This window comes from Aedoeadaptatus nemausensis (assembly GCF_903819165.1).
Lineage (GTDB): Bacteria > Bacillota > Clostridia > Tissierellales > Peptoniphilaceae > Aedoeadaptatus > Aedoeadaptatus nemausensis.
Map to the genome: position 1 here is coordinate 1 of NZ_CAIJCS010000009.1, position 57,671 is coordinate 57,671.

General features: G+C 48.7%; 52 protein-coding genes (1 of these 52 running past the window's edge). 5 read left to right on the top strand and 47 right to left on the bottom strand.

Annotated elements, in window-relative coordinates; all coding sequences use genetic code 11:
- Positions 1-326 precede the first annotated feature (326 nt).
- From PEPTYR26121_RS00645 to PEPTYR26121_RS00670, 6 genes are all read right to left on the bottom strand, one after another.
- Complete coding sequence (locus tag PEPTYR26121_RS00645; RefSeq protein WP_180498231.1) at positions 327-773, bottom strand: hypothetical protein; 447 nt, start codon at positions 771-773, stop codon at positions 327-329.
- Positions 774-1,095: 322 nt separating this feature from the next.
- Positions 1,096-2,067, bottom strand: a complete 972-nt coding sequence (locus tag PEPTYR26121_RS00650) for a D-cysteine desulfhydrase family protein (RefSeq protein WP_180498233.1) — start codon at positions 2,065-2,067, stop codon at positions 1,096-1,098.
- 9 nt (positions 2,068-2,076) lie between these two features.
- Positions 2,077-2,679, bottom strand: coding sequence for a histidine phosphatase family protein (locus PEPTYR26121_RS00655; RefSeq protein WP_180498235.1), 603 nt, complete (start codon positions 2,677-2,679; stop codon positions 2,077-2,079).
- Between the two features lies 1 nt (position 2,680).
- Positions 2,681-5,776, bottom strand: a complete 3,096-nt coding sequence (gene ileS, locus PEPTYR26121_RS00660; RefSeq protein ID WP_180498237.1) for an isoleucine--tRNA ligase — start codon at positions 5,774-5,776, stop codon at positions 2,681-2,683.
- A gap of 214 nt (positions 5,777-5,990) precedes the next feature.
- The gene (locus tag PEPTYR26121_RS00665) at positions 5,991-6,404 is read right to left on the bottom strand and encodes an RrF2 family transcriptional regulator (RefSeq protein ID WP_180498239.1); all 414 of its coding nucleotides are present in this window, start codon (positions 6,402-6,404) and stop codon (positions 5,991-5,993) included.
- A 46-nt stretch (positions 6,405-6,450) separates the two neighbouring features.
- Positions 6,451-7,755, bottom strand: a complete 1,305-nt coding sequence (locus PEPTYR26121_RS00670) for an NAD(P)H-dependent oxidoreductase (RefSeq protein ID WP_180498241.1) — start codon at positions 7,753-7,755, stop codon at positions 6,451-6,453.
- Positions 7,756-7,902: 147 nt separating this feature from the next.
- Here PEPTYR26121_RS00670 and PEPTYR26121_RS00675 point away from each other — a divergent pair, with 147 nt between their 5' ends.
- Positions 7,903-10,776 carry an insulinase family protein gene (locus tag PEPTYR26121_RS00675; protein ID WP_180498243.1) on the top strand — a complete coding sequence of 958 codons (2,874 nt, stop codon included), beginning with the start codon at positions 7,903-7,905 and terminating at the stop codon, positions 10,774-10,776.
- A gap of 166 nt (positions 10,777-10,942) precedes the next feature.
- Here PEPTYR26121_RS00675 and ftsH read toward each other — a convergent pair whose 3' ends face one another.
- The 23 genes from ftsH to PEPTYR26121_RS00790 form a co-directional block, all read right to left on the bottom strand.
- Positions 10,943-12,856: an ATP-dependent zinc metalloprotease FtsH gene (gene ftsH, locus PEPTYR26121_RS00680; protein WP_246285861.1), complete on the bottom strand. Its 1,914-nt coding sequence runs from the start codon at positions 12,854-12,856 to the stop codon at positions 10,943-10,945.
- 57 nt (positions 12,857-12,913) lie between these two features.
- Positions 12,914-13,477 (bottom strand): hypoxanthine phosphoribosyltransferase, encoded by a 564-nt coding sequence (hpt, locus tag PEPTYR26121_RS00685; protein WP_218956301.1) that lies wholly within the window; start codon positions 13,475-13,477, stop codon positions 12,914-12,916.
- Positions 13,438-14,724: a tRNA lysidine(34) synthetase TilS gene (gene tilS / locus PEPTYR26121_RS00690; RefSeq protein WP_180498245.1), complete on the bottom strand. Its 1,287-nt coding sequence runs from the start codon at positions 14,722-14,724 to the stop codon at positions 13,438-13,440. The genes hpt and tilS overlap by 40 nt, the downstream gene beginning before the upstream one ends.
- Before the next feature lie 40 nt (positions 14,725-14,764).
- On the bottom strand, positions 14,765-15,175 hold the full coding sequence (locus PEPTYR26121_RS00695; RefSeq protein WP_180498247.1) for a S1 RNA-binding domain-containing protein: 411 nt from the start codon (positions 15,173-15,175) through the stop codon (positions 14,765-14,767).
- A gap of 3 nt (positions 15,176-15,178) precedes the next feature.
- Complete coding sequence (locus PEPTYR26121_RS00700; RefSeq protein ID WP_180498249.1) at positions 15,179-15,508, bottom strand: FtsB family cell division protein; 330 nt, start codon at positions 15,506-15,508, stop codon at positions 15,179-15,181.
- 45 nt (positions 15,509-15,553) lie between these two features.
- Entirely contained in the window at positions 15,554-15,802 is a 249-nt protein-coding gene (locus PEPTYR26121_RS00705; protein ID WP_180498251.1) for an RNA-binding S4 domain-containing protein, read from the bottom strand.
- Positions 15,803-15,842: 40 nt separating this feature from the next.
- Positions 15,843-16,121 carry an HU family DNA-binding protein gene (locus PEPTYR26121_RS00710; protein ID WP_180498253.1) on the bottom strand — a complete coding sequence of 93 codons (279 nt, stop codon included), beginning with the start codon at positions 16,119-16,121 and terminating at the stop codon, positions 15,843-15,845.
- A gap of 16 nt (positions 16,122-16,137) precedes the next feature.
- The gene (locus tag PEPTYR26121_RS00715; RefSeq protein ID WP_180498255.1) at positions 16,138-17,406 is read right to left on the bottom strand and encodes a MazG nucleotide pyrophosphohydrolase domain-containing protein; all 1,269 of its coding nucleotides are present in this window, start codon (positions 17,404-17,406) and stop codon (positions 16,138-16,140) included.
- Between the two features lie 144 nt (positions 17,407-17,550).
- Positions 17,551-18,612, bottom strand: a complete 1,062-nt coding sequence (locus PEPTYR26121_RS00720) for a peptidylprolyl isomerase (protein ID WP_180498257.1) — start codon at positions 18,610-18,612, stop codon at positions 17,551-17,553.
- Between the two features lie 48 nt (positions 18,613-18,660).
- Entirely contained in the window at positions 18,661-22,149 is a 3,489-nt protein-coding gene (gene mfd / locus PEPTYR26121_RS00725) for a transcription-repair coupling factor (RefSeq protein ID WP_180498259.1), read from the bottom strand.
- Positions 22,150-22,189: 40 nt separating this feature from the next.
- Complete coding sequence (gene pth / locus PEPTYR26121_RS00730; protein ID WP_180498261.1) at positions 22,190-22,750, bottom strand: aminoacyl-tRNA hydrolase; 561 nt, start codon at positions 22,748-22,750, stop codon at positions 22,190-22,192.
- Position 22,751: 1 nt separating this feature from the next.
- Positions 22,752-23,708 (bottom strand): ribose-phosphate diphosphokinase, encoded by a 957-nt coding sequence (locus PEPTYR26121_RS00735; protein WP_180498263.1) that lies wholly within the window; start codon positions 23,706-23,708, stop codon positions 22,752-22,754.
- 1 nt (position 23,709) lies between these two features.
- Positions 23,710-25,083, bottom strand: coding sequence for a bifunctional UDP-N-acetylglucosamine diphosphorylase/glucosamine-1-phosphate N-acetyltransferase GlmU (gene glmU / locus PEPTYR26121_RS00740; RefSeq protein WP_180498265.1), 1,374 nt, complete (start codon positions 25,081-25,083; stop codon positions 23,710-23,712).
- Positions 25,084-25,205: 122 nt separating this feature from the next.
- Positions 25,206-26,285: a GTPase gene (locus tag PEPTYR26121_RS00745; RefSeq protein ID WP_180498267.1), complete on the bottom strand. Its 1,080-nt coding sequence runs from the start codon at positions 26,283-26,285 to the stop codon at positions 25,206-25,208.
- 1 nt (position 26,286) lies between these two features.
- Complete coding sequence (gene hydG / locus PEPTYR26121_RS00750) at positions 26,287-27,702, bottom strand: [FeFe] hydrogenase H-cluster radical SAM maturase HydG (protein WP_180498269.1); 1,416 nt, start codon at positions 27,700-27,702, stop codon at positions 26,287-26,289.
- The gene (hydE, locus tag PEPTYR26121_RS00755; protein ID WP_180498271.1) at positions 27,703-28,749 is read right to left on the bottom strand and encodes a [FeFe] hydrogenase H-cluster radical SAM maturase HydE; all 1,047 of its coding nucleotides are present in this window, start codon (positions 28,747-28,749) and stop codon (positions 27,703-27,705) included.
- A complete protein-coding gene (locus PEPTYR26121_RS00760) occupies positions 28,746-29,000 on the bottom strand; it encodes a TM1266 family iron-only hydrogenase system putative regulator (protein WP_180498273.1) in 255 nt (84 codons plus the stop codon). The genes hydE and PEPTYR26121_RS00760 overlap by 4 nt, the downstream gene beginning before the upstream one ends.
- A gap of 155 nt (positions 29,001-29,155) precedes the next feature.
- Positions 29,156-29,587, bottom strand: a complete 432-nt coding sequence (locus PEPTYR26121_RS00765; RefSeq protein ID WP_180498274.1) for a PPC domain-containing DNA-binding protein — start codon at positions 29,585-29,587, stop codon at positions 29,156-29,158.
- A 12-nt stretch (positions 29,588-29,599) separates the two neighbouring features.
- Positions 29,600-30,538, bottom strand: coding sequence for an ABC transporter permease (locus PEPTYR26121_RS00770; RefSeq protein ID WP_180498276.1), 939 nt, complete (start codon positions 30,536-30,538; stop codon positions 29,600-29,602).
- Entirely contained in the window at positions 30,531-31,631 is a 1,101-nt protein-coding gene (locus PEPTYR26121_RS00775) for an ABC transporter permease (RefSeq protein ID WP_180498353.1), read from the bottom strand. Before PEPTYR26121_RS00775 ends, PEPTYR26121_RS00770 begins: the two co-directional genes overlap by 8 nt.
- 4 nt (positions 31,632-31,635) lie before the next feature.
- Positions 31,636-33,165 carry an ABC transporter ATP-binding protein gene (locus PEPTYR26121_RS00780; protein WP_180498278.1) on the bottom strand — a complete coding sequence of 510 codons (1,530 nt, stop codon included), beginning with the start codon at positions 33,163-33,165 and terminating at the stop codon, positions 31,636-31,638.
- Between the two features lie 104 nt (positions 33,166-33,269).
- Complete coding sequence (locus PEPTYR26121_RS00785) at positions 33,270-34,367, bottom strand: BMP family lipoprotein (RefSeq protein ID WP_180498280.1); 1,098 nt, start codon at positions 34,365-34,367, stop codon at positions 33,270-33,272.
- A 111-nt stretch (positions 34,368-34,478) separates the two neighbouring features.
- Complete coding sequence (locus tag PEPTYR26121_RS00790) at positions 34,479-35,507, bottom strand: ZIP family metal transporter (protein WP_180498282.1); 1,029 nt, start codon at positions 35,505-35,507, stop codon at positions 34,479-34,481.
- A gap of 124 nt (positions 35,508-35,631) precedes the next feature.
- On the opposite strand from PEPTYR26121_RS00790, the gene PEPTYR26121_RS00795 reads away from it, so the two are divergent.
- Positions 35,632-36,090 carry a hypothetical protein gene (locus PEPTYR26121_RS00795; protein WP_180498284.1) on the top strand — a complete coding sequence of 153 codons (459 nt, stop codon included), beginning with the start codon at positions 35,632-35,634 and terminating at the stop codon, positions 36,088-36,090.
- 48 nt (positions 36,091-36,138) lie between these two features.
- Here PEPTYR26121_RS00795 and PEPTYR26121_RS00800 read toward each other — a convergent pair whose 3' ends face one another.
- The 9 genes from PEPTYR26121_RS00800 to PEPTYR26121_RS00840 all read right to left on the bottom strand — a co-directional run bounded on the left by PEPTYR26121_RS00800 (position 36,139) and on the right by PEPTYR26121_RS00840 (position 44,210).
- Positions 36,139-37,320 (bottom strand): NAD(P)/FAD-dependent oxidoreductase, encoded by a 1,182-nt coding sequence (locus PEPTYR26121_RS00800; RefSeq protein WP_180498286.1) that lies wholly within the window; start codon positions 37,318-37,320, stop codon positions 36,139-36,141.
- A gap of 30 nt (positions 37,321-37,350) precedes the next feature.
- The gene (locus PEPTYR26121_RS00805) at positions 37,351-38,394 is read right to left on the bottom strand and encodes an ABC transporter substrate-binding protein (RefSeq protein ID WP_180498288.1); all 1,044 of its coding nucleotides are present in this window, start codon (positions 38,392-38,394) and stop codon (positions 37,351-37,353) included.
- Position 38,395: 1 nt separating this feature from the next.
- On the bottom strand, positions 38,396-39,193 hold the full coding sequence (locus PEPTYR26121_RS00810; protein ID WP_180498290.1) for an ABC transporter permease: 798 nt from the start codon (positions 39,191-39,193) through the stop codon (positions 38,396-38,398).
- Positions 39,165-39,998 carry an ABC transporter permease gene (locus tag PEPTYR26121_RS00815; RefSeq protein WP_180498292.1) on the bottom strand — a complete coding sequence of 278 codons (834 nt, stop codon included), beginning with the start codon at positions 39,996-39,998 and terminating at the stop codon, positions 39,165-39,167. The genes PEPTYR26121_RS00810 and PEPTYR26121_RS00815 overlap by 29 nt, the downstream gene beginning before the upstream one ends.
- Positions 39,995-41,035 carry an ABC transporter ATP-binding protein gene (locus PEPTYR26121_RS00820; protein WP_180498294.1) on the bottom strand — a complete coding sequence of 347 codons (1,041 nt, stop codon included), beginning with the start codon at positions 41,033-41,035 and terminating at the stop codon, positions 39,995-39,997. Before PEPTYR26121_RS00820 ends, PEPTYR26121_RS00815 begins: the two co-directional genes overlap by 4 nt.
- Positions 41,036-41,045: 10 nt before the next feature.
- Complete coding sequence (locus tag PEPTYR26121_RS00825) at positions 41,046-41,585, bottom strand: helix-turn-helix domain-containing protein (RefSeq protein WP_180498296.1); 540 nt, start codon at positions 41,583-41,585, stop codon at positions 41,046-41,048.
- A 201-nt stretch (positions 41,586-41,786) separates the two neighbouring features.
- A complete protein-coding gene (locus tag PEPTYR26121_RS00830; RefSeq protein ID WP_180498298.1) occupies positions 41,787-42,716 on the bottom strand; it encodes a pseudouridine-5'-phosphate glycosidase in 930 nt (309 codons plus the stop codon).
- A complete protein-coding gene (locus PEPTYR26121_RS00835) occupies positions 42,703-43,626 on the bottom strand; it encodes a carbohydrate kinase family protein (protein WP_180498300.1) in 924 nt (307 codons plus the stop codon). Before PEPTYR26121_RS00835 ends, PEPTYR26121_RS00830 begins: the two co-directional genes overlap by 14 nt.
- Complete coding sequence (locus tag PEPTYR26121_RS00840) at positions 43,626-44,210, bottom strand: thymidine kinase (RefSeq protein ID WP_180498302.1); 585 nt, start codon at positions 44,208-44,210, stop codon at positions 43,626-43,628. Before PEPTYR26121_RS00840 ends, PEPTYR26121_RS00835 begins: the two co-directional genes overlap by 1 nt.
- A gap of 120 nt (positions 44,211-44,330) precedes the next feature.
- On the opposite strand from PEPTYR26121_RS00840, the gene PEPTYR26121_RS00845 reads away from it, so the two are divergent.
- Positions 44,331-45,047 carry an ABC transporter ATP-binding protein gene (locus tag PEPTYR26121_RS00845; protein WP_180498304.1) on the top strand — a complete coding sequence of 239 codons (717 nt, stop codon included), beginning with the start codon at positions 44,331-44,333 and terminating at the stop codon, positions 45,045-45,047.
- Positions 45,040-46,629, top strand: a complete 1,590-nt coding sequence (locus PEPTYR26121_RS00850) for a hypothetical protein (RefSeq protein WP_180498306.1) — start codon at positions 45,040-45,042, stop codon at positions 46,627-46,629. Before PEPTYR26121_RS00845 ends, PEPTYR26121_RS00850 begins: the two co-directional genes overlap by 8 nt.
- Positions 46,630-46,678: 49 nt before the next feature.
- On the opposite strand, the gene PEPTYR26121_RS00855 is transcribed toward PEPTYR26121_RS00850, so the two are convergent.
- From PEPTYR26121_RS00855 to PEPTYR26121_RS00880, 6 genes are all read right to left on the bottom strand, one after another.
- Positions 46,679-47,284, bottom strand: coding sequence for a peptidylprolyl isomerase (locus PEPTYR26121_RS00855; RefSeq protein ID WP_180498308.1), 606 nt, complete (start codon positions 47,282-47,284; stop codon positions 46,679-46,681).
- Between the two features lies 1 nt (position 47,285).
- Positions 47,286-48,038 carry a type I methionyl aminopeptidase gene (map, locus tag PEPTYR26121_RS00860; protein WP_180498310.1) on the bottom strand — a complete coding sequence of 251 codons (753 nt, stop codon included), beginning with the start codon at positions 48,036-48,038 and terminating at the stop codon, positions 47,286-47,288.
- Positions 48,035-48,928 carry a tetratricopeptide repeat protein gene (locus PEPTYR26121_RS00865; RefSeq protein ID WP_180498312.1) on the bottom strand — a complete coding sequence of 298 codons (894 nt, stop codon included), beginning with the start codon at positions 48,926-48,928 and terminating at the stop codon, positions 48,035-48,037. Before PEPTYR26121_RS00865 ends, map begins: the two co-directional genes overlap by 4 nt.
- A 29-nt stretch (positions 48,929-48,957) precedes the next feature.
- A complete protein-coding gene (locus PEPTYR26121_RS00870) occupies positions 48,958-51,009 on the bottom strand; it encodes a heavy metal translocating P-type ATPase (protein WP_180498314.1) in 2,052 nt (683 codons plus the stop codon).
- 103 nt (positions 51,010-51,112) lie between these two features.
- A complete protein-coding gene (locus PEPTYR26121_RS00875; protein WP_180498316.1) occupies positions 51,113-51,916 on the bottom strand; it encodes a nitroreductase family protein in 804 nt (267 codons plus the stop codon).
- A gap of 17 nt (positions 51,917-51,933) precedes the next feature.
- Positions 51,934-52,473: a phosphatase PAP2 family protein gene (locus PEPTYR26121_RS00880; RefSeq protein WP_180498318.1), complete on the bottom strand. Its 540-nt coding sequence runs from the start codon at positions 52,471-52,473 to the stop codon at positions 51,934-51,936.
- Between the two features lie 103 nt (positions 52,474-52,576).
- On the opposite strand from PEPTYR26121_RS00880, the gene PEPTYR26121_RS00885 reads away from it, so the two are divergent.
- Complete coding sequence (locus tag PEPTYR26121_RS00885; protein ID WP_180498320.1) at positions 52,577-54,433, top strand: ATP-dependent helicase; 1,857 nt, start codon at positions 52,577-52,579, stop codon at positions 54,431-54,433.
- A 141-nt stretch (positions 54,434-54,574) separates the two neighbouring features.
- On the opposite strand, the gene yihA is transcribed toward PEPTYR26121_RS00885, so the two are convergent.
- The 3 genes in view from yihA to clpX are tightly spaced (at most 43 nt apart) and all read right to left on the bottom strand, a layout consistent with a single transcriptional unit that may run on beyond the window.
- On the bottom strand, positions 54,575-55,177 hold the full coding sequence (yihA, locus tag PEPTYR26121_RS00890) for a ribosome biogenesis GTP-binding protein YihA/YsxC (protein ID WP_180498355.1): 603 nt from the start codon (positions 55,175-55,177) through the stop codon (positions 54,575-54,577).
- Positions 55,167-57,500, bottom strand: coding sequence for an endopeptidase La (lon, locus tag PEPTYR26121_RS00895; protein ID WP_180498322.1), 2,334 nt, complete (start codon positions 57,498-57,500; stop codon positions 55,167-55,169). Before lon ends, yihA begins: the two co-directional genes overlap by 11 nt.
- A 43-nt stretch (positions 57,501-57,543) precedes the next feature.
- Positions 57,544-57,671: the 3' portion of an ATP-dependent Clp protease ATP-binding subunit ClpX gene (gene clpX, locus PEPTYR26121_RS00900; protein WP_180498324.1), read on the bottom strand. 1,138 nt of this gene lie beyond the right edge of the window; 128 of the gene's 1,266 nt are visible here — the last part of the coding sequence; its start codon lies beyond the right edge, outside the window; the stop codon is at positions 57,544-57,546.

Genomic DNA, 57,671 nt, shown 5'->3' on the forward strand with positions numbered 1-57,671 from the left:
TCCCCGCGGACCCCATCCCCATCCTGGCCGGCTTTTTGAGCAGAAGAAAATGCCTTGCGGCATTTTCCCCATCTTATAGTATTCAACCGCAGGTCACGCTCTACTGTTGAGCAAAGATGATGCACTCTTTACGACTGCAAGATTTTTTCTCGAGACAGATTGATGCTTTTGGAATATGTAACACAAAAGGGAGCCCGGTTCTTACCGGACTCCCCAATGGTTTGCACGGAGGCAGCATTTTTCGCACGATTATTTTATTTCATTTAATTAATATAAAACCTTCGCCGTCTACCGCACTCCCTGCGGATCCTTTGAAGACTTTCCAATTACTTTTCCTGAGCCATATCCCGATAAACGAAAAACAGATCGAAAACGATCAAAAGAAAACCGAGGCAGGCAAGGGTCATGATCATATTCGGGCTTAAGTCAATTCGCTCCAAGCCGACGCCTCCGCCTTCATAACCTATACATCCATATAGGAAGACAACGGCCATGGTCGTCTTGACGAGGGAGTGAATTTTATACAGGTATAGAAAAGAAAAGGTGTCCCCTTGAAGAATATCTTTTAGAAGAAAGTTAATATAACGAAATGCGTACCCAACGATTAGCAATATAATAGCGAAAAATATTTGAAACACAATGTTTCGTGCATCAATATGGCCCACGAACACATCCTTAAACATAGAGGCGGTCACCAATGCGGATAAGACGAACCATATTATATAGGCGATCTTCGTAAAAGTGTAATATTTTCCAAGATTTTTCCGTTCCATCATTTCCCTCCTTTAACTCCGATGTAAAATCCAAGATCTCTAGTAAATTGTATTTCACATTCAGAGAAAGTTATGTACATATAGTTTGTGTTAAAAAAAACATTCCTAAGACCTATTATAATACTGTAACTTGGAAAAGTGAAGATCCAAACTGATATTTTTATATTATGAAATTGTCTAAAGAGTGTATGATTCATAGAGTCAAATTTTCTCCTGTTTAAAGCCAAGATATTCTTAGTCTGTTTAAAAGATCGTGATGGCTCTTTGGAAAACAAAAAGAGCCCGGTTTTCACCGGACTCCCAATGGTTGACATTGTATCTTTTATTTTCTTAGCAGCATCTCCATCTGCTCCCTCGTCCAACCGAAGGCGCCGCCGGAGTGAATAAAGAGGATATTTTCTTTTTCGCTCCAATGTTGTTCCAAAAGTTCGGAAAAAATACCGTACATAGCTTTTCCCGTATAGACGGGATCTAAGATAATACCAGTTTGGGAGACGAAGTCCCAAATAAATTCCATTTCTTCCGGGCGACTTTTGGCGTAGCCGAGGCCGACGTAATCGTCTAAGATCGTCACATTGTAATTTGCCACGTGATTGCCCGTAAGCTCGTTCATTTCATCGATAATGGGCGGCAATGTTTTTTCCAGTACGGTCTCTTTAGAATCCAATACGGAAATGCCGACGATGTCTTTTTTGCCTCCCGCCAGCTCATTGCCGTAGACGAGGCCCGCCAACATACCGGCGGATCCCGCCACGCAGACGACGGTGTCGAAAGAAATATTCATTTCTTCTTCCTGTTCGAGAATTTCGTTAAAGCAATCGACATAGCCCATACTTCCCAGGCCGTTACTCCCGCCGACGGGAATGATCATGGCATGGGCGCCTTTTGCTTCCAAATCTTTTTTCAGATCTTCCATGACCTGATCCGGATAACCGTCTTCCCTGCCGATAATATGCACGTGAGCACCGGCCAATTGATCTAAGAATAAATTGGCTTCATCTTTTGAATCTCTGTGCCCTTGTAACACTAAATGGCAGTTGATCCCCAGTCTTGCCGCCGCAAGGGCCGTTGCCCGGGCGTGATTACTCTGCACGGCGCCCCTGGTGATGACGTCGGTAATCCCTTCGTCCAATGCCTTTTGAAAAAGATATTCCAGCTTGCGAATTTTATTGCCCGTAAATCCTACGCCGGTCATATCGTCCCGTTTAATATACAGATGGGCCGGAAGATCGGCATCCATCAGTTGAATCTCTTCGATTCGCGTGGGCGTATTGGCTAAAGATAATTTTTTCATAAGAACACCTCAATAAGATAATCCGTCCTTTTGATCCGCTCTTTGAAGCACTTGCCACTTTCCCTTCTCAAAGCTCGCAATGGTAAGTCCCATGCTCTTTGCGATGGGTCTGTGCCAAAAGCGCGCCACGGGCACCCCTTCCAAAACATTTATAAGGGCACGAATGCTGACGCCGTGGGCGACGATCAGGACATGATCTTTCGGATCCTTCTCCAGCTTTCGGATGAATTTTCCCATGGCTTCATATAGATCGTGAAAGTTCTCAAGGCCCGGGAGAGAAAATTGATCCGGCGTTTCAAAGTAAACGACACTTAACGGATCTTTTTGAACCTCTTTAAAAAGCTTTCCCTCCCACGGACCGAGAGGTAACTCTCTCAGTGCTTCTTCTTCTATTATCTGAATCTTTCGATCATTAATCAAGCCCTCCGCCGTCTTCTTTGCCCGTGGGAGATCGGAAGTGTAACAGATGTCGATGGGAATAAAGGAAAGTTCCTCCGCCATGGAGGCGATGTCTTTCATCCCCTTTTCCGTAAGGGGAGAGTCCATTCGCCCCTGCACCCGATCTTCTCTGTTCCACTCCGTTTCCCCGTGGCGAAGAATATAAAGCTTCATCTTACAACTTTTTCAATTGGAAACGTACGGTTTCGCCGTTCAGATCTTGATCTTCCACGTCGAGGGTTTCGAAAGTCATGGATTCTGCCAATGTTTCGTCGCAGATTGTAGCTTTCGCCGCTTCGAGGACTTCCTTCACCTTGCTCTCGGCGTCGTAAGCGATGGCGATATGATCGGTTACTTCGTAATCGTTGGCTTTCCGTTGATTTTGTACTTTGGAAATAAATTCGCGAACATAACCTTCCGCCAGAAGCTCGTCTGTAAGTTCCGTATCGAGAATTACGAAGAGATTATCTTCCATACTCACATCGAAGCCTTCTTTAGCGTCGATATCGACGAGGACATCCTCGACCACAACTTCCGTTTCCTCGCCGTTTAAGACCATGGTGACGCTTTCGTTGGATTTCAATTCGGCGTAAAGTTCCTTGGCATCTCTTTCATTTAAGATCTTCTTGAAATCCTTAATCTTCGGACCGAATTTTTGACCCACTTCCTTAAAGTTCGGCTTCAAACTGTAGGTCATGTATTCGGTTAAATCGTCGCAGAAGTAGACTTCTTTTACGTTCAACTCTTCTTTTATAAGTTCCGTTAAATCGCCGATAATGGGCTTGAGGTCCGCATCGACGAGGACTTCTTGAAGAGGTTGACGCACTTTGATCTTGGCGTTTTCGCGACCGGCACGTCCAAGGGTTACGAGGGTACGTACGATGCCCATTTTTTCTTCCAGTTTTTCGTCGATCATGGCTTCATCTACTGTGGGGTAGTCTTCCAAGTGGATACTTTCTCCGCCGACGAGGGTTTCGTAAAATTCTTCTGCGATAAAGGGCGCCATGGGGGCGATCATCTTGCATAAGCCGAGCAAGACATCGTAAGTTGTCTTAAAGACGGCTTCGCGAGAGGGCGTGTCTTCTTCGCTCCAGAAGCGGCGACGGTTTCTTCGAATATACCAGTTGGAGAAATCTTCGGAGACGAAATCTTGAATGTCGCGAACGACTTTCGTAATTTCGTGTACTTCCATATTTTCGATAACGGATTTTAAGAGACTGTTGTATTTGGAAAGGATCCAGCGATCAATTTCTTCGTATTCCACCTCTCCGGCTTTTCTCGGATCTACACCGTTAATATTGGCGTAGAGTGTAAAGAAATTGTGGATATTACGTAGGGTGCGGAAGAATTTTCCGTTAACTTCCCGCAAACCGTCTTCGTCGAATTTCGTCGGCGTCCATGGGGGCGAAACGTACATGAGGTACCATCTCACCGCATCGGCGCCGTATTTTTTAAAGAGCTCTTCCGGCGATACGGTGTTGCCACGGGATTTACTCATCTTCTTGCCCTCTTTATCGAGGATAAGGTCGTTGACCAGGACGCTCTTATAAGGTGCCTTACCGGTCATATAGGTGGAGATAGCGAGTAAGGAGTAGAACCAGCCCCGGGTTTGGTCGATACCTTCGTTAATGAAGGCGGCCGGGAACAGCTTGTCGAAATCTTCTTTGTGTTCAAAAGGATAGTGCCATTGGGCGAAGGGCATGGATCCGGAATCGAACCAACAGTCGATAACGTCGGTAACGCGGGTCATGGTGCCGCCGCAATCGCATTTGATGTGAACATCGTCGACATAGGGGCGGTGAAGATCGATGGATTCGTCGATATCTTCTTCAGCTCGTTCGATAAGTTCTTTCACGCTTCCCACGGATGTAGTTTTGCCGCAATCGTCGCAGCGCCAAATCGGGAACGGGGTACCCCAGTATCTGGAACGGGAAATTGCCCAGTCGTTCAGGTTTTCGAGCCAGTTGCCGAAACGCTTTTCGCCGACAAAATCCGGATACCAATCGACGCCATTGTTGTTTTCGATGAGTTGATCCTTCATCTTGGTCACTTCAATGTACCAGGAGGGGTGAGCGTAGTAGATCAGGGGCGTCTTACAGCGCCAGCAGTGGGGATAGTTGTGGACGATGGTCTCTTTCGAGAAGACTTTGCCCTGACTCTTCAAATAGTCGATGATCTCTTCGTTGACATTGTGAACGAATTGGCCCTTCCACTGAGTTTCTGTGAAGTTCCCGTCGTCGTCTACGGGCTTGATGAAAGCTAAATTGTTGCGGCGACCGGTTTGGTAGTCGTCTTCCCCGAAGGCGGGAGCGGTATGGACGATACCCGTGCCGTCTTCGGTGGTGACATAATCTGCCGTGACGACGACGAAGGCGTCTCCTTCTTCCACTTTCACCTGATCCAAGATTTGTTCGTAGCGGCGACCGGCGAGTTTTTCGCCCTTCACCGTTTCGAGAACGTCATACTCCCCTTTGAGTACGGCGTCTTTTAAATTATCGGCGAGATAATAGACATTGCCGTCTTCGTATTTTACCTTGACGTAATCCACGTCCGGGTGCACGGCGAGGGCCACATTGGAGGGAACGGTCCAAGGGGTGGTGGTCCAGGCGAGGAAATAAGCGTCCTCGTCCGTCGCCTTAAATTTCATGGTAATGGTGGGCGTCTTGTCTTCCTGATAACCTTGAGCTACTTCGTGGGAAGCGAGACCGGTACCGCAACGGGGGCAGTAAGGTAAGATCTTATGGCCTTCATAAATCAGGCCGTCTTCAAACATTTTATTGAGGATGTACCAAACCGATTCGATATAAGAATTGTTTAGCGTGATATAGGGATCGTCCAAATCGATGAGATAACCCATGCGCGCGGTCATTTTGCGCCAGAGACCTTCGTATTCAAAGACGGATTCCCGGCATTTTTGATTGAATTTTTCGATGCCGTATTTTTCGATATCTTGTTTGTTATGAAGACCTAATTTCTTTTCAACTTCGATTTCCACCGGGAGACCGTGGGTATCCCAGCCGGCTTTACGATTGACTCGGTAACCTTGCATGGTTTTGTAGCGGCAGGTCATGTCTTTCAGTGTACGGGCCATAACGTGGTGAATGCCCGGCTTGCCGTTAGCTGTCGGCGGACCTTCGTAGAACACGAAGTCTTCTTTTCCCTCGCGAGTTTCGACACTCCGTTTTAAAAGATCGATGTCTTGCCAGTATTGGACGACGCGCTGTTCGCGCTCGTCGACCAGGTCTTGAGATAATGTTTTAAACTCTGTCATATTTTTCTCCTTTACTAAAAAAGCGCCCCATTCGTCGTTAGACGAAGGGACGCTATGAAACGCGGTACCACCCTACTTATAGGATTCTATCACTCGAAGCCTTAACGCGGCGAACGCCTTGCGGTATCTCGGAAGGTGATGCGACGCATCGTTTGTCGGTGCTTCTCAGCTGCTGCACCTCTCTGTAAAACAGGGACGATGTATCTTCGGCTTCCTAGTCGATAAAATCTGTAATTGTCATACCATCCAGTTGATCGATAATGCTCCGTTGCACGCCGTAAATGCTTCTGTGGAATTTACATCCTTCGATGCCATTGCCCGTAAAGCGGTTGCAATAGGGATCGTCTGCATGTAAACAGCGGGAGAGTTCAATGGGCCCGTCGATGGCCAAAATAATATCGTAGAGGGAAATGGACTCGGCAGGTTTATTAAGAATATAGCCTCCCTTTGCGCCTCGCTTAGATTGCGTCAAGCCACCTAGGTTCAGCTTTCGCAAAATACGTAGTGTGAAACGTTCAGGTACGTGCATGGCCTTGGCGATTTTTGGCGCGCCGACCACTTCGCCCTCATGAGCTGCTAAATGCGCAATAATGCGAAATGCGTAATCAATTTCTTGAGTTAATTTCACGCGTCGAATCCTCCTCCTTCTTAGAGATCCACCTTATAGATCCACATTATAGCACGTTACTATTAAGTGGTAAAGTATAAAAATTCTCGTGTTCCTTAATAAATATTTTAAATAGTTTACTCTCCTCGTCGAATAGAAGGTCTTCAAAGCGAATACGGTCGCCTTTTTTAATTTCTCTCTTCACTTTTACATTCCCGGTGATCAAACCGATGGGCACGTAGTTTTCTCTATATACTTCTCGCGCATCCATCAACGAACCGTAACAAGTATCGCTTCCGATGCCGGAAATCTCGTCTCCCAGCAGAAGATCTTTCTTCGCAACGGCTGCGGTGTGGGCCACATATCCCTTTTCAGGGGCGATGGTGGCTTCGCCGTAAAGGACGGCCTTCGCCAAGGTTATGGGGGTTTCGATATTCGTCAAATGATAGGGGCGATAGAAAATATACCGAGGCCCGTCGCCCATGGAAAGATAGGGCATTTCTTCCCGAATCAAGGGATCGTCCGTTTCCACGACCACAAAGACCCCGGGGGCGATGCCCATAACATAATCCAGGACGCCCTTCTTTTCGAAAAAGCCTCCTTCCTCTTTCAGACGAAACTTATCCGCCAACCCATCGATTGTGGACTCGATGCCGTAGCAACCGGGTGTGTCGGGTAGAAGGCCCGTAGCATTGGCCACGGCATTGAGCTCGATCATGGTATTGGTGGCGTCGACAAAAGATGTGAGCATGCGGGGGCTCAGTCCCTTGGATTCCGCCTTTTCCTTTAGTTTGTCGGGGGTAGCCTCTATATCCATAGGATTGTTTTTTCCCTTCCCGGCGGCGACCACATTGAACCCTAAAAAGCTTGCAAAATCGTAAAGTTCCATCATGGCGCCCGGTTCGTCTCCCGCCGTACCCGTGTAGCACAATCCCTTCTCTTTCGCTTTTTTTAGGAAGTAGGGCCCGAGGAGCACGTCGCATTCCACATTGAAGCTCACAATGTGCTTGCCGTGATTCAGCCCCTCTTCGTTGATTATGGCGCCGGCTTCCGTATTGCCGGTACAGTCGACGATGGCGTCTACTTCAGGAGAGGTCCAAGTCAGCGAATTGTCGATTACCAGGGCAATTCCGTGATCTCTTACGGCCTGCGCCACTTCTTCTTCCGTCTTGCTTATATAAAGAGCTTCTTCGGGAAAGCCTACTTTTTTTGCCGATTCGATTAAAGCTTCATGGGATCGCGAAGACCATACTCCGGCTTTCATCCCTTCCATTTTATTTAACTGTGCGACCAGACCGGTACCCATTAAGCCGCAGCCGACGACGGCGACGCCGATGGATCCGTTCTTTCGCAAATCAGAGATTAATTTCATTCAATTTGTCCTCCAATCATCCATAAAAATTATAGCACAATCGGTCGTCGCCCTGTGGCGCACAGGAGGATTCAACGGTAATCTTTGCGCTTCTTTTGATATTCGTTATTTCCTTTGGGTATAATGGAGAGAGAATAGGAGTGAACCATGAACAAACATTATAAATTAATCGACAAGAGAAACATTCCCGAGCTTCACGGGGAAGTTTCTTTTTTAAAACACATTAAAACCGGCGCGGAGCTTTTGCTCCTGGACAATAAAAACCACAATAAAACCTTTGCTATCGGCTTTAAGACACCGCCGGAGGATTCTACGGGCGTGGCCCATATTGTAGAGCACTGTACCCTTTCGGGCTCCCGCAAATACAAGACGAAAGAACCTTTTATGGACATGGTAGCGAGCAGTGTTCAAACTTTTTTAAACGCCATGACCTATCCCGACAAGACGCTCTACCCGATCAGTTCCCGAAACGACAAAGATTTTCGCCAGCTGATGGACGTCTATTTAGATGCGGTCTTTTATCCGGAAATGCGCGAGAATGAAAAGATCTTCTATCAGGAAGGTTGGCATCCGGAAATCGAAGAAGATCGCCTTATCGCAAATGGCGTCGTCTATAACGAAATGAAGGGCGTTTACTCGGATCCCGCCAATCGCGTCTCCGATATGGTGCGGGAAAAACTCCACCCCTCGGGAACTTATTCTCACGATTCCGGCGGTAATCCCGATTACATTCCCGATCTTACATTTGATGATTTCTTAGATTTCCATAGTCGATACTATCGTCCATCCAATAGTTATATTTTCCTCGCAGGAGACATGGATTTTGAGGAACGATTGGCTTATTTGGACGAGGCCTATCTTTCCGCCTTCGACGCCATAGATCCCGAATCCGAAATCGCGGGACACAGTATGTACGACAGCCCCAAGGAGTTTACCGGGACTTACGACTTATCGGAAGATGAAGATCCCGAGGGCAAATCTTATTTCGCCCTGTCCTTTTCCTCGAAAGTGGATCCTACGCCGGAAGAACTCCTCCTCAGAAGTTTCTTCCAGGAGCTCCTCGTGGAAAGCGAAAACGGCCTTATTAAAAAGAGACTTCGGAATGCAGGCATCGGCGAAGACGTGTACTCCGAGCTTTCCGCCTCCAACACCTGGGACTTTACGATCTTCTGCTACCACGCCAAGAAGGAACGTTACGAGGACTTCAGACGCATCGTTATGGAGGCCTTGGAAGATGTGGCGAAAAACGGAATCGACGAAGAGGTTCTCAAGGCCACACTCGAAAAATTTGAATTTACCGTCCGTCGCGGCGGCGGTGCCCACGCCGATTTGATTCAATACATCGGCGCCTTAAACACCTGGCTATACGGCCAAAACCCCCTGGACGGATTGGAACTATCCCCGAAACTGGAAGCCCTACGGGAAAAAATCGGCACCGACTTTTTCCAAGAGGCGGTTAAGGAATTTTTCCTAGACGTCCCCCATCGCGTCGCCATGCGCATCGATCCTGAAATCGGTAAAGAAAAGCGACTGGAGGAAAAGCGCAGAGAGAAACAAAAGGCAGCTTATGCCGCCCTCTCCGATTCGAAGCGGGAAGAGATTGCAGCACTCGCATGCGACTTGAAAGACTATCAGGAAGCCCCCGATTCGGAAGAAGCCAAGGCAACCATTCCCAAACTGGAACTTTCCGATCTCTCGAAGAAGATTACTTCCATTCCGAGAAATGTTACGGAGCTTTCGGGCATTACCCTTACTACCAATCCCCTAAATACCAACGGCATTATCTACACGAACTGGGCCTTCGATATGAAGCATTTAGATTTGGAAGAACTGGCCTACGCCTCTATTCTCTCCGATGTCCTGGGTAAGATTTCTACAGAACACTATACGGAATCGGAGCTTGAAACGGAAACTTTCCTCTCCGGCGGCGGCTTTACATTCGACACGCCCGTGGAGCAGATGGAGGAAGGCTATGTGCCCTACTTCTTCATTTCCACCGGCGCCCTTCCCCGTCAACAGGCCAGAGGCTATGCCGTCTTGGAGGAAATGCTCTCGAAGAGCAAACTTCACGATAAAGGACGACTCAAGACGATTCTCGAGACTATGAAGGCGGATATGGCCTCATCTTTCCTCCAGTCGGGCCACTCCATCGTGTCCAATCGCGTCCGCGTCCATTACAGCGAGGCCGCTTTTGTGGACGATGCTCTTAACGGCTTGGACTTTTACTTCTTCGTCTGCAACCTTATCGAAAAAGGCGATTATCAATCGGTCGCCGACAAATTGGAAAAGGTGGCGAAAAAAACCTTCACTACCTCCCGCTTAACGGCCAATCTTATTGCCGACGAAGAGGAGATCCTTATGGCGGAAGCTGCCCTAGCCGATCATCTCCACCATTTCGATCAAGCGGTCTACGACAACTCCGTGATTTCCTTCGAAAAAAGTGATCTCAACGAAGCCTTCACGCTGAATTCCATGGTCAACTATGTCTCCAAAGGCGGGAGTTTGAAGGAAGCGGGCTACGAATACAACGGCAAGCTCGTCGTCCTCGCCAATGTACTCAGCAATTTATTTCTCCACAAGGAAATTCGCGCCAAGGGCGGCGCTTACGGCGCAGGCATTCGCATCACCCGCTTCGGCGATGTAGCCACCTATTCTTACCGCGATCCCCAGGTGGAAAAAACAATAGATGTCTACGATCATATGGCGGATTTTTTGAAGGATCTGTCTTTAAGTGAACGGGATCTTACGGATATGATCATCGGAGTTATGAACGCCTTCGATCCCCACTTGGCTCCGTCCGCTTACGGCGTCTTGGACTTTAAGCGCTTCTTAAACGGCACCACAACCGAAGCCATCGAGAAGCGGAAGGCCGAAGCCATGACCACCACCGTGGACGACCTGCGCGGTTTCAGCGATCTGATCCGAAAAACTATGGCGCAAAACAATCTCGTGGCCATAGGTGACGCAGAGCGCTTAAAATCCGGCGAACTCTTCGACGTCTATCGCTCACTAAAACAATAAATGGAACGATCAAAAACCATTGGGAAATGATTCCCAATGGTTTTTTTGCGTACTCTCCTTGCCGTTACGGAAAGCTGATAGATTCATAAGCTCCTACTTTTTTTTCTCCCAATAAAAAAACCTCCGAGTTCCGGCTTTCATTCCGGACTTCGGAGGTTTATTTCTTTTAGTTATTTTCTTTTTTCTCCAACTCTTCCACTACTTCTTCGGAGAGATCTTCTTTTTCCAAATGTTCGCCGCTGCTGTAATCATCTTTCGTTACAGATTCGCCGTTGAAGATCGCCTCGAACTCTTTGCCGCTGATGGTCTCCTTATCCAATAAGGCATCGGAAACATTCAGGAGAATATCCAGATTCTCTTTTAAAAGATCGTGGGCCTTCTCGTAGGCTTCGTGGACGAATTTCTGCATGGCGCGGTCGATTTCGGCCGCCACTTCTTCGGAGTAATTTTTCGTGTGACCCATATCTCTACCGATAAAGACGGAATCGGAGTCACTTCCGTAAGTGAGGGTGCCGATTTCATCGCTCATGCCGTAGGTGGTGACCATTTCTCTGGCGATCTTCGTCGCACGTTCGATATCGTTGCTGGCCCCGGTGGAAATGTCGTCCAGAACGAGGGCTTCCGCCACCCGGCCGCCTAAGAGGCTCACCAATTGATTGAGCATTTCCGATTTGGTGGTGTAGTGCATAATGTCATCTTCCGGCAAATAGGCCGTAAAGCCGCCGGCACGCCCTCTGGGAATGATCGTGATCATATGCACGGGATCGTGATCCGGCAGGAGTCGGGAAACCACGGCATGGCCCGCTTCGTGAACCGCCGTAAGTTTTCGCTCTTTTTCCTTCATAACGGAGCTCTTCTTTTCGGGTCCGGCGATTACCTTAATGCTCGCCTCATTTACGATGTCCATGGTAATCTTTTTCAGATTTTCCCTGGCGGCCAAGAGAGCCGATTCGTTCATAAGATTCTCGAGATCTGCAGGAGTAAAGCCGGCCGTACGCTTGGCCACGACTTTCATATCCACATCCTCTGCCAAGGGCTTTTTCTTTCCGTGAAGATTTAGAATTTGTTCACGAGCCCGCACATCGGGAAGACCTACGAAAATTTGACGGTCGAAACGGCCCGGGCGAAGGAGTGCCGGGTCTAAAATATCGGCACGGTTGGTTGCCGCCATAACGATGACCCCTTCATTGGTGCCGAAGCCGTCCATTTCCACGAGCAATTGGTTGAGCGTCTGTTCCCGCTCGTCGTGACCGCCGCCTAAGCCTGCGCCACGTCTACGGCCCACGGCGTCGATTTCGTCGATAAAAATAATACAGGGAGCGTTATTCTTCGCCGTTTCGAACAAGTCGCGGACGCGGCTCGCCCCGACGCCTACATACATTTCCACGAAATCCGAACCGCTCATAATGTAAAAAGGCACTTTCGCCTCGCCGGCGACGGATTTCGAAAGATAAGTTTTACCCGTTCCCGGAGGCCCTACGAGGAGAACACCCTTGGGAATCCGAGCGCCCATGGCGACAAATTTAGAGGGATTTTTGAGAAAATCGACGATTTCGCCGAGTTCTTCTTTTTCCTCTTTTAAACCCGCCACATCGTCGAAAGTGATCTTCTTGCCGTCCTCTTCCTCCATCATCCGGGCCTTGCTCTTTCCGAAATTCATCATGCGGCCCCCGGCGCCTTGCTGGGTGCGCATAAAGCTGAAAAAGAGGTAGCCCATAAAGAGCATAACGACGAAAGTGGGCAAAAAGCTCGTAACCGTGGTGGTGTTTTCCGTTGCAGGTGTAGCGGACAGGGCGATGGTGCCCTCTTCCACCGGGTTTTCCAAATGACTTTTATAGAAAGAATCCCAAACCATGGGGGGAATATTGGTGCGGACAATGTTTTTGTCTTTCTTCGTCACCACCGCTTCCGTACCCTTAAGGTCGATGGACTCCACTTGATCTTTATCTATAATATTGACGAGCGCCGTGTAGCTGATTTCTTCTACGCCCCGTTGATTGGGCTTGAATAAGTAAATGCCGAAAATCAACATGACGAGAAGTACGAGGTAAAAGGCCACGCCGCTCCATTTTCTATTCAATATACTAACCCTCCTTTACATGGTAAACTTCAGTATACCATAAACGGAAGTTCTACACTATTTTTCGTAGATCTCAGGTTTTAAGACGCCTACAAAGGGAAGATTGCGATACTCTTCCGCATAGTCGATGCCGTATCCCACCACAAATTTATCCTCCACTTCATAGCCGATATAGTCTACATCGACGGCCCTTTCCCTGCGGGAAGGTTTCGTGAGGAGCGTGGCGATGCCCACTTTTTTCACGCCTCGGCTTTCCATTACCTTGGTCAAATAGCTGAGGGTAAGGCCCGTATCCACAATATCTTCCACGATGAGTACGGATTTCCCTTCAACGGAAGTGGAAAGGTCTTTTAGAATGCGTACCTCGCCGCTGGAAGTCGTGGAGGTGCCGTAGCTCGAGACGTCCATAAAGTCGATTTCCATGGGAAGATCGATGGCCTGAATTAAATCTGCCATAAAGGCGAAGGCGCCTTTAAGGATGCCGATGACGATAAGGTGTTCTCCTTTAAAATCCTCCGTTACCTGTTTGCCGATCCGTTCGACCGCCTCTTGAATATCTTCTTTCGAAAGTAATATCTCGCCTACATCTTGGGCGATGGAGTCCACATGAGTTTTTTCCATTCTTTTTCCTCCTGTCTCACACTTTTTCTAAGGCCTACGACCCAAATAATTTCGCCGTCTTCTTCGACGAGGGGCCAATGATCGCGCTTGGACCTTTCTATTTTTTCGTCGATAAAAATATCTTTTATTTTCTTGTTGCCAACTTTTAAACGAATCCTGTCGCCGGGACGACGGCTGCGAATGCGCACGGCTTCGGGATCCTTTATCCGGATCCCGTCTGCGCCTTTCCCGTCTAGAAGGAAGTGGTGGCCGTTAAATTCCGCCGCCCCGTTTTGAAGGATGACATGGTCGAGGAAGGGGGCTTCCTCCCGATCTTTCGCGATAATGATCTCGCCGTAAGATTTCGTAATTCTCAAGCCGGGAAGGTCTACGCCCTTCCCCGTCTCCGCCGACTTTAACATTTCCAGGGAGCGAATATGCTCATAGCTTATGTTTTTCAGATCTCCCCGCACCTCTTCAATTCCGAGGCGCAAGACCCGGCTCCATATGCTCGGGGACTCGCTAAAGAGATCGACCTTTAATGCAACTTCTCCCTCTCTCGCTTCTTTATTTCCCTCGTAGTAGTTGCGGGCTACATACTTTAAATAATCTTCGTCTTCCACAGCCATGGAGCGAAAGCTTTCCATCACCGCAGAAAAATTCGGATTAATAGATTCTGCCGAAGGCACGATGTCGAGGCGGACTTTATTTCTCGTATAAATGGCCTCGTCATTGGTATGATCCAAAATATAGGGAATCTCGCGCTCCTGAAGATAATCTAAAATCTCCTTCTTCGTCATATGAAGAAGTGGGCGAAATAAATCCCCCTCCACTACCCTCATTCCGCCGATACCCTCGAGGCCCGTGCCGCGTATTAGGCGAAGGAGCATGGTCTCCACCTGATCGTCCAGATGGTGGGCCAGGGCGATCATACCGCCCTTTCGCTTGTGCTCTCTGAAAAATTTATAGCGCAATAGGCGTCCCGCCTCTTCGATGCCCAGCTTATGCTTTTTCGCATAATCCGCCACTTGAACTTGCTTTTCGATTAAATCCACATTCCACTCGTTGCAGATGCGACGAACGAAGGCCAGATCTTCGTCCGCCTCTTTCCTTAAGCCGTGATGCAAATGAGCGGCTTCCAATAAAAAGGGAATCTCCTTACGATATTCCACGAGCCGATAGAGAAGATACATAGAGTCCGGTCCTCCGGATAGGGCGAGGAGAATTTTTGAGTCCTTATGAATTATGTCATCAAAGATCGCTTCCAAAGGAACCTCCCATCAAAAAAACGCCGCAGAGCGGCGCTTCTTATCGTCTTTTCGTCTTTCCTTGTCGCACATTACGGCGTTGTTTTGCCGATTCAATCTTTTCATTGCTGACTTTCATGAATTTATTTAACATGTCGTCAAAGTTAGATGCGTCGGATTTGTGCACTTCTCTGTTCAATTGAACCGCCTGGGGAAGATTTTTTCTCTGTTCACTTTTCGGCTGCGCCTGTTTAATACTGAGCGCGATCTTTCCATCGGATTCGATGTTTAAAACTTTTACCTTTACTTTTTGTCCTTTTGAAAGGACATCGGACACTTCCTTGACATATTCGTCGGAAATCTCCGAAATATGTACCAAGCCGCTGTTTTCTTCATCCATTTGAACGAAGGCACCGAATTTTACAATTCCGGTTACTACGCCGTCTAGAATACTTCCCACTTCAATTGCCATAGATTATTTTACATCCTCCTTATTCCGATCGCCTTCGCGATCTTTACTCTTGTCGATATAAAGTACCTCTCGAGGCTTGACCATGCCCAGATCTTCACGGGCCACTTCTTCCGCAAATTCCAAATCGTCGCTTCGACGAATATCCTCGCCGGTACGTTTAATTTCTTCTGCACGCTGTTCGATCTTTTCGCGATTGGCTTGAAGCTCTTTTCGCCTAATCGCCGTCATGCGATAACTTCGAAAGGTGATGAGAACACAAACAAGACCCACGAACAGGATCATGAATCGCGCCGTTTGTATAGGCAGTCTATGGACTTGTTTATGCTTTTTCATTCTATCACCTCAGTCTATATAGTATCGCATGTTTACGCCATATTTTCAATCCTCGGCGAGGATTTCATAGAGATCTTCGGCACCCTTTTTTTGAACATTGTCCTTAATGTCCACAACCCGAACCTTTTGGCTGTGGTTGCCGAATTGAACTTCGATAATATCGCCGATGGAAACTTCATCCCCGGCTTTGGCCGTCTTGTCGTTGATCTTTACCCGTCCGCCGTCACAGGCGTCTTTTGCCACGGTACGACGCTTAATGATGCGGGAATTTTTTAAAAATTTGTCGATTCTCATAATTCTTCCTTTAAAAAAAGAGCTCTTGCGAGCCCTTATCTTATTTATTGACAGATTCTTTAAGTGCTTTACCTGCGCGGAATACCGGAGCCTTGGAAGCGGGAATCTTAATAACTTCTTCGGGGTTTCTGGGGTTTCTACCTTCACGTGCTTTGCGGTCGCGAACTTCGAAAGTACCGAAGCCAACTAATTGTACTTTTTCGCCGCTGGATAAAGCTTCTTCGATGGTGTCTAAGAAACCGTTTAATGCGTTTTCAGCGTCTTTCTTGGACAGGTTGCTTTTTTCTGCAATGCTTGCAATAAGTTCAGATTTGTTCATTTTATCCTCCTAAATTTCAGTTTCCTTCTTCCTTACCTCGAACGTCTTCTTCAAAAGCTTTTAAAGCTGTAGACAAGGACGTCTCCAGATCGATACCTTCTTCTTCCGCTTCTTTTAATAAGCGAAGAAGTTCCGAAACATAGCGTTCATCGCCGCCGTTTTTATAACCGGCAAAAAACCGGTTCATCGGATCTTCGGCTTTGCGGAGCATCTTCTGTCCGCGCATAAGGGCGGGTAGGCCGTGTAAATGCTTGAGCTTCTCGGACAGGGTCTTGTTCCCCGTCTCTTCAGCCTTAAGGACCTCCCAATCCCGGTGGCCTTCGCCGAAAACGTGAGGATGGCGATGGACCATCTTCTCCACGAGGTTTTCGACCACCGTTTCAAAAGAAAAAGTACCTTCTTCTTCGGCAAGTTCCGAATGGAAAATAATTTGAAACAGTACGTCGCCGAGCTCTTCTTCCAAGCGATAACTGTCGCCTGTAGAAATAGCGTAAGCGGCTTCATACGCTTCTTCAATCAAATTGGCTTTCATGCTTTCATGGCTTTGCTCTCGGTCCCATGGACATCCGTCTTTCCCGCGCAACCGCCGAACGAGTCTCATGACATCGCCGACAGCGACGGCCCTTTGGCTCTTCGGCACGTATAGTGCCGTTTCGAAACCGTAGTCGTCGTAGCGGTCCAGCATATAGAGCGGACGACTCAGGATTTTCTCCTTATCCGGGTGACCGGCATGACTTAATACATAGACCTCGTGTTCGTCTCCGTAAAGATCGGAGAGCACGAGTTTTACATCGCTTGCGACCCGTCTGTTATAGACTTGGGTCATGAGCATGTCCACGTGTACGTCGATGTCGAGATCGGAAAAATTATCGCCGTCTATAAAACGCAGACCCTCTACCGGGTCTTTTCTGACGCCTCTTAAAACCGGTTCGATAAAACTTAAGCCGTCGACGATCTCGATGGTGGGATCGTGTTCCAATAAATAGACCACGGTTTTTTCCGCCACCAAGGGATGGCCGGGAACAAAGTAGCTGATCTTGCACGTCTTGGAACGTTCGATCAGGTCATCGGCTATAGCCCGATAGACGGAGTCGAAATCTTCCAAGGTATCGTATAAATGATCGTAGCTCGTATAAGGTATGGCGTGGGAATGAAAATAATCCACGGCATCGTGATATTTCGTCCGCAGAAAGTTTTCGGACTCATCTTTGATGGCGGCGATAGCTTTAGCCGTCAAACCGCTTGCGTCCGTAGGTCCGAGACCTATAATTCGCAGATTTCCCATAACGTCCCCCTTTTACCTTTGCTATTGTACTATCCAACGGCTTTTTTGTCTAGTCAAATTGCCGTTTTTCCCCTGTTTTCAGCCATTTTCCATCGTTATATTTTTTTGCAGCAAAAAAGAGCGCTCCTCGCGCTCTTTTTTAATTTATTTTGATTCGTTTTTGCCATTGTCGGCCTTCGCCTCATTGGCGGCCTTGGCATTATTTCCCTTGTTTTTCTCTGCCCCTTCACCTTTTTGAGCTTCGGCCTGTTCTACAGTTACGGGAATATCTTTTGCCGTATCCACATAGCGTTTCACTTTTGCCTTCTTGCGAAGTTTTTCATTGTGTTCTTGGAAACGCTCTTTGATCATGGCTTCTTTCACAGCATCTTTCGACGCATCGAAACTGTCGTTGATCTTGTCGAGCTTAATAATGTGGAAACCGAATTGGGTCTTCACAGGTTCGCTGATTTCGCCCGGCTTCATGGAGAATACTTTTTCGTCGAATTCCTTCACCATTTGTCCCGGACCGAAAGCGCCTAAGGAGCCTCCGTTTTCAGCCGATTGAGTATCCTTGCTCTTTTCTTTGGCGAGTTTTGCAAAGTCGGCTCCGCCGTCTAGTTCTTTTTTAACAGCTTCGGCTTCTTCCTTGGTTTCCACTAAAATGTGACTGGCTTCTGCCGTTTTAAATTCGTCTTTGTGCTTTTCGTAATAAGCCTTCATTTCTTCGTCAGTAGGCTCGAGATCTTTCAGCATTTTCTCTTGATACTTACGCATTAAGAGATTGGTGGACATATACTCTTTCAGTTCGTCCATTTCCATTTTGTTGGCTTCGAGAACTTTTTTAAGTCCTTCCTCTCCGCCGTACATCTTCTTCATATTTTCGAGCTCTTGGTTGACCTCTTCATCACTGACGGTGATCTTGTTTTTCTTAGCATCTTGTTTGATCACTTCGAGACCGATGAGGTTTTCCAAAGTATTTTCGCGCATAAGCTCGCCCATGGTTTTCTTGCTGCCGTCTTGTGCTTCCTGTTTCAGGAAATCTTCGCCGTATTGGGCGACGGCTTGTTGAGCCTGCACCTTGTATTCTCTCTCGTAGCGCGCCATGGGAATATCTTCTCCATTGACCGTAACTGCTACACCGGGTTTCTTACCGCAACCGGTTAACAGTACCGAAGCCGCCAAGGCCACGGTGCCGATTTTTTTAATTGTCTTAGAAAATGTCATAACTGTCCTTTCTTTTCTTTTTATTCTTTTACTCATTATAACAAGGATTTATGATTTGCGTGTGTGGGATTTGTGTATTTTCATCAGCTCTAAAAGTTTTTCGAGAGTTTCCAACGGCTTTTCTTTTGCCGTGAGAGTGATGGTCGATCGTTCGCCGAAGCCGAAGACTACTTTTTTACCGAAGACACTGGTGATTTCATTCATGAGAGCCAGAGGCAATTCATAGCCCTCGATAAATTCCAAAGTGTAGTCGTCTTTTTTCTGCTGTACCGTTTCCACTCGGAGAGTGGAGGCCATATGCCGAATTTTTGACAGATGAATTAATTGCAGAACGGGCTTCGGCGGGTCGGAGAATCTGTCGATCAACTCGTCGATCATATCCCGCTCATCTTCATCATCGGCGATGACGGCGATTTTACGGTACATCTCCATGCGCTGCGCTTCGTCTTGAATATAGTACTTGGGAATATAGGAATCGATGAGCACATCTAAAGATGTGTCCGTGGTCTCCACGTCCTCTTCGCCTTTTGCGCGGCTCACGGCTTGACGCAGAAGTTTTATATAGAGATCGTAGCCGATGGCATTCATATGGCCGTGCTGACTCTCCCCTAAAATATTTCCCGAACCTCGTATTTCCAAATCCCGCATGGCGATTTTATAACCGCTTCCGAATTCAGTAAACTCCCGTATGGCGGCGAGACGCTTTTCCGCCACCTCGGAAATGCTGGCATCTCGCTTATAGGTGAAGTAGGCGTAGGCCATGCGATTGCTCCGGCCGATGCGCCCTCGTAGCTGGTAGAGTTGGGAAAGGCCCAGGCGGTTCGCTTCCCACACAATCATGGTATTGGCATTTGATACGTCCATTCCCGTTTCGATAATGGTGGAGCAGAGGAGCACATCGATATCGTGTTCCACAAATTGAAGCATGGTGTTTTCAAGTTCTCGTTCGCCCATTTGTCCGTTGGCCATGGCGATGCGGGCCTCGGGTACGAGCTCCCGCAAATCGCCGAGCATCTTTTCCATAGATTGAACGCGATTATAGACGAAATAAACCTGTCCGCCGCGATCCAATTCCTTTAAAATCGCCTCCCTTACCATCATGGGATTGTATTCCACCACATAGGTCTGCACGGGGAAGCGCTCTTGAGGCGGCTCTTCGATCACCGACATATCCCGAATGCCGGCGAGAGACATTTGAAGCGTCCTCGGAATGGGCGTGGCCGTCAAGGTGAGAGTGTCCACATTTTCTTTTAAGAGCTTGAGTTTTTCTTTGTGGCGCACGCCGAAACGCTGCTCCTCATCGATAATTAAAAGCCCTAAATCTTTAAACTGAACATCTTTTGAAAGGAGGCGATGGGTTCCCACGACGATATCTACGCCGCCGTTACGAATGGCCTCGAGATCTTTCTTCTGTTCTTTTGCCGAGCGGAACCGACTTAAGAGGGCGGTCTTCAGGGCGAAATCGTTGAAACGCTCCCGCATCGTATTGTAATGTTGCTGGGCGAGAATAGTGGTGGGCACGAGAAAAGCCACCTGCTTTCCGTCGAGTACCGCCTTAAAGGCCGCGCGGAGGGCAACCTCCGTCTTTCCGTAACCCACGTCGGCGCAGAGCAGGCGATCCATGGGCTTAGCCTCTTCCATATCCTGTTTGATCTCCTCGATGGCGAGGAGCTGGCCGTCGGTTTCTTCAAATTGAAAAGAATCTTCGAATTCCTTTTGCCAAGGCTGGTCCATGCTGAAGGCATAGCCCTTCACATCTTCCCTTTTCGAATACAGGCGAATGAGATCCTCCGCCATTTCCTCCACGCTCCGCTTAGCTTTGGCCTTCGTATTGCGCCAGGTCTGGGTGTTCAGGCGGTTGATCTTCGGCGGCACATCGTCGCTTGCAATGTAGCGGTGAATGAGGGAAAGTTGATCCATGGGCAGAAAGAGCTTGTCCCCGCCTTTGTACATGAGGGAAATATAATCTCTCTGTACATTTTGTACCTCGAGATTGGTGGTACCTAAAAACTTCCCAATTCCGTGGGTTTCGTGAACCACATAATCCCCTACATGGAGGGTTCCCAAATCGATGACGTCCCGCTTTTTCTTCCGCTTTTTCTTACGTTTAAAATCGCCGAAAATTTCCGTGGAGTTTAAGAGCACGAAACGCTCATGTTCGAATTCGAAGCCGCCGTGGACATGCCCCTCGTCTACCTGAATGACGCCGGGACGTAATGCATCTGTGAGGGGCGTGGTGGTAAAGCCCATATCTTCCAGGGTTTTAATGAGCCGCTCCGTCTTTTCTTCGCCGCCTCCCAGTAAGACGACGGTGTAATCTTCTCGGATATAGCGTTGAATTTCCTCTTTGAAAATCCTGAGCCTTCCGCCGAAACTGGTGACCGTCTTAATATGAAAATTGGCGACTTCTTTTAAGTCCACACTTTCCTTGCTCCGCACAATATGGCTGGAAAGCACACTGTCGAAACGGAACATATCTTTTTTTACGGCCTCGTAATCGATTTGAATCTTTAAGTGAGAGCTTAAGATTTCGCCTGCGTCGGCGAGATCCGTAAGGGTGTCGATTAGGGAAAGTTCCTGCTTCTTCGCGATTTCATCCATGCGTCGTGGCTCGTCAATAAAGATCATAGGTTCTTCCGAAAAATAATCGATGACGCTGGCCCGATCCTTTTTGGGAATATAGGGCAAAAATAGATCCGTATGGCTTACCCGCTCCCCTTCCCTCAAGCTTTCAATAAGAGGCTTGAATTTTTCCATGGCCCGCTCTTTCGATACGAGGGAAAGCTTATCGGTCTTTTCCAGATCTTTTTCGATTCCTTTCGCCACGGTTTCACGCAAAGATTCATCCAAAATAATATCGTGGACGGGGAAAATATCTACGGAGTCCACGCTCTCGACGGAGCGTTGGGTCTTGCTGTCGAAGAGGCGAATGGAATCTACTTCAATGTCGAAAAATTCGATGCGGCAGGGCAGATTTCCCGGCGGGAAAATATCCACAATGCCCCCGCGGACGGAAAACTGGCCCATGCCCTCTACAAAGTCCACTCTTTGGTAGCCCGTCGTGGCGAGGCGTTCCATAAGCTCGTCGATTTCTACGTTCTCCCCTATTTCGAGAGAAAAGGAAGCCTCTTTTAAGCAGCGTGGCTTTAAGAAAATACCCCCGAGTGCCTCCGGGGTAGTGACGATAATCTTCCCCTCCCCTTTTAACATAGCCTGAAGGGTTTGAAGACGACGGGCTAAGAGCTCGTGACTTCCCGCATCCCGCTGGAAGAAGAAAAGCTCCCGTGCCGCTAAGTGGTAGACTCCCCTCTCAGCGAAGTAACTTAAATCTTCTACGAGCTTCGTCGCTCGGGCGAGATCCCATGTAACGAGTAGAACCGGGCGGTCGCATTCCTCTTTCATTGTTTCTGTAAAGGGCGCGATAACCTGCTCCGGCAAGCCGTAAACGCCGATGGGCGTTTCCCGATCCTGCAGGCAGTTTAACACCCGGCGAAAAGAGGGATTCGCTTTTAATAATTTATGGTAAATACTCGTCATATTGCCTCCTAAAAAGCAGCTCAATTCCTTGAGCTGCTTCCTATTTCCCGTTCCATGTATTCATGGCACTGTCGATGCCTTCTTTTAAAAAGCTCAAGGTCGCCCCCTTGGCCTTTTCCAAAGTTTCATCCATGACGGGAATCTCTTCTTTTGAAAAACCGGATAGGACGAAATCCGCCAGATTCATATGGGGATTTTTCTTTCCCACGGCGATTTTCAGTCTGGGAAACTGATCCGACTGAATCTGATAAATAATGGATTTCAATCCGTTATGTGTGCCGGCGCTGCCGGATTTGCGCATGCGAACTGTGCCGAATTCGATGTCGATATCGTCGACGAGGACGAGAACCTCCTCCGGCGCGATCTTAAAATAATGCATGCACTCCCGCACAGACTGGCCGCTTTCGTTCATATAGGTCATGGGCTTTAAGAGGCGCACCTTTTTTCCGAGGATGCGCCCCTCGCCGTAAAGCCCTTTAAATTTAATAGTGTTTACCGGAATCGACAGATGGTCGGCCACACGATCCAGGGCCATAAAGCCCACATTATGACGCGTGTTTTGGTATCGATCTCCGGGATTACCCAGTCCTACGATCAGCATTTTATACTTCTTCGAAAATCTTGCTGATGGACTTGTCGGTGTTTACGCGGCGAATGGCACTTGCGAGAATGGGCGCCACGGTGACCACGTCGATCTTGTCGATACTTTTTTCCGGCGGAAGAGCGATGGTGTCGGTGATGACGAATTTTTCCATAAGGGATCCGTCGATTCGCTCGATGGCCGGCCCGGAAAGTACGCCGTGAGTGGCGCAGCCGTAAATATTTCGTGCGCCGTATTTACGTAGAGCCTCGGCAGCTTTGCAAACCGTGCCCGCCGTATCGATAATATCGTCGACTAAAATGCAATCCTTGCCTTCGATGGAGCCGATGACGTTCATTACCACATTTTCATTGGCCTTCGGGCGTCTCTTTTCGATAATAGCAATGGGCGCGCCGTTTAATTCTTCCGCAAATTTACGAGTTCTGGATACGCCGCCTAAGTCCGGGCTTACGGCGACAATATTCGAGGTGTCGATATTCTCCTTGAAATATTTTGCCAAATAGGGAATCGCCGTCAAATGGTCTACGGGAATATCGAAATAGCCTTGAATTTGACCGGCGTGAAGATCCATGCAGATCACGCGATCGGCGCCGGCTTTTGTAATTAAATTCGCAACGAGCTTCGCCGTAATGGGCTCTCTCGCCTTTACTTTGCGATCTTGACGCGCGTAGCCGTAATAGGGCACCACGGCGTTAATACGACCTGCGGAGGCGCGCTTCAAGGCGTCGATTAAAATTAAGAGCTCCATCAAATGGTCGTTTACAGGTCCCGAGGTCGGTTGAATGACAAAGACATCCTTCCCGCGAACCGAATCCATAATGTCGATGGAAATTTCTCCGTCGCTAAATTGATTGACCGTACACCCGGCCCGAGGAATGTACAGATCCTCACAAATCTTTTTGACGAGATCCGGGTTGGAGTTTCCTGAAATAATAACGATCTCTCCGTGATTAGCCATATTAGCGATCCTTTCTTTTTGCCCATCCGGGAATGTTTCTTTGCTCACTACGTTCTACGGCGAGGGCGCCGTTTTCTACTTTCTTGCTGATGGTACTGCCGGCGGCGATGTAGCCTTCTTCCCCTACGGTGACGGGGGCCACTAAATTGGAATTGGAACCGATAAAAGCGCCGTCCCCTATGACGGTTTCAAATTTTTCCTTGCCGTTATAATTGCAGAAAATCACACCGCAACCGATGTTTACATTTTTCCCGACCCGTCCGTCGCCGATATAGGCGTGGTGGCCGGCCTTGGTTCCCTCTCCCATATGGGATTTCTTTACTTCCACGAAATTGCCGATGTGGACGTCTTTTTCCAGGACGCTGTCCGGTCTTAAGTGGGCGAAGGGCCCGATGGTGACATTGTCGCCGACGTGGGATTCTTCGATAACGGAATTGTCGATGACGACGCCGTTTTCAATGCGGCTGTCGCTGATTCTGGAAATTCCGCGAATATAACAATGGGCGCCGATAGACGTATTTCCCTCCAGATGAACCCCCGGATCCAGAACCGTATCCCTTCCGATGGTAACGTCGAAGTCCACCATGGTAGCTTCCGGATTTAAAAAGCTGACGCCGTTTTCCATGTGCATTTGATTGATGCGACGACGCATAATGTGTTCGCATTTCGCCAATTGCACGCGAGAGTTGATGCCGAGCATTTCTTCTTCATTTCCGATGGTAAAACCGCCGATACTTCTTCCCTTTTCTCTCAAGAGGGAGATTACATCGGTTAAGTAAAGTTCACTCTGACTGTTGTCCGTGCTCAGATTGCCGATGTTTTCCTTCAGGGCACTTCCCTTAAAGGCAAAAATGCCCGTGTTTACTTCCGTAATGGCCTTTTCCTTATCGCTTGCATCTTTTTCTTCCACAATTCCCCAGATCGTCGAGTCTTCCCCCCGAATAATGCGACCGTATCCGAAGGGATCGCTTACAATGGCGGTCAGGACGCAGCCGTCGAAGTCGTGGGACGTGGCGTAGTCGATAAATTTCCGAATGGTCTCTTCACGAAACAAGGGGGTGTCCCCGGTTAAAATAAAGACCATGTCCTCGTCGTCAAATTCGTCGATGGCACATTTTACGGCATAACCCGTTCCGTAGGGAATGCCTTCGCCGACTTTTTGCTCGATGCAGATAATGTCGTCGTCTTTAAAATGTTCCATCACTTCTTCTTTTTTATGGCCTACGATAACGACCGTCTTGTCGATTGCGTTGGCCTTGCAGTTGTCGACTACATAACTCAAAATAGCCTTCCCTGCAACTTGATGCAGCACTTTGGGCCTGGAGGATTTCATCCTCGTTCCCTCACCTGCCGCTAAAATAATTGATACATTCACGCTTACACCTCACTCGTAATCGTTCTCACACTATTATAACGGACCGAACACGTTACCTCAACAAAAGCGGAAAAAAAGGCAGTTGCCTTTGCTCTTACGAGCCGGGCCGAACTGCCTCCTGTTTAAAAATCTATTTTATCCAGTATTCCCTTAGCGGCGGCGATGACCATGCCGTAATTGGTAACGTGAACCCCCGCCTCTTTCGCCTTTTCGATGCGCGCCTGCACCACCGGCCGCTGAAACATGCAGCTGCCGCACATAACCACCACATCATAATCGGATACGTCGTCGGGGAAACTGATGCCTCTCGAAAAGTCCACGGTAATTCCCTCGCCCAGTCGCTTTCGGAGCATGTGAGGAATTTTTACCCGGCCGATATCTTCTTCTTTCGGCGCGTGGGTACAGGCTTCCGACATTAAAATCTTCGCATTTTCTCCGAGGCCCATTAAGTGGCGAGCTCCCTCGATCATAATCTCCTCGTCCCCTTTGGCTCTCGCAAAGAGTATGGAGAAAGAGGTGATCTTGGATTCATCCGGCTTTTTCTCGTAGACTTCCGGAAAAACCTGAGAGTCCGTAATGATCCAATCGGGCGCCTTCTTTAAATGGAGAAGGCCCTCTTCCATGGTCTCCAGCGTAGAGATGGTGGCGGTATAGCCCTTATCTAAAATTTCCCGCATGGTTTGAACCTGAGGGAGAATAAGCCGCCCTGCCGGCGCCGATTCGTCTTGGGGCATGACCAGGAGAAAATGTCCATCCCCCACGTCCAGGCCGTCTAAAAGGCCCGGGGCTTTCTTTTTCTCCTTCAGCAAGGTTTTAAGCTCGCTTAAAATAGATTCCTTCTCGGGGAAGGGATAGCGCAGGGATAGTGTGGGGATATTTTTCTTGTAAATGGCTTCGAGAAACTCGTCCTCCACCCCCTCGAGCAAAATAGCGCAGTCGATTTCGTCGATTACCTTCCGCGTCCGCTCCATGCGCTTTTTCCCGAGAGCCGTCTCGTCTAAAAAGCCCGCCGTGTCGATTAAAGTCACGGGGCCGATGCCGTCCAGCTCCATATTTTTATACACCGGGTCGGTGGTGGTCCCCGGAGCGTCGGAGACCATGGAGACTTCCTGGCCGGTTAAAAGATTCATAAGCGTACTCTTACCGCTATTGGTCTTCCCGAATATAGCGATGTGGAGTCGCATTCCCTTGGCCGCTTCCATTTTAAAACCTGAAATCCCGTTCGCCGTTTTGAATACGGCTTACATAATCTGCCGCTTTTTTCCGCAAGTCATCCCGCTCCACGAGTGCCAGGAATTCGTCCATCTTCGATTCGCCCAGGGCCTTTGTCTCGGGCGCGGCGTAATCCGACAAGTATTCCTGGAGCGTCATAATGGCATTGGGCTGACAGAATTTTGCGATCTGAAAACTCTTGACCTCTTCCATAAAAGATTCTCCCGTGCGGCCGGCGCGGTAGCAGGCGGTACAGAAACTGGGCAGATAGCCGAGTTCCATGAGCCAATAGATGATCTCGTCCAAACTGCGAGTGTCGCTCGTGTCGAATTGAGCAGAGTTGTCTTCTTCTCTACCCTCTTTATAACCTCCCACAGATGTTTTGGAGCCCCCGCTGATTTGAGAAACCCCCAGTTCCAAGGCGCGCTCCCGCATGTCCTGACTTTCTCTCGTGGAAATGATCATACCCGTGTAAGGAACGGAGATACGGATCAGGGCGATAATATCTTCGAAAAGTTCGTCGGGCACGCCGTTTTCAAACTCGTCGGGATTAATATCGTCTGCCGGACGAATGCGGGGAACGGAAATGGTGTGAGGTCCCACCCCTTTATAGGCTTCCAAGTGTTCCGCATGCATCAGTTGGCCGACGAAATCGTATTGGTAGTTATTTAAGCCGTATAAAACGCCGAGACCTACATCGTCGATGCCACCCTCCATGGCGCGGTCCATAGCTTCTGTGTGGTAGGCCCAGTTGGATTTCGGCCCCGTCGGGTGGAGCTCTTCGTAATTTTTCTTGTGATAGGTCTCTTGGAATAAAATATAGGTTCCGATCTCCGCCTCTTTTAATTTGCGATAGTTTTCCACCGTCGTGGCGGCGATGTTTACATTGACCCGACGAATGGCGCCGTTTTTATGTTTAATGGAATAAATGGTCTTAATACTTTCGAGGACGTATTCGATGGGATTGTTTACCGGATCTTCCCCGAGCTCCAGAGCCAAGCGCTTGTGCCCCAAATCCTGAAGGGCGACGACTTCTTCTCGAATCTCATCCTGGGTAAGTTTCACCCGATCGATATGTTTATTTTTATAGTGATAAGGGCAGTACACACAACCGTTGACGCAGTAATTCGAGAGATAAAGGGGCGCAAAGAGTACCACGCGATTGCCGTAATATTTCTTTTTAATGGCAATGGCAAGCTCTTTGTAAGCTTCCCTTATATCGTCCAGCTCCGTCAAGAGCAAAACGGCGGCTTCTCTATGTTGAAGACCTTCCATTTTACGACCTTTTTCGAGGATCTCCTCTTGAAGTTCCCGATTACCTGCATTTTCCCTGGCATAGGCCAAGGTATCCATAATTTCGTCGTGATTTATAAATTCTTCCGCTCTAGGCGATTTAACATTATACATTTATGACTCCTTATCCAAATAATCTCCTCGGCTCATAACGATCTCGTAGCCGAGCTCCGCAATCTGACGCTTCAGTTCTTCCAGATTTTCCGCCGCTTCCAATTGAAAGGCGGCCTTGTCGTCGTAAAGTGCGTATTGATCCCGCACCGACGGCGGCGACAAATTGGGCATAAAGACATTAGCTCCCGCTAAAATCCCGCGATTGCGCCCGTCTTTCGCCAAAGTCTGCATGGCCGTCGTGGATGGCAAATTGGCCTTCGGAAAGAGCAATCTTAAAATTGCGATACAAATAGCCGTGCGCTCCACGCTGCCGCTGGGAAAATCTTTAAAGGGCGTGGCGTGGTGGCTTACATAGGGCCCGATGCCCACCATGGCGGGCTGAAGTTCTTTTAGAAAGCGGAAATCTTCCACGAGATTTTCCACGGTCTGATAGGGACTCCCCACCATAAAGCCGCTTCCCACCTGAAAACCTAAATCTTTTAAGTCCTTAAGGCACTGAATTCTGCTCTCCCTCTTCATATTTGAGGGATGGAGTTTTTTATAGTGCTCCGGATCGTAGCTTTCATGGCGAAGCAGGAAACGATCGGCACCCGCCGCCTTCCACTGAGCGTAAACCTCTTTCGGTCGCTCGCCCACGGAAAGAGTGACGGCGGCTTCCGGATCGATCTTTTTAATAGCATGAAGCCACCGGGTAATTTCCTCGTCGGGAAAGCCCGGATCCTCTCCCCCTTGCAGTACAAAGGTTTTAAAACCCATGGCGGCTCCTGCCTTTACAGCTTGCTCCATGGCTTCTTTTGAGAGGCGATAACGCACTACCTCATCATTGCCTCCGCGAATGCCGCAGTAGTAGCAATTGTTTTTACAGTAATTTGAAAACTCAATAAGGCCTCGTACGTAAATTTTTTTGTGGAAATGCCGTTCCGTAATTTCCCGCGACTTTCGAAACAAAGGCTCCCGCACTTCTTCCTCGTGCTCGAGAATATAGCGAATGTCCTCGTCTCTTAAAGTTCCCCTGTCGTCATAGCGTTTTAAAATCTCCCCGATCATAAAACACCTGCCAATGTGGTCTTTACCGTGACATGGTCCAACATGCCCAGTTTTCCGGACAATGCATTGATCTGATCCTGTTCGCCGTCCACGGCGATGCTGATCAGAGAAAGTCCTCGTTTTGGATAAGGAATGCCCAGTCGACCGACGATTATATGGCGACTCTCATGTAAAAGCTTGTTGATGCTTTCTACAACAGATTCCTCGTTGGATTCGACTATGATGGCGATGATTCCTAATTTTTCGTTCATAATACCTCCTACCTCCGCTTAAAGGTAAAACCTCGAAGAAAAGGTGATGACTATCTACGCTCATTATTTTAACATAGAGTGGTTTTAATCGCGTCCTCTTCGAAAAATATAGAGTATTTTTCAATAAAAAAGAGCCGCCGAAGCGACTCTTCTGTTTAAACAATCATTTGATTGACGCCGATTTCATCGTGATACTTTCGATCGATTGCGCCGTCGATTATGCGGATGAAAATTTCCGCCGTAATGGAGATCACCGCGCGATCCAAGTGACCGCCGACGACGGATCCGTCCACGCCGCCTAAGTTAATATGGCTGTGAAGATAGGCCTCGCCGTCTTTTCGGGAAAGATTTCCCATAATCGATGTGATTTCGAAAGGTTCGGTGTAATGGGTCAGTTTATATTCTCTCGAATTTAAATCCATTATGCCGATGGTTACATCGTCTGTGGCGCCGATTCCTTCGACGATGCCCGCCTGAATCTTTTCCTTTTCCGCAAGGGCGAGGATAGATTCGACGATTTCATCGCCCGGGTCCAATCTCAGGGCGATTACGGGAGCGGAATCTTTCGAGTAGATTTTATAATCCATCATTGCCTCCTTTTATTTCGTGCGCTTGTAGGGAATACCGTTGGCGCTTGGGCCGCGAGCTTCGCCGACGAAGAGCACCATGGAAATCATGGTAATCACGTAAGGCAACATATTTAAAAGGTCGGGGGCCACTTTGATAGAGGTGGAACCCATAAAAATGACGAGTCCTTCCGCCGCGCCGAATAATAGGCACGCGAGGAGGGTGGTATGGGGCTTCCATCCGCCGAAGATGACCGCCGCAAGGGCGATAAAGCCTTGACCGGAGATAAGGGTCTCTCTAAAGTTCGCCACCACGGCGAGACTTAAGCTCGCTCCGCCGAGGCCCGCTAAAAAGCCCGATGTGAGAACGCCGATATATTTTAGTCGGTATACGTCGATGCCCAAAGTCTCCGCCGCATGGGGGTGTTCCCCGACGGAGCGCATGCGAAGGCCGAGCTTCGTCTTATAGAGGACGAAGTAGACGACGGCGACGAGGATGAAGGCGATATACACCGTAATATATTGGCTGAAAACAATATCGCCCACACTTCCGCTGGGGAAGACGCCCGTAAAGACGCGAGGCATTTTATTTTTAAAGGGGATGGGCTCGGTCATGGCGGCGCCGTCAAAGAACAGGCGCGCGAGGAAAATGGAAAGGCCCGGGCCCAGTAAGTTCAGGGCCGTACCGCTTACGACGTGATCGGCACCGAAGTGAATGGTGGCGATGCCGTGTAAGAGGGCGACGGCCATGCCGCCGAGACCGGCGCTTAAAAAGGCGATCCAAGGGTTTCCCACATAAAATCCGACGATGGCACCGACGACGGCGCCGATGGTCATCATGCCTTCGAGGCCGATATTGACGACACCTGTGTTTTCACTGACCACGCCGCCCATAGCGGTGTAAATTAAGGGAGCGGCGTAGAGCAAGGTAATGCCGAGAACTCCGGCAATATTAGCTAAAATACTATTCAAGTTCTTCCCCTCCTTTAACTTTGTTGGAAGCCAATTTTTTGCGAATCCATTCCAAGAACTGGGGCATGGCGATAAACAATACGATAATGCCGATAACGATATTAATAACTTCAGAAGGCGTATTTAACGCGGAGTTCAATTTTCCGCCGCCGTAACTTAAAGCTGCAAATAAAATTCCCGAGGGGATACAGGCGATGGGATTGTTTGCCGCAATCAGGGAAACGGCGATGCCGTTAAAGCCGTAGCCTTGTTGGGCAGCTAATATACCGATATTTTGCGTAACGCCCAAAACTTGCACGGCCCCTGCGAGGCCTGCCATACCGCCGGAGATGGCCATGGAAATGACCGTACTCTTTTTAATGTCGATGCCGCCGTATTCCGCCGCAAAGCGATTAAAGCCTACGGCTTTCAGTTGATAGCCCAGAGTGGTTTTTTTCAAGATGAACCACACGAGGACGGCGACGAGAACGGCGAGAATAATCCCCCAGTTAACCGGCGGATTTAAAATGCCCTTTAAAAAGGCGTTGTTCTTTAAAACCGCTCGACCCGCCTCCGATTGTTTCCAATGGCCTAAGATGCGAATACTTGCCGAAGGCTCGATGGTAAAAGAGTAGTTGCTGTCGGGCTTTCTTAAGAAAGCTTTTGTAAGCATATAATTGCTGAAGTAAAAGGCGATCCAGTTCAACATAATCGAAGAAATAACTTCGTTTACGCCTCGTCTCGCTTTAAAAATACCGACGAGACCGCCCCAGAGGGCGCCGGCAATAATGCCCACAATAAGGGCCACGATGGCGTGTAGTACCGGCGGCATTTTGACGACGACGCCGACGATAACCGCACCGAGAGAGCCCATAATAAACTGACCTTCCGCACCTATATTAAAGATGCCCGTTCGAAAGGCGAAGGCTACGGCGATCCCGGTTAAAATAATGGGCACCGCTTCCACAATGGTCCAGGACAGGTACTTCGGTTTCCCGAAGGCACCTAATATCATGACTTTATATGCTTCCAAGGGATTGACGCCGATGACGAGCAGGATGACGGCACCGACGAGAAGCCCGAAAAGGATGGACATAAAGGTATAAGACAACATACGTTTATTCACGGTGTTCACCTCCTGCCATATAGTAACCTAGTTCATTTTGATCGGCTTCGCCTTCCTTGAAGATCTTTGTAATGGCACCTTCATATATAATGCCGATGCGATCGGAAAGGCTGATAACTTCATCCAGCTCGAAGCTGATAAGGAGCACGGCTCTTCCCCGATCCCTTTGCTGGACGAGGAATTTGTGAATATTTTCGATGGCGCCCACATCCAGACCCCGAGTCGGTTGAGCGGCGATTAAAATATCCGGATCGTCGTCGATTTCTCTTGCGAGAATAACTTTCTGCTGATTCCCGCCGGAAAGATCCCCCGCGAGATAGTTGCTCCTTCTCGGGCGGATATCGAAAGATTCCATAAGTTTTTCGGCGTGGGCATGAATGGGATCGTCCTGCAAGATGCCCTTTTTCGAATAGGGTGCAGAAAAGTATTGATCGAGAATCATATTTTCCGCAACGGTAAATTCCTGCACGAGTCCGCGCTTGTTGCGGTCCTCGGGGATATTGTTCATTCCGGCTTCCCGAATTTCTTTAGGAGAGCATCCTGTAACGTCTTTTCCCTCGATAAGGATCTTGCCTTCTTCCACTTTTCGAAGACCCGTAAGAGCTTCTAAAAGTTCACTTTGCCCGTTGCCGTCTACGCCGGCGATTCCGAAGATTTCACCCTTGCGCACTTCCAGATTCAGGCCGCGAACCGCCTCGATATCCCTGGCGTCGTTGACCCGCAAGCCTTCCACTTTTAAGGCTACGTCACCGGGAACTTTCGGCTCTTTATCCACATTAAATTGAATGGAACGGCCCACCATCATTTCCGCAAGCTTGGCCTCGTCGACGGAACCTACGTCCACCGTGCCGATATGTTGTCCTCTGCGAATAATAGTACATTTTTCCGCCAAAGCTTTAATCTCTTTTAGTTTATGGGTGATAATAATAATGCTCTTGCCCTCTTTAGAGAGCGCTTTAATAATGGCGATTAGTTCCTCAATTTCCTGAGGCGTCAGGACAGCCGTAGGCTCGTCGAAAATTAAAATCTCCGCATCGCGGTAAAGGGCCTTTAAAATTTCCACACGCTGCTGCATGCCTACGGAAATATCTTCGATCTTTGCATCCGGATCGATTTTCAGTCCGTAATGATTGGAAAGCTCTATTACTCGTTTGCGAGCGCTTTTCTTATCCAGGACGACGCCATTGGTAGGCTCTTCACCTAAAATAATGTTTTCCACCACAGTGAAGGGTTGAAAGAGCATAAAGTGTTGGTGCACCATGCCCAGACCCTTTTCAATAGCGTCCTTCGGTCCTTTAAAATCTACCGGCTCTCCATTGATCTTAACCTCTCCTGAAGTAGGTTCATAGAGACCGTATAGAATATTCATAAGCGTCGATTTTCCGGCGCCGTTTTCACCAAGTAAGGCGTGGATTTCGCCTTTTTCCACGACGAGATCGATCGCGTCGTTTGCTGTAAAGTCACCGAATTTCTTCGTAATGCCACGCATCTCTACAGCCGGCGCAAAATTTTTTTCAACCATCGTTTTCCCCTTTCATACACTTGTTCAATTATACACTATCGACTCGAAAATATAAAAGGATATAAAAAAAAGGAGGGCCTGAGCCCTCCCCTTTTCGATCAAATTTATTTTGCTTCAAATGCGTTGTATTCTTCTTCCGTCGTAGGAACTTTGATTTCTCCCTTAATGATGCGTTCTTTTAAGGGTTCGATCTTTTCTAAGATTTCAGGTTTTACATTCTTGTCGCTGGTGGGAGCGATGTCGACTGTGTCGCCTTCTTTAAGACCGAAGTTTAAAGTTTGTCCGCCGGGGAATTCTTCGCCCTTGCTGAGGCCTTCGAGCACTTTGTAGACAGCGCTGTCGGCACGTTTCATAGCGGAAGTCAATACATTGTCGGGAGCGATGGGGTTTTGGTCACGGTCTACGCCGATTACCCATTTGTCCATATCTTTTGCAGCTTCGATTACACCGTCGCCTGCGCCGCCGGAAGCGTGGAATACGACGTCAGCACCTTGTTGGTACATATTGGTCGCAATGCTCTTACCTTTAGCAGCGTCGGAGAAGTTGCCGACATATTGGCTGATGAATTCGATCTTTTGGCCTTTTTCTTTAGCCGCTTGGTCTACACCTGCGTGGTAGCCTACTTCAAAAGCTTTAATTAAAGTAGATTCTTGACCGCCGACGAAACCGACTTTGTTGGTTTCGGAGGTAAGACCTGCAATGTAACCGACTAAGAAGGAAGGTTCTTCCGCCTTAAATTCAACACCTGTTAAGTTTTCGATGCCTTCACCATTGGCAGCGTCGACGATGAGGAATTGAACGTCGGGATTATTTTTAGCAGCTTCCGTAATAGCTTCTTCAAGGTTGAAACCTGCCGCTACGATAATGTCGTTGTCCGCATCGAGTAAGGTTTCGATGTTCTTGTCGTAGTCGCTGGCTTCTTTAGATTCTTGGTAAGAAACTTCGTAGCCGAAATCGGCATTGGCTTTTTTAAGACCTTCCCATACACCTTGGTTAAAGGATTGGTCGTTGATGCCGCCTTCGTCGGTTACGAAACCGATTTTAAGTTTCTCGCCGTCAGTTTTTTCTTCGCCTGCATTCGCTGCGGCGTTGTTGTTGGCTGCTTCGTTATTAGCAGTATTGCCGTTAGAAGCGCCACCACATGCGGTCAATACAAAGATGGACAGCATGGTCAGTGCTAGTAATAGCGATCTTTTTTTCATGGATTTCCCCCTTTATTTGATCTGACCATATTATAGTATGTACCATTTATATTTTCAATAGGATAAGGTTTGCAATTAAAAAAGCGTGTACACGTACACGCTTTTCATATGCTAGAGGTAAAATCCTTTCGTAACGGCGAAAAGATAGGTGGAAAGAATAAGGACGAGGATGGCCATTCCCGCACCTTGTCTGAAATCCAGGGATTTCACTACAAGTTTAGGGCGACGCATCAGTTTGTAAAGTAAATAGCCGCCGAAGGCGATAAGAGGGAATCCTAAGAAAGTAGCCCAATTATTCGGCGCCTTCAACATAGCTTTGGGAAGAGCCAATGAGAAGAGAACCATACCTCCATAGACGAAGGGGTATAGTTTTTTTCTATCGGTCAGAATAATCAAGAACCCGCCCACAGCGGAGACGACGCAGACGATGACGGAAAGCGTGCGAAGCACATTGAGCCTCGATTGAACGGATCCGTCGATAAGTTCCAAAGAATTAATATAAGTGCCCGATTGAGTCTTCGTCGTAATCTGAGGCTTCATGCTCTTGTCCTTAACATCCAATGCGTCGGTAAATTTATCCATCTTACCATTGGTAACAAATACGCCGATATCGGCGAGATTTTTACCCGAGCGCACGGACACGGAAGTCGGTCGCGTCACCACGGAGAAGACGTAATCTTCCGTCTTTTCATCTAAGGGAATGCGAAGCTCGGAAGCCGGATGAAGCTTATAATTTAGTTTTTCTAAAATTTTATTCAGCTGTAAAGATTCTTTGACCGCCGAATTGATTTTCTCGTATTCGCCCTTAAGTACTACCTTACTCTTGGAAGGCGTCGTACCTTCCGGTAAGTAAACGGGCTCCGCCACCTTACCCAGAACGCGTACACTGGAGGGATTCCCCTCGTAGCGGAATTTTACATCGTAGCGAAAGAGCGTAGGGTCGCTCCCTTCGAGGCGCCGCGTAATTTGCAGGTGCTCGATATTGGTAGGGTCGTCAAAAATCAAACCGTCGAAACCGGAGCGGCTCATGTCTTTCGAAAGAAAGAGAGATTTTTCCGATACCAAGGGTGTCAATGTCAGTAAAAAGCAAAGTAGTAAAAATACTACAAAAAGTATGCCATTTTTCATCTGTTTCTGCATGGTTTTCCCCCTAATCAATTATAGTTTTTTCCATCATATCATAAAGGTTACCCATTAGCACGGTAAAATTAGTAGCCGATTCTCAAGCTTCTTGCGATGTGCTATACTGAATTCGGAGGTAATTATGACCATCGACAAGAAGAAATTTATCAACATTTTAAAGTCTATCGATACTTTCAGTATCGTCCTGGCTTTATTTTTGGCGTTCACCCAGCCCTATGTTCCCGTTTATAATGATGCGGGAAAAATTATCGAGCGAAACGCCATGCTCCACGTTCTCATTATTCTCCTCGTGATCATCGGGATCATCCCCATCTTCAGAAATGAAATTAAACAGATCCAAAAGAATAAAAAACCCTATCACATTACGAAAAAAATCAATACCGTCCACATGGCACGGGTGAATTTTATCGTAGCCATTGTATTCGCCGTCTGTCCCCTCGTGTTCGTTCCCATGTCCGTTTACCGCTACGCGCCACAGGGCCTACGCGCACAACTTTTTTACTCCGCACTATATGTATTTATTTATCTCGGCGTCGGCACGAGATTACAAATGAAGATCGGTTTAAATTCCGGCAAATAAAAAAGCCCCTCGGAGCTTTCCAAACGAAAGTTTCCGAGGGCTCTTTTTTTATGCTTTTTCAGTTGTAAAGGGATATTTCGCCTTTAAGGCTTCTTCAATATCGGCATGCTCTTCCACGAGCTTTCTGTAGGTGGTCATGGCCTTGGTATCGCGATATAAGATCACGCCCGTAACCTTGCCGTCCTTTGCAAATAGCCGGTGGTGCACGTCGCCGTCATCGTAGAAATAGACGTCTCCTTCCATAACATTGCCGCAGCTGAAGACTTGAATTTCGCCGATATCCAGCTTCGTGAAAAGCTTCGGATCTTCGTAGGTGGCCTTGCCGCCGGTCATATTGGCAGCTGCCACTTTTCCCATGGCGCGGGACGCGGGCCAAATGCCCATGGTACGGCCATCGATTTCCGCCACATCACCTGCCGCCCATACATTTTCAATATTGGTCTTAAGTTCTCTGTCCACGACGACTCCGCGGTTGATCGCAAGGTCCGTACCTTTAAACAGTTCGATATTGCTGCGAACGCCGATGGATACGAGGACACAATCTAAATCTACTACGGTTCCGTCGTCAAATTCGATGCCCGTAACCTTTTCGTCGCCGACAAACCCCTTGGTCGCTGTACTCGTATAGACCATAAAGCCGTGATCTTTCATCTCTTCGTTGAGAGTCATGCCCAATTCTCTATTGAGCTGCTTGGAGAGAAGGTATTCCTCCATGTCCACGATAACGACTTCGTGGCCTCTTTTTTGCAGACTCTTCGCCGCCTCGAGACCTAAGAGACCGCCGCCGATCACGCCGACGCGCTTCGCGCCTTTCAGATAAGACAGGATGGACAAAAGATCGTCGTAACTTCTCAAAGTAAAGACGCCTTTTAAATCGCTGTTTTTAAAGGGCGGTAAATTGGCGTGGCTACCGTTGGCGAGGAGAATTTTTTTCGCCTCTACCTCTTCCCCGTTGGAAAGGCTTAAAATCTTCTTTTCGAAATCAATGGATTCTACGGACACGCCGAACTTACATTGAATTCCGAGCTTTTCATTCCAGCCTTCTTCTGCAAGGGCGGGAAGGGAAGGCTCCTCTTCTCCTAAAAGTTCGGAAAGCTTAATGCGATAATAGGGATTTCTCACATCGTCTCCTACGAGCAGAATGGAACCTTCTTTGTCCTGTTTGCGGATTTCCTTTGCAGCCGTTACTCCGGCGATGCCACTACCAACAATTACATAATCAAATGCCATGATACATCTCCTTTGTATACTGTTGTAAATTTATTCCGCCGTAACTTCCGTCCAGATGCGATCGTATACTTTTACCAAATCTCCCGCATCTCGATAAACCTCGAGTGGCGGCAGGCGATCCATATCCGGATAGGCGATAGTATCCTCTCGAAGCTCCTTCGGCAATAAGTCGATGGCTTCGAGAACCGGCGTCGCATAACCCACATTGAACTCCGCATTGATTGCGGCTATGTCCGGACGCGACATGAAATTGATAAATTTCATAGCTCCCGTGGGATTTTTAGCGTTCTTTGGAACAACAAATGAATCATACCATATATTGCTACCCTCTTTAGGTATAATGTATTCTAAATCTTTGTTTTCTTGACACATCATGGTGGCGTCTCCGGAATACATTACCGAAAGGGCGGCATCGCCCTGGCTCATAACATCTCGCCCTTCGTCCGCCAAGTAGGCGTAGACCAAGGGCTTTTGTTTAATCAAGGCCTTCCCGGCTTCTTCCAATTCTTTTTGAGAGCGACTGTTCATAGAGTATCCCAGCATTTTCAGGGCCACGGCAATGGAATCCCGTTGAGAATTGTACATAATAATCTCATTTTTATAGTGAGGATCCCATAAATCCTTCCAGGAATCGATAGGCGTGTCCACGTACTTTTTATTTGCCACGATTCCAAGGGTCCCCCAGTAGACGGGGAGGCTGTAGCGATTCCCGGGATCGTACTCCATATCCAAAATCCGCTCGTCCATCTTTTTACTATTGGGAATTAAATCGTAATCCAAGGGCCGGAGCATATCTTCCCGAATCAATCGCTCCACCATATACTCCGAGGGCACGACCACATCGTAGGGATCGTTGGATTTTTTTAATTTTACATAAAGATCTTCATTGGAAGCGAAGGTGTCGTAAATGACGTGGATTCCCGTCTCTTCCTCAAATTGGCGAATAGTATCCATATCCACATACTCGCCCCAATTGTAGACGTGAATGGTCTCGCGATCTCCATTGGCTATATCATCGCAACCTCCTAAAACTAAGAGGGCGAAAAAACAGACTATCCATTTTAACTTTTTCATATTACACCTCGAGATCGGCTATATCCACGTCCCGACGATTTAACACGACGAGAAGGGCCATGATCACGACGAATAAAATCGTAGAAATGGCGTTCATAGACGGATTGATTCCCGTCTTCGCCATGGAGTAAAGAGTGATCGACAAATTGGAAACTCCCTGCCCCGTGGTGAAAAAGGAAATAATAAAGTCGTCGATGGATAGGGTGAAAGCCAGGAGCGCCCCGGTGACGATCCCCGGTTTTATTTGGGGAATAATAACGTAATAAAGGACTTCGTGGGGCTTGGCGCCTAAATCGAAGGCCGCCTCCACAATATTATTGTCCAGCTGATCCAGCTTCGGCAAGACGGAAATGATCACATAGGGCAGGCAGAACACGATATGGGAAAGAATCATGGTCAGAAGCCCCTGTTCGATGGAAAGGAAGCCGTACAAACTCATAAGGGCCACTGCCGTCACGATGTCCGGATTTAATACGGGCAAATAGTTGATGTTTAAAATAATGTGCTGCGTGTTTTTGCGAAAGGCCCGAATGCCGATGGCGGAAATCGTGCCGATAATCGTGGAGACCACTGTAGAGACGATGGCCACGAGGAAAGTAATATAAAGGCTTTTTAAAATCACCGGATCGCTGAAAAGATCCACATACCAATGGGTGGTAAATCCTGCCCACACCCCTCTTAATTTCGTGTCGTTAAAGCTGAAAACGATAAGCACGAAAATGGGCAAGTAGAGAAAGAGGAGCATAAGACCTAAATAAAATTTTCGTAATTTATTTCCCACGGCGATCTCCTTTCTCATTTTTACTCTCGAGTAAGCGAACGACAAATAGCATAAGGAGCAAAATGACGATCAGAACCACGGCGATGGCGGATCCGAAGGGCCAGTTTCCCGTCAGTCGAAATTGCTGCTCGATAATATTTCCCACCAGATAATATTTGTTCCCTCCGAGTAAAGAGGAGATGACGAAGGTGGAAAGGGCGGGGATAAAACACATTAATATGCCACTGTAAACCCCGGGCAGGGAAAGGGGAAGAATAACTTTTAAAAAAGTTTCTCTCGAATTGGCGCCTAAATCCTTTGCCGCCTCGATAAGGGAATGGTCCATTTTTTGCAAAATGGTATAAATGGGAAGCACCATAAAGGGCAGAAAGTTGTAAATCATGCCCATTAAAATCGATCCCTGATTGTACATCATGTCGAAGGGTCCGAGGCCAATAAAGCCTAGAAGCCGGTTGATGACGCCATTTCGCCCGAGAAGGGTGATCCATGCGTAGGTTCTCAGCAAAAAATTCATCCACATGGGAATGACGAAGAGCAGAATCATCGTTGATGCCGTCTTAGGCTTTAATCTGGAAATACTGTAAGCCGCCGGATAGCCCAATAAGAGGCAGACGACGGTAGACACCACGGCGAGGTTGACCGATCGCCACATAATCCGCAAATACATGGGCTGAAAGAACCGCGCGTACTGCTCCATGGAAAATCGATAGCCTTCCATGCTCATTGCTTCCTCGCCGTTAAAGCTGATAAAGACTACGAGCAAAAGAGGCAAGACGATAAACAAAATCGCCCAGGGAATGTAAATCAAAGAAAATCGCTTCATTCACCCTCCCCCTTCATAACGTGGAAATTTTCGGGCTCGACATAAATGCCCACCATATCTCCCGGTTCCTTCGCCACAGTGGATTGCACCATCCACCGCTCGCCCGAAACGTCTAAAATCATTTCGTAATGTACACCTTTAAAGACCACGGACTCTACGGTGCCCGTCAGGCGACCCTCGGTATCCCGCTTTAATTCAACGTCCTCCGGTCGGATAACCACCTGCACCTGCTCTCCGGGGGCGAATCCTTTATCGACGCAATCAAATTCTCTTCCGTAAAAAGAAACGACTTTATCTTTTACAAACTTCGCCTGAATAATATTGCTCTCGCCGATAAAATTGGCCACGAAGGCGTTGACGGGCTCATTGTAAATAAAAGTCGGCGTGCCGATCTGCTGAATGGATCCGTCCTTTAACACCACCACCGTATCGCTCATGCTGAGGGCCTCTTCCTGATCGTGGGTGACGTAGATAAAGGTAATGCCCACCTGCTCCTGAATACGCTTTAATTCAAACTGCATCTGTTTGCGAAGCTTTAAATCCAAAGCGCCCAAGGGTTCGTCGAGAAGGAGAATCTTCGGATCATTTACGAGAGCTCTTGCAATGGCGATCCGTTGCTGCTGACCGCCGGAAAGGGATTGGATCTTTCTTGTGCCGATACCCGGAAGATTGACCAGTTCCAGCATTTCGTCCACTTTTTCACGAATCTCTTTCTTCGGCATTTTTTTCAATTTCAAACCGAAGGCGATATTGTCGAAGACATTGAGATGAGGGAAGAGAGCGTATTTTTGGAACACCGTGTTTACCGGCCGCTCGTAGTGCTTCACCGCCGTAAGGGGTTTGCCATTAAAGAACACTTCCCCGGCATCGGCTTCCTCAAAGCCTGCGATAATCCTTAAAAGCGTCGTCTTGCCGCAGCCGCTCGGCCCCAGTAAAGTTAAGAACTCCCCGTCGTGAATCGAAAGATCGATCCCCTTCAAAACCGGATTGTCGCCGAAGGATTTTTCAATCCCCTTAATTCTGATCATAGAATCCATTGGTCACCTCCTAAAAATTCGGCGGGTTGGACACCCAAATTAACTCCGCAGACTCGGAGCCCGTGTTTTCAAAAAACACTTCCCGATCTCCATTACCGTACACCGTGTCTTCCGCCTCTACATCGTAAATGAAGTCGCCGTAATGAACGGCGAGATTTCCCTTTAATACATAGGCAAACCACTGGCCTTCATAGAGAGAGAGCACTTCCGAGCGCCCCTTCGGCTTAATATGCCAAAGAGTAGGCTCCATGGTGTTTTTCTGCGCATTGGGAACGATGTATTCGATGGAATAGCCCTCGGATTCCGATGTAAAACTGGACGCATCTTCTTTCGTAAAGACGATTTTCGGCTCGTCCATATGGCGAAAAAATTCGTCGGGCTCTACGCCGAGAGCGTCCAATATATCTAAAAAAGTAGCCACGGAAGGGCTCGTTAAATCCCGTTCCACTTGGGAAATAAAACCCTTCGTCACCTCGCTACGCTGGGCAAGCTCTTCTTGCGTAAGCTGCTGAATCAGGCGCAACCGTTTTATCTTTTCTCCGATTTTCATATTATCACTAAACTCCAAGATTAATTTACTAAACAACACTTAAATTATAAAGGGATGAAAAGACTACGTCAATACGGGAGGAGCTTTTAATCTGAGGAAAAGTGAGTGAACGCTTCTAAAATACGGCGATTGGAATCCCCTGTTCCGATTTGAAGCTCATGGTTTTTGCGCATTAAAAAAACGCCCGCAGGCGTTTCTTTTTTATTGACGTTCGGCATAGGCCTTGGCGAGGGCCGCGCCGAGTTTCGTATTGTTGTAAACGAGGGCAATATTGGATTCCAAGCTGCTGCCGCCGGTTACTTCAAGTACTCTTTGCAGTAAGAAGGGGGTGGATTCCTTGCCGCTGATGCCTTCTTTTTCCGCATCGCGAAGGGCCTCTTCGATGGCTTTGTCGATGACGGCCTCGTCCATGGCGTCTTCTTCGGGGATGGGGTTGGCGACGACGATGCCTCCGTGAAGGCCGAGGTTCCATTTCGCTTTCATAAGATCGGCGATTTTTGCCGGATCGTCGTAACGGTAATCCAGTTTATGGCCGCTGTGTCTCGTAAAGAAGGCGGGCATTTCTTCCGTTTCATAGCCGACGACGGGTACGCCGAAGGTTTCTAAATATTCGAGAGTGAGCCCGATATCTAAAATGGATTTGCAGCCTGCACATACGACGGCGATGTCGCTGGTGGCAAGTTCTTGAAGGTCACGGGAAATGTCCATGGTGGTTTCAGCACCGCGGTGCACGCCGCCGATACCGCCCGTTACTAAGATGGGGATGCCCGCCAGGCGTGCCGTTACAATGGAAGTTGCCACGGTGGTGGCGCCGTTTAATCCGTTGGCGACGATATGCGCGTAATCTCTCGTGGAGCTCTTGACGATATCTTTAGAAGTCGCCATAAATTCGATTTCTTCCTCCGTCAAGCCCACTTTAATGCGACCGTTAATAATGGCAGTGGTGGCCGGCGTAACCCCCGCATCTCTTAAGATAGCTTCGCAGTGTTTTGCCATTTCCACATTTTTAGGATAGGGCATGCCGTGGGAAATGATGGTGGATTCCAGAGCGACCACTGGTTTTTTCGCGTCCAGTGCCTCTTGAACTTCTTCTGCAATGTCCATGTACTGTTCCAAATTAGATAATGTCATATTGTATCTCCTTTTTCTCTTTTTCCCATTGGCGTCTGTCGAAGACGCTCAAGTCACTATGATCACTTTTGAGAACCATACGGGAAGCCGCCATGGCGCCGACAATGGCTTCTTCAAGAGATTTCTCCTGAACCAGTTCTGCCGTCAACATACCTACAAATGCATCCCCCGCCCCCGTGGCGCCTTTAATCGCCATGGGAGAGGTAGTGAAGTGTAAAGCTTGATCGGCGGAATATAAATACGCTCCGTCGCTGCCGGCGGTAATGAGCACATACTCCGAGCCCTTTTCGAGAAGGACTCGCCCGCAGTCTGAAATACTCGCCCCGTCACCTAATTCGGACAATGCTCGGGCTTCCAGAACGTTACATTTTAGCACATTTATTTTAGAAAGAAAAGGCTTAAATTTCCCTACCTTCACGGCGCTCACGCCGTCGACGATAATCCTCGTATTCCAACTGAAGATGGTCTGAAGGGCTTCTTCCTTTAAATTTGCGTCTACTACGGTGTAGGATGCGCCCTCCGCCAGTTCGCGGCGGGATTCCATCTCTTCACGTCCGAGCTTGTCCACAGCCTTCATATCGTTTACCGCCACGGCCATCTCCCCCTCATCGTCCAGGACCACGAGATAACTTCCCGTGCCTACATCGCCGAAGGTAAAGGATGATTCGAAGCTAAGTTTCTCCGGCGCATTTCGAAGGATCAGCCTCTTTTTATCGTCGTCGCCGAAGGCCGTTATGATTTTCGTATGAATGCCCACGAGGGCGATATTGGCGGCGATATTTCGGCCCACACCGCCCGGCGTCATGCTCACATCGCCCGGATTGGAATCGTGGGGCAAAAGCGCGGTTTTCGATTTACCGCTGATGTCCATATTGCAGCCGCCGAAAACGGCGACATAGGGTGCGTTCATTATGCTCTTCCCTCCCCTCGATTTTTAAGCCGCTTGTAGCATGCGCGGCATAGAGGTTCGTATTTTTCAGTGGCGCCGATGACCACGCGATCGGATTCTTTCGTCGTGCGGTGACTCACCCAACCGTCGCTCCCGCAATGAGCGCAGACGGCGTGATGTTTCTCCACATAATCCGCCACCGCCATAATTTCTTTCACAACTTCAAAAGGATGGGCTTCGTAATCCATATCGAGCCCGGCACAGACGATGGTCTTGCCCTCGTCCAGTAAAGTATCGAATGCGGACAAGATGCTCCCGGCATCGTCGCCTAAAAACTGCACTTCGTCGATAGCGAGTACATCGGCTTTTTCCCGTGTCGCCGCCTCTACCACATCGTCGATGTCTTCCACCACAACGGCTTCCAGAGAAGTGTTGTCGTGGCTCGTAATAGCGGAATGGATAAAGCGCGTATCCAGCGTAGGTTTTAAAACCAAGGTATTATAACCGGCTATGCGAAAGCGCTTCACTTCCCGCTCCAAACTGGATGTCTTACCTGAAAACATGCTTCCCGTGTGTAAAATTAAACGTCCTCGATATTGATGCATCTCGTCCTCCTTGGAAAAAATTATACCATATGGGAGCTACTTCTCGCTAAGTCCATTACAGATCTCGTTTTATTCTGTATAATAAATAAAGAAAACCATCCACTTTACAAAGGAGTTACCATGTTACATATAGATCATCTTTCCAAGTTTTACGGCAAGAAACAGGTTCTTTTCGATATCAGTTTCTCATTGGAGCCCGGCGATATCTGCGCCTTTATCGGTTCCAACGGCGCCGGGAAGACGACGACTATAAAATCCGCCTTGGGGCTCATCCCCTTCGATTCCGGCACTATTACTATCGACGACCACAATATCGAAACCGATCCCATGGAGGCGAAACGCATCTACAGTTATGTCCCCGATAATCCGGAGCTCTACTCTTTTATGCGGGGCATCGACTATTTAAATTTCATCGCCGATATTTTTGAATTGGACTACGACAGGAGAAAGAGCGGCATCGACACCCTATCGAAAGATTTTGAAATACATGATCGCCTGGGCGAGCCCATCGAATCCTACAGTCACGGCATGCAGCAAAAGCTGGCCTTAATCGGCGCCCTCTTACACTATCCGAAGCTTATCGTCTTGGACGAACCCTTCGTCGGCCTGGATCCCTTGGCGACGAGAAAAATCCGCGAGCATTTTAAACGCATGGCGGAAAATAACGACACGACAATTTTATTCTCCACCCACGTTTTGGAAGTGGCGGAAAAATTATGCAATAAGGTCGCCATTATACGCGAAGGCCGCCTCGTTTACTTCGGCTCCACCGAAGACGTGCTCGCCAAGGGAAGCTTGGAAGATCTCTTTGTGGAAAGGATGCAGGACCATGCTTAAGACCCTGATCCGTTTGGAAATCAGCCGTATTTTTGCTCAGTTCAAGGGAGGCAAGCAAAAAGTCTTCGGCATCTTCACCTATCTTCTGAGCCTTTGGGGAATTTTCGGATTGGGCGCCCTTTTGCCGATTTTCGGTTCCACGGCTACCCTGGCTACTCTTCCGAAGGGAGAGGGGTTCAGCCTGCCGGAACTTGCTCGAGAGTACGAGCTTTTGGCCACATCGGACATCACCGTGACCATTTTATTTATCGCCGTGTTACTCATAGCCTTCTTTCAAATGAAGAATACTTTTTTCCACAAGTTTGACCAGTCCTGTTTGTGGTCGCAACCTATCGAAACGAAAACCATCGTCTTATCGAAGTTTATCGGCGCCTGGATCATGGGCGTCCCCATGATCATCGCCTTTTCCCTCGGCTCGTTGGGAGTCTGTTATATCGCCACGGGATCTTTCGGGAAGACTTTGATCCTACTTCTTCTCTTTCTCGCGGTGGAAATTCTCGCCGAATGTTCAGGCTATTTCCTACGCACCCTCTCCACCCGTGCAAGCCGCCGACTCCATACGCCGAAAATCGTAAAGACGGTGTTAAAAGTTCTTCTGTTCGCCGCCGTTATGGGGCTCTATTATTACGAAATCTCGAGAGATTTTAAGGATCTGGCGCAGTTTTTAGTATTCTATCGCTCACTTCCACCGGTCTTTCGCATGATCTCCTATATTATGGAGAAGCAAATTGTTCTGGCGCTCCTTCCCATCCTCTTGGCCGGTGCCTTTCTCCTTTTCTTTATTCGCTACATGGCGAAGCACTTCTTCGCCATAGCAGAAACCATGGAGACGCGAGGGAGCAAGAAAGTAGTGGCCCAAAAGGATTTAAAGCCGAAATCAAAAATTGTCGCTTTGGTCGCAAAAGAACTCAAGCTTTACTGGGATAATTCCGCCGTGGCCATGAACACCTTTTTCGGCGCCCTTATGCCCCTGATCCTCTCCCTGCTGCTCCTCGTGCCCATGATTCACGACGGCTTTACCGATTTCTTATACGGGCAGGAATACGTGCCGCCCTATGCCGCCCTCTTTCTCATTTTACTTTCCCTGGCGGGCATTATGAATGTGGCGGGCTACAGCTTCAGTCTGGAGGGAAAGTCCGCTTACCTGACCTACACCCTTCCCCTTACGGGGCGCATGGTCTTTTTCGGAAAACTTCTGGCCTCTTTGGTGCTTTTAATCCCCACCTACACCCTGACCTTTTTAGTATCCATGGCCATCCTTTCCCCCGATCCCCGCTACATGCCCCTCTATTTTATAGGGCCCGTAGCCTATATTATTTTCAATAATGCGGTAGGGCTCCTCTTCGATTGGAAATACGCCAATTATACCTGGACCACGCCTCAGGAATTCGCCAAAAATTCCAAGCAGGCCTTCTTTTCCTCCTTCGGCAGCCTCGCCGTAAGCGTGCTCATTATCTTCGTCGGCATGACGATTATGACGGCCTATCCCCTCCTCTACGCCGGGATCATTACGGGCCTTCTGATTATCGCGGATATTATCATCTTTCTTCTCACGAAGAATTTAAAGATCTATCACTATTAAATCTCTCCATGAAAAAACCACGCTGAGTTTTTGCTCAACGTGGTTTTTCTTATGCTTCAAATGTAAAAGTTTGGGCCCGCTCGATCAGAATATCTTCATCCGGTCGGTCCATGCTGTTCCGTTCGGCAGCGGCAATGGCGTCGACTACGTCCATTCCCTCTACTACTTGGCCGAAGACCGTATGCTTGCCGTCGAGCCAGAAGGCGCCGCCTTTTTCCCTATAACCGTCGATGACATCTTGGCTATAGCCCATGCGCTCCCCGGCAGCTTCCATCTGCTCGATAATATCCGCTCCCACCTCGGGGCCGTGAACGATGAAAAACTGACTTCCGTTCGTATTCGGTCCCGCATTGGCCATGGAAAGGGCACCGACGATATTGCGGTAATCTTTGTGGAATTCGTCCTCAAAGCGTTCGCCCCAAATGCTTTCGCCGCCGCGACCGGTACCCGTGGGATCGCCCCCTTGAATCATGAAATCGGGAATGACGCGGTGGAAAATAACGCCGTCGTAATAGCCGCGGTCGATTAATGTCGTAAAGTTTTCTACGGTTTTCGGCGCCGCTTCCGGAAAGAGTCGCAAGACGATCTCGCCCTTTGTGGTTATAAGCTTCGCCATTTTATCGCCCACTTGAGGGGCTTCCAATTGCTTCAACATACTATTCTCCTTGTTCCGTTAAGATAATGACGCCGTCTTCCGTTACGGCAAGAGTGTGTTCGTATTGGCAGGAAAGGGAGCCGTCTCGCGTACGGGCCGTCCAGCCGTTGTCGTCCATTTTTATGGGCCAGTCCCCGGAATTGATCATAGGCTCGATGGTAAATACCATCCCTTCTTCCAATCGGATGCCCCGCCCGGGCTTGCCATAGTGAAGGACCTGGGGATCCTCGTGCATATTGGTGCCGATGCCGTGGCCGACAAAATCACGCACTACGGAAAAACCGTTGGCTTCGGCGTGGCTTTGAATGGCGTGGCCGATATCGCCCAGTCGAACGCCGGGCTTCACGAGCTCGATGGAGCGGTAGAGGCACTCCTTCGTCACGTCCATAAGCTTTTGAGCTTCCTCGCTGATGTCGCCTACGGCATAGCTCCATGCGGAGTCTGCCAGATAACCGTCTACATTGACCACCATATCGATGGTTAAGAGATCGCCGTCTTTTAATTTGCGATCACTTGGAAAACCGTGGCAAATTTCATCGTTTACCGATGCGCAGATACTATAGGGAAAGCCCTGATAGCCTTTTTGTTCCGGATAGCCGCCTCTATCGGTAATAAATTTTTCTACGAATTTATCCAATTCTAAAGTAGTTACGCCGGGCTTGACCTCGTCCCGAAGGGCGCGGTGCACCTTTACGAGCAGATCCGCAGCGGTTTGCATTTTTTCTATTTCCTGTTTTGTCTTTATAATAATCAACTGTCTACCTCCCGGACAATCTCTTGTAAATCCTCATCTCGCGACGCCCACATTTTAGCGTCGCCGTTTATGGCGATGGCCTCTTTTAAATCGGCGATGGCCTCGTCTCGCTTGCCGAGACGTACAAAGCTGCAGGCCCGATTGTAAAAGAGATTCACACTCTCCAAATCCAAGGCAATGCCTTTCGTTAAGATGGCTATAGCTTCTTCTACCCTTTCGCCGCGCAAATAAACCGCCGACATATTTAAATACGTCGGCGCATAATATTCATCGTAAACTAAGGACTCTTTATAGGCTCGAAGGGCCTTTTCATCTCGCCCCGTCTTTTGGTAGATTACGCCTAAATTATAATAGCCGATACTGTAGGTGGGCGAGAGACGCACGGCTTTTTCCGCCAAGGGCAATGCCTTTTCATAATCCTGCCGCTCCTCGTATATCGAGGCGATGTCGGATAACACCACGCCGTTTTCCGGTACGAGCTCGGCACAGCGCATGAAGAGTTCCAGAGCATCGTCTTTATACCCGAAGCGGTCGTACAAAAGCGCCAGCTCGTAGCATGCGCTTTCGTAGGCCGGATCCTTCGCCACGGCATCTTCCAAATAGCCCATGGCTTCCCGATCTCTACCCCCTTCTTCCATTAACACCCCGAGGGCGTAATCGGCGCCGGGATAATCTCCCAGTGCGCGAATTTTTTGAAAGGTCTCCTCGGCCAAGACATATTCCCCTCGCTGCCAGTAAAGATCGCCCAGGGAAAAATAGGTTTCCACACGGCTCTCTTCGTCGGGCACGAATTTCAGGGCTTTATTTAAAAGTTCGATAGCCTTTTCGGCATCGCCTTGATTCAATAGATTGTCGCTTAAAATATGATAATTTTTCCATTTGCCGGACATATCCGCCTCCCGGAAACATTATATCACAATTATTTCTCTCCCTTGTAGCCTAAGAGAGTGGTGGCGATAAGCACGCAAATCAGGGAGACGCCTACGTCGGCGAAGACGGCGAGCCATAAGCTTCCGATGCCCGCCATACTTAAGACGACGACCAGAAGTTTAATGATGAGGGCCAGGGCGATATTAATGAAGCTGATGCGGCGAGTTTGTTTGGAAAGGCCGAAGAGGAAAGGCAGTTTACCGATATCGTCTCCTAAGATGACGATGTCCGCGCTTTCGATGGCCATGTCCGCGCCGCCTGTTCCCATGGCGATGCCCACATCGCTTTTAGCGAGAACCGGCGCGTCGTTAATGCCGTCACCTACATAAGCCACCTTGTGGTTTTCGGCGAGAGCACGATCCAGGGCCTGTACCTTTTCTTCAGGTAGAAGGCCGCCGTAAGTTTCATCGATGCCTAAATCTTTCCCCACGACCTCTACCAATTCCTTTTTATCTCCGGAGAACATATAGGTCTTGAGGTATTGCTTCATTCGTTTCAGCGCTTCTCTTACGCCGCCCTTTACCGAATCCGTAAAGGAAATGCGACCTAGGAGCACCCCTTCCTGTACCACATAAACCGATGTCATGGCCACGGGATCCAGGGGATCGTGAACCCCCAGGGATTCTAAGAGTGCGCCGTTACCTACGGCTACTTCTTTCCCGTCGATGGTGCAGCTGATGCCCTTTCCGGAAATTTCCCTGTAGTTTTTGATCTCCCCTTCAGGCTTCGCCTTGGCGAAGAGTGATTGTGCGATGGGGTGATTGGAATACTGCTCCGCCGTTGCGGCCAGCTTTAAAAGACTATCTTCGTCCGTTTCAAGAGCTTCCACCTTTGCCACGGCAAAGTTCCCGTCCGTAAGGGTACCGGTCTTGTCGAAAGCGATGGCGTCGGTTTCCGAAAGGATTTCCACGGCTTCGGCGCCTTTAATAAAGATTCCCTCCCGGGATGCCCGGCCGATACTCGCAAACATGGTGAGGGGTACGGAGAGCACGAGGGCACAGGGGCAACTGATGATTAAGAATGCGCAGGCTTTATAGACCCAGTGGTCCCACGTTCCCATATTTAAAAGAGGAGGCACCACGGCCACGATTAAAGCGAGGGCCACGACGATGGGCGTATACTTTGCCGCGAAGCGCGTGATCCAAGCTTCCGTCTTGCCCTTATTGAGGCGAGCGTCGGCGACGAGGCCTTCAATTTTAGCCATGGTGGATTCGCCAGCTATTTTAGTGACGATCACTTCGTAGGCGCCGTCCAAAGCCATGGCGCCTGCTAAAATCTCGTCCCCTTCTTTAACGGCGATAGGCGTTGATTCCCCGGTCATGTGTTGGTTGGAAATGTGGCCTTCTCCGTGAAAAATCTTTCCGTCGGCCGCCAAGGTGTCCCCGGCGCGAAGGATAATATGATCGCCTACGGCTAAATCTTCCGCTTCCACTTCAACTACCTCTCCGTCTTTTAAGAGATGGGCCATTTCAACATCCCGCTTTAAAAGCTCCTGAATGGATTCGATGGAGCGATCCACCGCCACATCCTGTAGAGCTTCCCCTAAGCGGTAAAGGAGCAGGACGCCCAGAGCTTCCGTATGCTCGCCGATGTAAAAGGCCGCCACGGAGGCGACGGTCATAAGCAGGTTCTCGTCGAAAACCTCTCCGCTTTTGATGCCGCGAAAAGCGTTTAAGAAAATCTCCTTACCGGCGACGAGCAAAATAATTCCCGTCGCCACAGTTTCCCATTTACCTTCGAGAAAAAAGGCACTGAGAGCCGTGAGAATGGCCAGGGCGGCAATAGTAATAAATTCTTTTTTTACGGAGCCCTCTTCCTCTTCTCCCTTTTCCTCCCCCTCTACGATTTCCACGCCGTTTTCGATGGAAGTGGCGATCTGTTGGAAATCTTTCAGCATATGAGGCGATTCACCTTCCACGACCAATTTTTTTGATATAAAATCGAGGCTCGCCTTTTCTACATAGGGCAGCTCCTGAATGCGCTGTTCTATTTTGGCGGCGCAATTGGCGCAGCCTAAATTTTTTAAATAATAGGACGTCAAAGTATTACCTCCTTTTCATATGTTTGTCCGTTCATATTTAGTGTAAGCTCTCACGCCTTGTTTGTCAACAAAAAAAGAACGCCCGAAGGCGCTCTCTGAAAACTTAAATGGATATGGTAGCCACGGGTTCTAAGTTATCCACATCGGCGCCTTCGATGAGGCTCCAGGTCTTATGGGTTCCCGTGCTTTCGAGCATGGCTTCGAAATAATACATTACGACGCCGATATCCACATAGCTCTTAACACCTTTGCTCTTGTCCATGTAAAGGGTGACGGTGCCGTCATCTTTTAAAAGGAAGCGCCAAGGCTGAGCGTTAATGTGGCTCGGTGCAAAGCGAATGGAAGAGAACAGATCGAAAAGACCGTAGTTTTCAAGTTCCGTTAAATCAGCGGGGCTATCCAAATGGTTTTTAAAGACCAATTCTCTTACGCTGAAACGGGGACTTACGCGTTCTTCGGAAAATACATCTTGCACTTCGGGCTTGCCGAAGCCGATAATGTAATCGACAAATTCTCCGTCTTCGCCGAAAACGGCACGTTTCAGATCTTTATTCACTTGAATGGTAGTAAGCCAGCAGGTACCGAAGTTCTTTTCGATTAAGGCGGTGTTCACCTTTTCGAGATAGTAGCCGGTGCGAATAAGTTCTTCTTTTTCGTGGCTCTTAGCGCGAAGGGCGATGTAGTAGGGCGCTTTGATCATTACGCCGCCGTATCCGGCCTTGCCGTCCAAGTTTTTAGCTACGGATTCTCCGTCTTCGTAGAAAGCGAAGCTTACGTCGTTGTCTTTAGATTCCGCTTCGATCTTATCTAAAGTATCCCGTAGCCATTCCATCTCCAATTTAGATAATTTTGTCGGAGCGAATTCTCGTACCGTACGTCTTTTTTGTAAGAAATTTGTCATGACCATAATATCTTCCTCCTCTGTTAGATCCAGTTTGCTACGGCGCCATAAACATATATATGTACAACGTAAGCGACACCAATGCCTATGATTATGCCCGCCAAAACATCGGTGGGATAGTGCACAGCTAGATATGTTCTTGAAATCGCCACGAGGATTGCCATAATAAAACAAAGGGCGGCGATTTTTGGAAAATAAAGAGAAAAGGTGGTAGCGACGGTAAAGGCAGCCGTCGTGTGCCCCGATGGAAAGGAATAATCCGTTAAGTCGATGCCGTAAGTGTTGAGATTCTTCATGACCCAATAAGGTCTGCTGCGGCTGATGACGCGCTTTAAGAGCTGAGCCACGAGGGTGCTGAGCACCAGGGCCAGGACCATTTCGTAAGCGGCATCGCCGATCCAACGTTTTCCAAATATCAACATGACAACAGATAAGGCTACAAGAAACCGCGGCCCCGCAATATTGGTATAATAAAAGAAAAATACATCGCAATAGGGATTCTTCAGTTTCCTGTTGATACCATCCATCAAATAATCATCAAAAGCTTTAAATGGATTTTTCATCTTCACCATCCTGTACATACCTACTCCCATCATTATATACTATGTATTTCCTATTGAAAAGGATATTTCAAAGAAGAAATCTTATACTCACCCGGAGGTGACTATGCAACTTACGGATGAACAACTTCGCGCCATGGCCCACGACGAGGGACCGGCACTGGTTTTGGCCGTGCCGGGAAGCGGTAAAACCACCATGCTCCTTTCCCGCACGAAGCGTCTCATCGACAAGGGCGTGGACAAAAACAGAATACTCACTATAACCTTTTCCAAGTCTTCGGCGAGAGATCTTTCCGTGCGCTACGAAAATCTCTTCGGCCGCGAGGATCGGCCTGCCTTTTCCACGATCCACAGCTTCTGCTATTCGGTGATCAAAAATTACGAAAGGAGAAGCGGCAAGGCCTTTACACTCATCGAAACCGATCGCCATATTAACAAGTGGCGCATTTTAAGCGATCTATGGAAAGAATATTTGACGCGCAGCCCCAACGACGATCAGATCGAAACCCTGATCGGCGAAATCAGCTATGTCAAAAACAAAATGATCGACCCCGCCCGCTACGCCCAGGAAGCGACCACTCCTTTGTTTTTGAAATTTTATAAGGGTTACGAAGATATCAAGAGAGAAAAACAATGGATCGATTTCGACGATATGATCACCCTCTGTTTGGAGATATTTAAAAACGATCCTCCGCTTTTAAGGAGCATTCAAAAAACATACGATTATGTCCAGGTGGACGAGGGGCAGGACACTTCCAAGGGTCAGCTCCAAATCATCGACGGCATCATTCGCCCCCACGGCAATCTCTTTATCGTCGCCGACGACGATCAGTCGATTTACGGCTTTCGCGGGGCGGATTTTAAAGAGCTTATGGCCCTTCCCCGTCATTACCCCGATCTTAAGACCTATTACCTCTCAAGAAATTTCCGATCGGCGGAAAATATCGTCGCCATGAGCAGCCGCTTTATCGCAAAAAATAAAGATCGCTACGAAAAGACGCCGATGGCCGTCCACCCGAAGGGTCCGGAGATCCGCGCATTGACAATGAATAATTTAGATAAGGAATACCGCTTTATTCTATCGGAAATTCGGGAGAAGGACCTCGGCGACGTGGCGATTTTATACCGCAATCACGTCTCCGCCATCGGCCTCGTGGAATGTTTGGAGCGGGAGGGCGTGTCCTTTTCCGCGAGACGAGGCGGTCTGAAGTTTTTCAATCACTGGGTGATGAAGGATTTAATGACGATTTACACCTTCGCACAGGACCCCTCGGATCTGGAAGCTTTTTCTACCTTTTACTACAAGATTCGCGGCTATATCTCCAAGAAAATGATCGCCGATCTTTCGAAAAAAGGCGTTCGCCTCTCCGTCTTCGATTCTCTCTTGGAAATGGATCTCCCCGATTATATGAGAAGGGATTTGAAGGCGCTCACGCGAGATTTCCATTATTTAAAAAGTTTGCCTCCAAGAGAGGGCTTCCGCTTTATTCAAAAAGATTTGGAATACGAAGAGTATATCGAAAATCATGCCGCCACCTTCGGCTCCTCGAAGACCACCTCTATGCGGATCCTCTACTACGCGAAATATATCGCGGGAAAGAGCAAGACCTACGCGGAATTTATCGGCCGCCTTAAAACCGTGGATCGTCTGCTTCGAGGCGGCGCACCGGGAGAAAAGGGGCTCGTGCTCTCCACACTTCACGGCGCAAAAGGTCTGGAGTTCGACACGGTTTTCCTCATCGACTTAAACGAAGACGCCATACCGGCGGAACCCTCCGGCGACCTCACTCCGGAAGAGGCACGGGAAGCCCTCGAGGAAGAGCGGAGACTTTTTTATGTCGGCATGACCCGCGCCAAGGAAAGATTGTATTTCCTCCGCACGAAATCCGTGGATCGTGAACCCCTCTCCCCTTCCGTCTTCTTTACCTGGGCCCAGGAAGATATTGTGGCCAATAGAAAATAAAATCCGATTCCGACGCTGCAATTTCTCCGCGAACTGAGAGCTTACAATTTATATCCGTATAAAAAATATCTTCCCGCAAAAAAGACCCTCGACAATGAGAAACGGTGCTCATCGTCGAGGGCCTGCTTATTTTGGAAAGATTTAATCCTTTTGACTGTGAAATTTCGTCATTTGGTAAAGCTCGTCCCAAAGGACGTCTATATTTTCCTTCGTAACGGCACTATAGGGGAAAATAAGTTCCTTATACTCCACGTCCAGAGCCTTCCGAATAACGGAAAGGGCCTTTTGCCTCTGATTTTTGGAAAGCTTGTCCGCCTTTGTAGCTACCACCATGCCGGCGTAGCCCGATTCCACGATCCAGCGGTACATTTCCTTGTCCTGTGCTGAAGGTTCGTGGCGAATATCCACGAGGAGGATCAGCTCCGCCAGATTGTCCCGATAGGCGAGATAATCGTTAATGGTCTTCGCCCAGGCGTCCTGATCTTTTTTCGACGCCACGGCGTAGCCGTACCCGGGAAGGTCCACGAGTCGCATCATATCGTTAATGCGATAGAAATTGATGGTGCGCGTCTTGCCCGGCTTCCCGCTCGTGCGGGCAAGGTTTTTTCTGCCGAGCATGGCGTTAATAAAGCTGCTCTTCCCTACATTGGAGCGCCCGCAGAAGGCAAACTCCGGCACATCCGCTACAGGGTATTGCTCCTGCTTTACCGCCACCTTCTCCAGTTCGCAGCTTTTAATCTTCATCGTCATCTACGATCGCCTCTTTCAATACTTCGTCCATGGTTTCCACGCCGACGATGGTCAGCTTTTTAATCGAGGGCGAATCCATTTCCTTTATGTCGCGCATATTAGCCTTCGGAACCAAAACCTTCGTAACCCCCGCCCGTTGTGCGGCGAGAAGTTTTTCCTTCAGACCGCCGATGGGAAGCACACGACCTCTCAGAGTCACCTCGCCGGTCATGGCGATGTGGCGGTCTACCGCTTTTTCCGTCATGGCGGAATAAAGGGCCGTGGTCATGGCCGTTCCGGCGGAGGGACCGTCCTTCGGCGTGGCGCCGTCGGGCACGTGAATGTGAATGTCGTGTTTCGTCTTGAAGGACTCGTCGAGCCCCAGCTCGTCGGCCTTGCTCCATAAATAAGTGAGGGCCGCTTGGGCGGATTCCTTCATAACATTCCCCAGTTGTCCCGTCAGTTGAAGCTTGCCGCTTCCCGGAACAACATTGACCTCGATGCCTAAGATCACGCCGCCGACGGATGTCCATGCCAGACCGTTCACATAGCCCACGAGGTTCTTCTCCTCGATCCTTTGGGCGAAGGTCTTCTCCTCGCCTAAATACTTCCGGAGATTGCGCGCCGTAATTCTCGCGCCGGTCTTCCCGCTTTCCATACATTCCAAGTTCACCTTGCGAATTATCTTCGCCAGGGCTTTATCCAGCATCCGCACGCCGGCTTCCTGGGTATAGCCTTCGATAATGGCGTCGATGGCGCCGTCGGAGAGTTTAATGTCCTCGGGATCGTAGCCCACCTCTTTCAATTGTTTGGGCCACAAATGATTTTTCGCGATTTCCCGCTTTTCTTCCGGGGTGTAGCCGCCCAGTTGAATAATTTCCATGCGGTCGAGCAAGGGAGCGGGAATGGTCTTCGTCGTGTTCGCCGTGGTAATGAAAAATACATTGGAAAGATCGAAGGGCACTTCCATATAGCGGTCCGTAAAAGTATTGTTTTGCGCCGGATCTAACACTTCCAAAAGACCGGAGGCCGGATCGCCACGGTAATCATTGCCCACCTTGTCGATTTCGTCGAGAAGGAAGAGGGGATTGTTTTTCCCCGCCTGCTTCATTAAGCTGATGACCCGCCCCGGCATAGAGCCCACATAGGTTCTCCTGTGGCCGCGAATCTCGTTTTCGTCGGTCATGCCGCCGAGACTCATGCGCACATAGGGAATGGAAAGGGCATGGGCCACGGAGGCGGCGACGCTGGTCTTCCCTACCCCCGGCGGGCCCACTAAACAGAGGATGGGCGTGCGGGCACTCTTCGATTTATTCCGAAGGGCGATAAATTCCAGAATGCGCTCTTTAATATCCTTGAGCCCGTAATGCTCGTCGTCCAAAACGGCGCGGGCCGTCTTGAGATCTGTAGATTCTTCCGCGGATTCGCACCAGGGCAGATCCAAAATCCAATCCAGATAATTGGTCTGGCCGCCGTATTCCGGAGACGCGGTGTTCATGCGCTCCAGCTTTTCCAATTCCTTCTCCGCTTTTTCCCGCACTTGATCTGGAAGTTCTTTTTCGGCCAGCTTTTCCCGGTAAAGATCCACATCTTCCATCTCGTCTTCCCCGGAAAGCTCACTGCGAATAATCCGCATCTGCTCTTTTAAAAAGTACTCCCGCTGAGATTCGTTCATGCTGGTCTTTACCTTATCGTCGATGGCATTTCCGATGGTGAGGAGCTCATTTTCTTTCACGAGAATGGTGTGAAGACGGGTGAGTCGCTCCTTTAAATCGAAAGCGTCCAAAATATCTTGGGCATCTTCCACCTTCATGTTCACATAACCCGCCACCGTATCGGCGAAGGCGCCGGGATCTCGATCGTCGATCACCGAATCCAGGAGTCCGGGATACACCTTATTGTTTTTCTCCATATATTCGCTGAGATCGTCTCGGGTCATGCGGAAGAGAGCCTCGATTTCGTTATCTACCACAGAATCTTCGTCGTCTTCATAGGCCTCGACCCTTACTTCCGTAAGCTTGTCTCCCGCTTCCATTTCCGTAATAATGCCGCGGGCCACGCCCTTGACGAGAACGCGGACGATACCGCCGGGGAGTCTTAAGATTTGATTGATCTTACAAATGGTTCCCGTGTCGTAATAATCCTCCACATCGGGATCCTCAATATTGGGATCCCGCTGGGTCACCACGAACAAATAACCGTCCGTATCGTCGGCATATTCTATTGCGGCCACGGAGCGCTTTCTCGCCGCGTCGAAATGAGTTACCACATGGGGTAAAATGACCATATCCCTCAACGCTAGGAGGGGATAAAGTCCATTGGCGCTTAGTCTTGTCATAATATCTCCTTAAACAAAAAGGCTCACCGCGGTGAGCCTTTCTCTATTGATCGGACGATGCTTCTGCACTAGGCTCCTTACGCTCCATAATAGGAGCTTCTTCGCCTTCGACGCTTTTCTTCGTCACAATGACCCGGTCCACGTCGTCCATCGATGGGATGTCGAACATGG

Excerpts from the sequence above, each read along its gene's own strand:
- PEPTYR26121_RS00845 (WP_180498304.1), top strand. The coding sequence starts at position 44,331 with ATGTTACATATAGATCATCTTTCCAAGTTTTACGGCAAGAAACAGGTT.
- pth (WP_180498261.1), bottom strand. The coding sequence starts at position 22,750 with ATGCTGATCGTAGGACTGGGTAATCCCGGAGATCGATACCAAAACACG.
- PEPTYR26121_RS00735 (WP_180498263.1), bottom strand. The coding sequence starts at position 23,708 with ATGGCTAATCACGGAGAGATCGTTATTATTTCAGGAAACTCCAACCCG.
- PEPTYR26121_RS00795 (WP_180498284.1), top strand. The coding sequence starts at position 35,632 with ATGACCATCGACAAGAAGAAATTTATCAACATTTTAAAGTCTATCGAT.
- PEPTYR26121_RS00695 (WP_180498247.1), bottom strand. The coding sequence starts at position 15,175 with ATGGCAATTGAAGTGGGAAGTATTCTAGACGGCGTAGTAACCGGAATT.
- PEPTYR26121_RS00875 (WP_180498316.1), bottom strand. The coding sequence starts at position 51,916 with ATGGTCATGACAAATTTCTTACAAAAAAGACGTACGGTACGAGAATTC.
- ileS (WP_180498237.1), bottom strand. The coding sequence starts at position 5,776 with ATGACAGAGTTTAAAACATTATCTCAAGACCTGGTCGACGAGCGCGAA.
- PEPTYR26121_RS00825 (WP_180498296.1), bottom strand. The coding sequence starts at position 41,585 with ATGAAAATCGGAGAAAAGATAAAACGGTTGCGCCTGATTCAGCAGCTT.
- PEPTYR26121_RS00785 (WP_180498280.1), bottom strand. The coding sequence starts at position 34,367 with ATGAAAAAAAGATCGCTATTACTAGCACTGACCATGCTGTCCATCTTT.
- PEPTYR26121_RS00675 (WP_180498243.1), top strand. The coding sequence starts at position 7,903 with ATGAACAAACATTATAAATTAATCGACAAGAGAAACATTCCCGAGCTT.
- PEPTYR26121_RS00830 (WP_180498298.1), bottom strand. The coding sequence starts at position 42,716 with ATGACATTATCTAATTTGGAACAGTACATGGACATTGCAGAAGAAGTT.
- PEPTYR26121_RS00850 (WP_180498306.1), top strand. The coding sequence starts at position 45,040 with ATGCTTAAGACCCTGATCCGTTTGGAAATCAGCCGTATTTTTGCTCAG.
- PEPTYR26121_RS00805 (WP_180498288.1), bottom strand. The coding sequence starts at position 38,394 with ATGAAAAAGTTAAAATGGATAGTCTGTTTTTTCGCCCTCTTAGTTTTA.
- PEPTYR26121_RS00720 (WP_180498257.1), bottom strand. The coding sequence starts at position 18,612 with ATGACATTTTCTAAGACAATTAAAAAAATCGGCACCGTGGCCTTGGCG.
- PEPTYR26121_RS00800 (WP_180498286.1), bottom strand. The coding sequence starts at position 37,320 with ATGGCATTTGATTATGTAATTGTTGGTAGTGGCATCGCCGGAGTAACG.
- PEPTYR26121_RS00705 (WP_180498251.1), bottom strand. The coding sequence starts at position 15,802 with ATGAGAATCGACAAATTTTTAAAAAATTCCCGCATCATTAAGCGTCGT.
- PEPTYR26121_RS00855 (WP_180498308.1), bottom strand. The coding sequence starts at position 47,284 with ATGTTGAAGCAATTGGAAGCCCCTCAAGTGGGCGATAAAATGGCGAAG.
- PEPTYR26121_RS00760 (WP_180498273.1), bottom strand. The coding sequence starts at position 29,000 with ATGAACGAAAAATTAGGAATCATCGCCATCATAGTCGAATCCAACGAG.
- PEPTYR26121_RS00840 (WP_180498302.1), bottom strand. The coding sequence starts at position 44,210 with ATGCATCAATATCGAGGACGTTTAATTTTACACACGGGAAGCATGTTT.
- PEPTYR26121_RS00820 (WP_180498294.1), bottom strand. The coding sequence starts at position 41,035 with ATGGATTCTATGATCAGAATTAAGGGGATTGAAAAATCCTTCGGCGAC.
- PEPTYR26121_RS00670 (WP_180498241.1), bottom strand. The coding sequence starts at position 7,755 with ATGAAATTAATCTCTGATTTGCGAAAGAACGGATCCATCGGCGTCGCC.
- yihA (WP_180498355.1), bottom strand. The coding sequence starts at position 55,177 with ATGAAGATTAAAAGCTGCGAACTGGAGAAGGTGGCGGTAAAGCAGGAG.
- PEPTYR26121_RS00790 (WP_180498282.1), bottom strand. The coding sequence starts at position 35,507 with ATGCAGAAACAGATGAAAAATGGCATACTTTTTGTAGTATTTTTACTA.
- PEPTYR26121_RS00780 (WP_180498278.1), bottom strand. The coding sequence starts at position 33,165 with ATGGTTGAAAAAAATTTTGCGCCGGCTGTAGAGATGCGTGGCATTACG.
- PEPTYR26121_RS00880 (WP_180498318.1), bottom strand. The coding sequence starts at position 52,473 with ATGAAAAATCCATTTAAAGCTTTTGATGATTATTTGATGGATGGTATC.
- PEPTYR26121_RS00885 (WP_180498320.1), top strand. The coding sequence starts at position 52,577 with ATGCAACTTACGGATGAACAACTTCGCGCCATGGCCCACGACGAGGGA.
- mfd (WP_180498259.1), bottom strand. The coding sequence starts at position 22,149 with ATGACGAGTATTTACCATAAATTATTAAAAGCGAATCCCTCTTTTCGC.
- PEPTYR26121_RS00710 (WP_180498253.1), bottom strand. The coding sequence starts at position 16,121 with ATGAACAAATCTGAACTTATTGCAAGCATTGCAGAAAAAAGCAACCTG.
- PEPTYR26121_RS00645 (WP_180498231.1), bottom strand. The coding sequence starts at position 773 with ATGGAACGGAAAAATCTTGGAAAATATTACACTTTTACGAAGATCGCC.
- hydG (WP_180498269.1), bottom strand. The coding sequence starts at position 27,702 with ATGTATAATGTTAAATCGCCTAGAGCGGAAGAATTTATAAATCACGAC.
- PEPTYR26121_RS00745 (WP_180498267.1), bottom strand. The coding sequence starts at position 26,285 with ATGGAAGCGGCCAAGGGAATGCGACTCCACATCGCTATATTCGGGAAG.
- PEPTYR26121_RS00835 (WP_180498300.1), bottom strand. The coding sequence starts at position 43,626 with ATGAACGCACCCTATGTCGCCGTTTTCGGCGGCTGCAATATGGACATC.
- PEPTYR26121_RS00765 (WP_180498274.1), bottom strand. The coding sequence starts at position 29,587 with ATGGATTATAAAATCTACTCGAAAGATTCCGCTCCCGTAATCGCCCTG.
- PEPTYR26121_RS00865 (WP_180498312.1), bottom strand. The coding sequence starts at position 48,928 with ATGTCCGGCAAATGGAAAAATTATCATATTTTAAGCGACAATCTATTG.
- hpt (WP_218956301.1), bottom strand. The coding sequence starts at position 13,477 with ATGGAAAAAACTCATGTGGACTCCATCGCCCAAGATGTAGGCGAGATA.
- PEPTYR26121_RS00775 (WP_180498353.1), bottom strand. The coding sequence starts at position 31,631 with ATGTTGTCTTATACCTTTATGTCCATCCTTTTCGGGCTTCTCGTCGGT.
- lon (WP_180498322.1), bottom strand. The coding sequence starts at position 57,500 with ATGACAAGACTAAGCGCCAATGGACTTTATCCCCTCCTAGCGTTGAGG.
- PEPTYR26121_RS00650 (WP_180498233.1), bottom strand. The coding sequence starts at position 2,067 with ATGAAAAAATTATCTTTAGCCAATACGCCCACGCGAATCGAAGAGATT.
- PEPTYR26121_RS00700 (WP_180498249.1), bottom strand. The coding sequence starts at position 15,508 with ATGAAAAAGCATAAACAAGTCCATAGACTGCCTATACAAACGGCGCGA.
- hydE (WP_180498271.1), bottom strand. The coding sequence starts at position 28,749 with ATGATCGGGGAGATTTTAAAACGCTATGACGACAGGGGAACTTTAAGA.
- PEPTYR26121_RS00810 (WP_180498290.1), bottom strand. The coding sequence starts at position 39,193 with ATGAGAAAGGAGATCGCCGTGGGAAATAAATTACGAAAATTTTATTTA.
- PEPTYR26121_RS00815 (WP_180498292.1), bottom strand. The coding sequence starts at position 39,998 with ATGAAGCGATTTTCTTTGATTTACATTCCCTGGGCGATTTTGTTTATC.
- PEPTYR26121_RS00715 (WP_180498255.1), bottom strand. The coding sequence starts at position 17,406 with ATGGGAAATCTGCGAATTATAGGTCTCGGACCTACGGACGCAAGCGGT.
- PEPTYR26121_RS00655 (WP_180498235.1), bottom strand. The coding sequence starts at position 2,679 with ATGAAGCTTTATATTCTTCGCCACGGGGAAACGGAGTGGAACAGAGAA.